Below are 57,671 nucleotides of genomic sequence, written 5' to 3'. Positions count from 1 at the left end.
ACGTCCTGGTGCGCACCCAAGTAGGCGTCGACGACGGCGGGGTCCTCCATGACCTCCTCGGGCGGGCCTTCCGCGACGACGCGTCCCTCCGCCATCACGACGACCCAGTCGGCGATGTGCCGCACCATGTGCATGTCGTGCTCGACGAAGAGCACGGTCATGCCCTGCTCCTTGAGGTCGAGGATGTGGTCGAGCAGCGACTGCGTCAGCGCCGGGTTCACACCCGCCATCGGCTCGTCGAGCATCACGAGCGTGGGGTCGCTCATGAGCGCTCTGGCCATCTCGAGCAGCTTGCGCTGACCGCCGGAGAGCGCGGCGGCGAAGTCCTTCTCCTTGGCGTCGAGCTTGAACCGCGTGAGCAGCTCGCGCGCCTTGACCTCGATCTCCTGGTCCTGCTTGCGCCACAGGAACGGGAACAGACTCGACCAGAAGCCCTCGCCGCGCTGACCGGGGGCTCCGAGCTTCATGTTCTCGAGCACGGTCAGCAGCGAGAGCGACTTGGTGAGCTGGAAGGTGCGCACCTGGCCCATGCGCGCCACCTTGAACGACGGCACGCCCGACAGGTTCTTGCCGTCGAACGACCACGATCCGCTGTTCGGCTTGTCGAAACCGCAGAGCAGGTTGAACAGGGTCGTCTTGCCGGCGCCGTTCGGGCCGATCAGCGCGGTGATGGCACCGCGCGGGATCTCGAGGTGATCGACGTCGACCGCGGTGAGGCCGCCGAAGCGGCGCTGCACGGCATCCACCACGAGGATGGGGTCGACCTTGGCGACGCCGGGGGCGGCCGGGCCCTTCGTGAGGCCGGTCGTCTTCGCACGTCGGACGCTTCCCGTCGCGGGGGCCGATTCGGCGCCGGCGTCGGGGGTCAGTTCATTTGACAAAGGTCATCTCCCTCTTGTCTCCGAGGATGCCCTGCGGGCGGAAGATCACGAGCAGCATGAGGGCGATGCCGACGAAGATGAACACCAGCGTCGACGCCTGGCTGTCGGACATGGGCAGGAGGTCTGCCTTGGCCATCGCCGGGAGCAGGTTCGCGAGGAACGCGAACACGACCCAGAAGAGGATCGCGCCGAGCGTCGGCCCGAAGACCGTCGCGGCACCGCCGAGCAGGAGCACCGTCCACAGGAAGAACGTCAGCGAGGTCGTGTAGCTGCCCGGCACGACGGCGGAGGGGAGGACGAACACGATGCCGCCCGCCGCGCCGATGATGCCGCCGACCACGAGGGCCTGCATCTTGTAGGCGAAGACGTTCTTGCCGAGCGAGCGCACGGCGTCCTCGTCCTCGCGGATGCCCTTGAGCACGCGGCCCCACGGGCTGCGCATGAGCGCCCAGACGACCAGCACGGCGAGAGCCAGCACGATCACACCGAACACGCGGTTCCACAGGTCGTTGGCCGTGTAGGTCCACGGTCCGAAGCCGTAGGTTCCGGTGGGGAAGGGGTTCGCGTCGCGGAATCCGCCGTTGTACTGCGCGAGGCCGTCGGCGGAGTTCGTGAACTCGTCGAACAGCTGCGTCGTGAAGAGCAGGCGCACGATCTCACCCGCCGCGATGGTGGCGATGGCGAGGTAGTCGGCTCTCAGCCGCAGCGTCGGGATGCCGAGGAGCACCGCGAACAGCGCTCCGCCGCCGAGGCCGATGAGCATGCCGACCCACCAGGGGAGACCGAACGACAGCACGGAGATGGCGTAGCCGTAGCCGCCGACCGCCATGAACGCCGCCATGCCGAAGTTCAGCAGACCGGCGTAGCCGAAGTGCACCGCGAGCCCGGTTGCCGCGAGCGCGTAGGCGATCGTGACCGGGCTGAACAGGTAGACCGCGGTGTTGGAGAAGATGCTTCCGAAGTCCATCGTCAGCCCAACCTTTCCTTGCGTCCGAGCAGACCCTGCGGCCTCACCAGGAGGATGACGATGAGGACGACGAGCGCGCTGGCGTACTTGAGGTCCGACGGGATCCACAGGGTCGAGACCTCGACCGCGATCCCGACGATGAGCGATCCGACCAGGGCGCCGAAGGCGGTGCCCAGGCCGCCGAGCGTGATGGCGGCGAAGATGAGCAGCAGCATCTGCATGCCCATGTCCCACTTCACGCCGGGGCGGAAGTACGCCCAGAGGATGCCGGAGATCGCCGCGAGCACACCGGCGAGGATCCACACGATGCGGATGACGCGATCGACGTCGATTCCGGATGCCGCGGCGAGCTGCGGGTTGTCGGAGATGGCGCGCGTAGCCTTGCCGATGCGGGTGCGGGTGAGGAACCACGCGACCCCGAGGATCACCACGATGCTCACCGACATCGCGATCATGTCGATGTACGACAGCGAGATCGGGCCGAACTGGATCGGCGTGGGGCTCGCGCCGGGCAGCTGCCTGGTGCCGCCGCCGATGAAGTACTGGAACAGGTATCGCAGGGCGAGCGAGAGTCCGATGCTGACGATCATCAGCTGCACGACGCCGAGTCCGCGTCGTCGCAGGGGACGCCACAGTCCGGCATCCATCGCCCAGCCGAAGAGGCCGCCTCCGATCACCGCCGCCGCGATGCCGAGCCACAGAGGCAGGTGCCAGAAGCTCGTCGTGACGAGCGCGACCAGGCCGCCCCACGTGACCATCTCGGCGTGGGCGAAGTTCGACAGTCGCGTCGTGCCGTAGATGAGCGCGGCGCCCATCGACGCGAGCGCGAGGAGCAGACCGAAGTTGAGTCCGCCGACGAGGCGGGAGAGCAGCTGGTCGATGAAGGTGACGGTGACCCGCTCTCCTTCACCGAGGAAGAGGTTCGTGATCTTGGTGCCGGTGAGTCCGAACTCGACCTCGAACGACGCGGTCGTGCCGGCGATGGGCTGTGTGCCCTCCGGCAGCTGCGCGGCGTCGACGATCACGCCCTCGGGCAGCGTGTCCTCATCGACCGTGAGGGTGTACTTCTCCTTCTCCGGCACGTACAGACGCCACTTGCCCTCGGCATCGGTCTCGGTCTCGCCTTCGAAACCGTTGCCCTCGATCGTCATGACGACGCCTTCGACGGGCTGGTCCTCGAAGGTGATCACGCCGGCGAAGTAGAAATCGGTGATCTCCTGGCCGTCGTCGGTCTCCTCGGCCGAGGCCGACGCGGGTGGCTGCAGCCACAGGAATGCAAGGGCGAGAAGCGACGCGAGAAGGGTGATGACCCATCGCGTTCCGCTTCGCTTCGCCGAGATCGTCGGACCCACAGAACCTCCCAGTCCAGTACACAGACCAAGACAGGGTGTTCATCGGCCTTGATGTACGACGGTATGAGCGTAATGTGTCGGCTCTGTTTCGACCAAGGCACGATCTGCTCACAGTGAGCACGATCTCATCACGAAGTTGCGCGCCTGCTGCTCGGCGGACAGAACGCGCAGGGGCGTGTCCTCGGCGACGCAGGGAATTTCCTCACCCTCCCGACGCTTAGAATTGGTACCACTCTCGCCAGTCAGCGCCCAGGAGGAGCATCCATGGATCAGCACGACCCCTTCGGATTCGTCGGACTCACGTACGACGATGTGCTGCTCCTCCCGGGGCACACCGACGTCATCCCCAGCGAGGCGGACACCTCGTCGCGGATCACGCGCCGGATCTCGGTCGCCACCCCGCTGCTCTCCAGCGCCATGGACACGGTCACCGAATCGCGCATGGCCATCGCCATGGCGCGCGAGGGCGGCATCGGCATCCTGCACCGCAACCTCTCGATCGCCGATCAGGCCGCGCACGTCGATCGCGTGAAGCGCAGCGAGTCGGGCATGATCACCGATCCGATCACGACGACCCCCGGCGCCACAGTCGAAGAGGTCGACGCCCTGTGCGCCAAGTACCGCATCTCGGGGCTCCCGGTCGTCGACCCGGACGGCCGACTCGTCGGCATCGTCACCAACCGCGACATGCGCTTCGTCTCCGGCTTCGAGCGTCAGACGACGTTCGTGAAGGACGTCATGACCTCTGAGGGTCTTGTGACGGCCCGGGTCGGCGTCGCAGCGGGCGAGGTCATCGCGCTGTTCGCCAAGCACCGTGTCGAGAAGCTGCCGCTCATCGACGACGACGGCAAGCTCGCCGGACTGATCACGATCAAGGACTTCGACAAGAGCGAGAAGTACCCGCTCGCCACCAAGGACGACCAGGGTCGTCTGCGCGTCGGCGCCGCGATCGGCTTCTTCGGCGACGCGTGGGAGCGCGCCGAGGCACTGCGTGACGCGGGTGTCGACGTGCTCGTCGTGGACACGGCCAACGGCCAGTCGCAGGGCGTGATCGATCTCGTGAAGCGCCTCAAGGCCGACGAGAGCTTCGCCCACATCGACGTCATCGGCGGCAACGTCGCGACCCGCGAGGGCGCTCAGGCGCTCGTCGACGCCGGTGTCGACGCCGTCAAGGTCGGCGTCGGACCCGGCTCGATCTGCACCACGCGCGTCGTCGCGGGCGTCGGCGTTCCGCAGGTCACCGCGGTGTACGAGGCGTCGCTCGCCGCCGGTCCCGCCGGCATCCCGGTGATCGCGGACGGCGGCCTGCAGTACTCCGGCGACATCGCCAAGGCGCTCGTCGCCGGCGCCGATGCCGTCATGCTCGGTTCGCTGCTCGCAGGCACCGACGAGTCGCCGGGCGAGATCGTGTTCCAGTCGGGCAAGCAGTTCAAGCAGTACCGCGGCATGGGCTCGTTGGGCGCCATGCAGACCCGCGGCAAGCAGACCTCGTACTCGAAGGACCGCTACTTCCAGGCCGACGTGCCCAGCGACGACAAGCTGATCCCCGAGGGCATCGAGGGTCAGGTGCCCTACCGTGGCCCGGTCTCGGCCGTGGCGTACCAGCTGGTCGGCGGTCTGCGGCAGTCGATGTTCTACGTCGGCGCCCGCACGATCGAGGAGCTCAAGCAGCGCGGACGCTTCGTGCGCATCACCGCCGCCGGACTCAAGGAGTCCCACCCGCACGACGTGCAGATCGTCGTCGAGGCGCCGAACTACAAGCGCTGAGCGCGCGGATCGACGATGCTCGTCGGAAGGGGCGGATGCTGCGGCATCCGCCCCTTCCGCATGTCGACACCGCGGCGTAGCGTGCCGGTATGTGCCGCAACATCGTTCCCCTGAACAACCTCGAGCCGGCCGCCACCGACGACGAATGCCATGACGCCGCGCTGCAGTTCGTGCGCAAGATCTCGGGGTCGAACGCCCCGTCCCGCGCGAACCGGGAGGTGTTCGATCGTGCCGTCGAAGAGATCGCCCGTGCGACGAGGGAGCTCATCGACGGTCTCGTGACCCCGGCTCCTCCCAAGAACCGCGAGCAAGAGGCTGACAAGCGGCGTGCGCGGTCCGCCGAGCGGTACGAGGCGATCCGCGTCTACCAGCAGGAGAAGCGCGCGGCGCGCGCGGCATCCTGAACCCGCCCGCGGATGAGGCGGGATGCCGCGGGGCGATGACGCCCCCGCATCCCTGATATGCCAATATTTAGGGATACTCGCTCGACTTCCCCTCGGGCTTCCGGTGGAGAAGGCCTCCGGTGGCGCATCGCCGGTCCCCGCCGGCAGGGGACATCCCCATGGAGAGCCGCATATGTCTGACGATGCACCCCGCGTCCTCGTCGTCGACGACGATCCCGACGTCGCTCTGCTGGTCAAGACGGTGCTCGAACGCCGAGCGGGCTGCGTCGTGCTCACCGCCGGCGACGGGTTGACCGCCGTCGAGCGCATCGCCGAGTTCGAACCCGACGTGGTGGTCACCGACATCGAGATGCCGGGCCTCGACGGCCTCGAACTCGTCGCCGAGCTGCGACGCCGCGACCCCGTCGTGCCCGTCATCGTGATGACCGCGCACGTCTCGGTCGAGTACGCCGTCTCAGCGCTCCGCGCTCAGGCCGACGAGTTCCTCACCAAGCCCCTCGACAACGTACGACTCGTCGAGGCCGTCACGCGGCTCGCTGCGGAGGGCCGCGCTCGCCGGACCGCCAGCCGCGCGAAGCAGGTCGTGCTCGCGATCGGCGCGCACCCCGACGACGTGGAGATCGGCGTCGGCGGCATCCTCGCGGCGCACGCCCGCGCCGGCGACTCCGTCACGATCCTCACGCTGTCGCGCGGCTCGCGCGGAGGCGACGCCGACAGCCGGCAGCACGAGTCGCTCGCCTCGGCCGATCGGCTGGGCGCCCGCCTCTTCCTCAAAGACCTCATCGACACCGAGATCTCCGGCGGCGGAACCACCGTCCGGCTCATCGAAGAGGTCGTGAACGAGGTGCAGCCGACCATCGTCTACACGCACTCCGAGCACGATCGTCACCAGGATCACCGAGCCGTCAGCGAGGCGACGCTCGTCGCCACGCGACGTGTCGGCACGGTCGCCTGCTATCAGAGCCCGTCTGCGACGATCGACTTCCGTCCCACGCGGTTCGTGCGCATCGACGACTACCTGGGAGAGAAGCTGCAGCTGCTCGAGTGCTTCGCCTCTCAGACCGCGACGCGCGACTACCTCGACCCCGGCTTCGTCACCGCGACCGCGCGCTACTGGTCCCGCTTCGGAGGGGGAGCGGCCGTCGAGCCGCTCGAAGTCGTGCGCGAGACGGCTGAATTCATAGGAGCCCACGAACTCACCAGGCAGGAGGGTTGATGACCGCCCGCATCCTCGTCACCGGTGCCGGTGGCCCCGCCGGCGTCGCGGTGATCCGCTCACTGCTCCGCCGCGACGACCTCACGGTGTTCGCCGCCGACATGGACGGGTGGGCCAGCGGCATCTACCTCGTCCCGCCCGAGCGGCGACGACTCGTCCCACCCGGGCGGGACGACGACTTCGTCCCCGCGATCGCCCGGATGGTGCGCGACGACCGACTCGATCTCGTGATCTCCACGGTCGACGTCGAGCTCACAGCTCTCGCGGGCCGGCGCGACGAGCTCGCTCCGGCCGTGCTCGCCGCCCCCTCCGAGGACACGCTGCACGCCGCACTCGACAAGTACGTGCTCGCGAAGCGGTGCGCATCGACCGGGCGCAGCCCTCGTTCGCTGCTCGCAGGGCCCGAGGCGCTGGCCGCCGAGTGGGAGTTCCCCGTTTTCGCCAAGCCTCGCCAGGGGGCGGGAAGTCGCGGCATCCGCCTCATCCCCGACCGTGCGGCGCTCGAAGCCCTGCCGGTCGACGAGGGATTGATCGTGCAGGAGTTCCTCCCCGGCGAGGAGTACTCGGTCGACGTGCTCGCCGATGCCTCGGGTCGTGTCGTCGCCGCGGTGCCGCGCACCCGCGCGCGCGTCGACTCGGGCGTCGCCATCGCCGGCCGCACGGTGCACGACGAGGAGCTCGAACAGACCGCGACCGCCGTCGCGGAGGCCATCGGACTCGTCGGCGTCGCGAACGTGCAGTTGCGACGCGACCGCTCTGGACGCGCGATGCTGCTCGAGGTGAACCCGCGGTTCCCCGGCGCGCTGCCGCTGACGATCGCGGCCGGCGTCGACATACCCTCGCTCGTGGCCGATCTGTTCCTCGGAGTCGAGATCCCCGCATCCGTGCCGTTCCGGGAACTCGCATCCGTGCGCTTCCTCGAAGACGTCATCGTCGAGGTCGACGAGGTGCTCGTCTCCGATCATGCCGGCCACCAGGACGAGCTGTGATCCACGACCTGCTTCGCGGCGACCACCACGTGCACTCCACGTTCTCGGACGACGCCGTGTCGACCCTCGAGGAGAACGTCGCGGCGGCCGCCGAACGGGGGCTGACGACTCTCCGACTCGTCGACCACGTGCGGCGCGACACCGCCTGGGTGCCCGAGTACCTCGCCGCTGTCCGGGCGCTGCGCGTGCCGGACGGCCTCGACGTGCTCACCGGCGTGGAGGCGAAGATCCTCGACGCCGCGGGCGAGCTCGACATCCCCCTCCTCCCGGACGGGATCGACCGCATCCTCATCGCGGACCACCAGTTCCCCGGCGAAGACGGTCCGCTCGGGCCGACCGCGGTGCGCGAGCGCATCTCAGCCGGCTGGGCGGCGGACGACGTCCTCGATCAGCTCGTGAGCGCCCTGAACGCCTCGATGACGCGGCACCCGGGCAACCAGCTGGCGCACTGCTTCTCGATCCTGCCGAAGATCGGTCTGACGGAGAACGATCTCGGGTCCGAGCGGATCGCGAGCTGGGCGCGCACGGCAGCCGAGACCGACACCCTCGTCGAGGTCAACGAGAAATGGGGCTGCCCGGGCGGCGCGCTGCTCGACGCGCTGCGGGATGCCGGAGCTGTCGTCGTCGCCTCGACCGACAGCCATGAGGCCTCCGACGTGGGTCGCTACGACGGCGTCGTCGCCCTCCTCGACGGGCGGAGCGTCTGATGCCCGTCCTCAACCCCGCCGAGACAGCTCTGGTCGTCGTGCTCATCCTCTGCGTGCTCGTCGGCACGCTGCCGGTGATCAACACCGGGCTGCAGTTCCTCCTGCTGCCCGTGCACGCGTTCCGCAACCACTACGGCAAGGCCGCTCCGCATCATCCCCGCATCGCCGTGCTCATCCCGGCGTGGAACGAGGCGCTCGTGCTCGGTCCGGCGATCGAGCGGCTGCTGCAGCTGGAATACCCGGCCGACCGGCTCCGGGTCTTCGTGATCGACGATGCCTCGACCGATGACACCCCGGCGGTCGTGGCGGCGAAGATCGAGGCCCACCCCGGCCGCGTGGTGCATCTGCGCCGCGAGCAGGGTGGGCAGGGCAAGGCGCACACGCTCAATCACGGTCTCGACGTCGTGCTCGCGGATGAGTGGACCGAGGCCGTGCTCATCATGGACGCCGACGTGATCTTCGCGCGCGACTCGCTGCGCAAGCTCAGCCGCCACCTCGCAGACGAGAAGGTCGGCGCGGTCACCGCCTACATCGCCGAGGGCAGCCGCGACCGCAACTATCTGACCCGGTTCATCGCGATCGAGTACGTCATCGGACAGCTGTCGGCTCGGCGCACGCAGAACGTCGGCGGCGCGGTCGCGTGCCTCGCCGGAGGGGCGCAGCTGCACTCGCGCGCGAACCTCGAGGCGATCGGCGGACGCATCCCCACCGGCACCCTCGCCGAGGACACGATGACGACGTTCGAGGGGCAGCTCAAGGGCCGCAGCATGATCTTCGAGCCCCATGCCGTCGTACTCGCGGAGGAGCCACGCACGATCGACTCGCTCTGGAAACAGCGCCTGCGCTGGGCGCGCGGGAACGTGCAGCTCACGTCGATCTACAAGCGGCTGTGGTTTCGCCCGAGCGACCAGCACAACCTCGGGAGCTTCGCCTTCGGCCTCGCGTGGTTCACGATCCTGCTGCTGCCCGCGTTCATGCTGCTCGCCGCGGCGGGGATGCTCGCGCTGCTGCTCCTGCACAGCGACATCGCGGAGTTCGTGTTCCGCTTCATGTGGATCTCCGCCGCGTGCATCTACCTGTTCTCGATGCTGTTCGCGGTGCAGCTCGATCCGCGGATCGGCCGCCAGTCCTGGCGGGAGGCGCTCATGTTCCCGGGAATCGGAGCGCTCCTCCTCATGGCTATCGCGCTGTTCCCGCGCCTCTTCGAAGACGGGCTCGCCGCGCTCGGGCTCCCGCTCGACGACGAGACGCGCATCCTCTGGGCGATCGGCTTCTACCTGTGGGGGCCGATCTCGATGCTCGGCATCTGGCTCGCCCGTGCAGTCGAGAAGCTCCCCGGTGGGCGGTTCTTCGCCGGACTCCTGCTCTACGTCTGCGGATACGGCTCGCTGCTGTGCGCCATCACCGTGGACTCCTACATCAAGGAGTGGCGTCGCGCCGACGCCGCATGGATCAAGACCGAGAAGGTCGGACGGGTCGAGTCATGAGCGATGCACTCACACGCGCGGAGGAGGAGCAGGAGATCACGACGGATGCCCGGCGCGAGCGACGCCTCGTGTGGCAGGCGCTCCTCTCACTGGCCGTCGTCGTGGTCGTGGTGATCGTGCGGGAGCTGCTGCTGTGACGAACGGGCGGCCGCTCGCGCTCGTGGTCGAAGACAGCGCCGACCAGACGGCACTCCTGCGCCGCCACCTCGACCGGGAGGGATTCGACGTCTTCGCCGCGGCGGATGCCGAGAGCGCCATCGCCGCGTTCGACACGATCTCTCCCGCCGTGGCCGTCGTCGACCTCCTGCTCCCCGGCATCACGGGAGCCGAGTGCGCCCGGCTCGTGCGGACGCGATTCCCCGAGTGCTTCCTCATCGTGAGTTCGGTGCTGGACGCGTCGGACTATCCGGAGGCGGATGCCGCGCTGCCGAAGCCGATCGTCGGAGCCGACCTCCGCGGCATCCTCCGAGGGGTCGCGCGGTGAACGCGACGCCTCTCCGCCGGGCGGAGAACAGCTGGTACGGGATCTTCGACAACCCGAGCCCGTTGATCAAACAGGCGCCGACCGCGATCGCGGCCGCGCTCGCCGCCGTGTTCAGCTGGCTGCACCCCGACCTGCCCTTCACTGACTTCCACGCCGCTCTGGCAGGTCTGCTGCTCGTGCTGTTCGCGACCGTGCACGCCGGCATCCTCAGCGCCCGCCGCGTGTACGACGGATGGATCGTGCTCATCATCCCGATGATCGACATCGTCGGACTCGGTCTCTTCCGCGCGGGCACCGGCGGACCGACATCGGTCTTCACCTCGCTCGTGCTTCTTCCGGTGGTGTGGATCGCCGCGGCCCCCGGCATCCGCTACGTGTTCGCGGTCGGCGCCCTGACCTCGTTCGCCCTGCTCATGCCGTACATCACCGAGCCGCCGAGCAGTTCGGTCGACTGGCTGCGCGGCGTGGTCGGTCCGCTCGTGTTCTCCGCGCTCGCGGCGGTCGTCAACGAGCTCTCCCGCCAGCAGCGCCTCCGCGTGCAGCAGGCGGAGATGCTCGTCGCCGAACGGACGTCGGCGCTCAGCGAGAACGTGCTGGTGCTCGAACGACTTCAGGAGAAGGAGCGCGAATATCGTCAGCTGCTCGACTCGTTCCAGAGCCTCTGGGCGTCGATCACGGTGCAGGCCGTCGTGGCGGTCGATCTGACCGGCCGCGTGACCGAGTGGAATCCCGGCGCCGTGCGACTTCTGGGGCTGTCGGTCCAGGAGGCCCACGACGATGTGCGCATCGACCGCTTCTTCACGGTGTCGGCGCTCACGCAGCTCGTCGGCGACGCCCCGTGCGCGGCGGCGGAGGCCGACCTCCCCTCAGGCATCAAGGCGCTCTTCGCGAGAGCCGAGGCCGAGCGCAGTATCGAGGGCGATATCGACGTCACGACGGCCGGCGGCACCGTGGTCCCCGCCCGCGTCACCGTCAGCCCGCGTCGCGACGCGACCGGCGAGACGCAGGGGTATCTGCTGGTGCTCACCGACGAGACGCGCGCCGTCGAGGTCGCGCGCATGAAGGACGAGTTCGTCGGGATGATCTCGCACGAGCTGCGGACGCCGTTGAGCGCGATCATCGGATTCCTCGACCTGCTGCGCAACGACCCCGGGCAGCCGCTGTCCGAGGAGCAGGAGGAGTTCGTCGGCATCATCGAGCGCAACGCCCAGCGGCTGCTGACCCTCGTCGGCGACCTGCTCTTCACCGCCCAGGTCGAGTCGGGGCGCTTCCCGCTGGATCGCTCGGAGATCGACCTCGCGGAGATCGTGCGGAACGCGGTGGCCTCGTCGGGGCCGCACGCGCAGCGGGAAGGGGTCGAGCTCGTGGCGGAGACTCCGTCGACACCGGTGCGCGCGATCGCCGACCCCGGCCGCATCGGACAGGCGCTCGACAATCTCCTTTCGAACGCAGTCAAGTTCACGCCGTCCGGAGGCTGGGTCACCGCCTCCGTCCGTGAACGCGACGGCGGCGTCGAGCTCGCCGTCCGCGACACGGGGCTCGGCATCCCCGAAGACGAGCAGGGGATGCTGTTCACCCGCTTCTTCCGCGCATCGACGGCGACGCGCAACGCTGTGCCCGGGGTGGGCCTGGGGCTCACGATCACGCGGGCGATCGTGCTCGCGCACGGCGGGTCGATGGACGTCACGAGCAAGGAGGGCGTCGGCACGGAGTTCCGGATGTACCTGCCGACGTCGCCGCGCACCGAGGCCGTGCAGGTGGTCGCGAGCACGGTGTGACCGTCGGGGCGTCGCCCGCCTGATATTCTGGTCGGCTCGCTAGGCGGGCGGAAGGACGGCCCGCACCGTGGGATACATCGACATCGCCGGGGTCTCGCTGACCCTGCCCGACGGGAGACCGCTGCTCGACGAGGTGACGTTCCGCGTCGGCTCCGGGTCGACGAGCGCACTGATCGGGCCCAACGGAGCGGGAAAGACCACGCTGCTGCGGATCATCCGGGGCGATCAGACGGCGGATGCCGGAGTCGTGACGATCGATGGCGGCCTCGGCGTCATGGATCAGTTCGTCGGACACGGCGAGGCCGGCGAGACGGTGCAGGACCTGCTCGTGCGCGTCGCGCCCGCCCGCATCCGGCACGCAGCGCAGGCCCTCGAGGCCGCCGAGAACGCGCTGATCGAGCGCGACGAGCACGATACGCAGATGGCTTACGCCGCGGCGATCGCCGAGTACGCCGACGCCGGCGGGTACGAGCACGAGACCGTCTGGGACCAGTGCACGGTCGCCGCGCTCGGCGTCCCGTACGTCAGGGCGCGCTACCGCGATCTGACGACGCTCTCGGGCGGTGAGCAGAAGCGGCTTGCGCTCGAGGCCCTGCTCCGTGGGCCCGACGAGGTGCTCCTGCTCGACGAGCCGGACAACTACCTCGACGTGCCGACCAAGCGCTGGCTCGAGGAGCAGCTGCGGCAGACGCCGAAGACGGTACTGCTCGTGTCCCACGACCGAGAGCTGCTCGCCCGCGCCGTCGACCGCCTCGTGACCCTCGAGCCCGGCGGGGCGGGTGCAACGGCATGGGTGCACGGCGGCGGTTTCGCCACGTACCACCAGGCCCGTGCCGACCGGATGGATCGCCTCGACGAGCTGCGCCGGCGGTGGGACGAACAGCATGAGAAGCTGCTCGTGCTCGTCGCGACCCTGAAGGTGAAGGCCTCGGCGAACGACGGCTTCGCATCGCGGTACCAGGCCGCGCAGACGCGTCTCCGCCGGTTCGAAGACGCGGGTCCGCCGCAGGAGCGCCCGCCCGCGCAGGACTTCGACATGCGGCTGCGCGGCTCGCGCACCGGCAAGCGCGCGGTCGTGGCTGATCGGTTGGAGCTGACCGGGCTCATGCAGCCCTTCGATGTCGAGGTCTGGTACGGCGACCGCGTAGCCGTTCTCGGGTCGAACGGGTCGGGCAAGTCCCACTTCCTGCGGCTGCTGGCCCGCGGCGGCAGCGACCCCGATCCGAGCCTCGGGCACGTCACGTCGACGAGGGATCAGCTGTCCGAGGTCGCACACACCGGAGCAGCGGTGCTGGGCGCGCGCGTCGTGCCCGGCCTCTTCGCGCAGACGCATGCGCATCCCGAGTTCGTCGGGCGCACCCTGCTCGAGATCCTGCACCGCGGCGACGAACGCCGGGCGGGGATGCCCCGGGATGCCGCGAGCTCAGCGCTCGACAGGTACGGCCTCGTGCGGCAGGCGCAGCAGACGTTCGAGTCGCTGTCCGGCGGGCAGCAGGCGCGGTTCCAGGTGCTGCTGCTCGAGCTCTCGGGTGCCACGCTGCTGCTGCTCGACGAGCCGACGGACAACCTCGACCTCGAGTCGGCCGAGGCGCTGGAGGACGCACTCACCCGGTTCGAGGGAACGGTGCTGGCCGTGACTCACGACCGGTGGTTCGCGAGGTCGTTCGACCGGTTCCTCGTCTTCGGGTCCGACGGTCGGGTGTACGAGGCCGACGAGCCGGTCTGGGACGAGCGGCGCGTCGTCCGCGCGCGGTGACGGCCCCGGCATCCCCCCGCAATCGGCCGTCGTGCGCGCCGGGTAGTCTGGTGGGGTGACCATGGAGATCGAGCTCGGCCGAGGCAAGCGCGCGCGCCGCGCATACACGTTCGACGACATCGCGGTGGTGCCGTCACGGCGCACACGCAACCCGGAGGACGTGTCGACCGCCTGGACGATCGACGCGTTCGGCTTCGACATCCCCGTGCTCGGTGCGCCGATGGACTCCGTCGTGAGCCCGCGCACCGCCATCATGCTGGGGCAGCTCGGTGGACTCGGCGTCCTGGATCTCGAGGGCCTGTGGACCCGCTATGAGGACCCGGAGCCGCTGCTCGCCGAGATCGCGGGACTCGCCGGCGACTCCGCGACGGTGCGCATGCAGCAGCTGTACTCCGAGCCGATCAAGCCCGAGCTGATCACACGTCGTCTGGCCGAGATCCGCGAGGCCGGCGTCACGGTCGCCGGTTCGCTCACCCCGCAGCGCACCCAGCAGTTCTACGACACGGTCGCGGCGGCCGGTGTCGACCTGTTCGTCATCCGCGGCACGACCGTGTCGGCCGAGCACGTCTCGAGCGTCGACGAGCCGCTCAACCTGAAGAAGTTCATCTACGACCTCGACGTGCCCGTGATCGTCGGCGGCGCGGCCACGTACACCGCCGCTCTGCATCTCATGCGCACGGGCGCCGCGGGCGTGCTGGTGGGCTTCGGCGGGGGAGCGGCGTCGACGACGCGCGCGACCCTCGGCATCCACGCTCCGATGGCGACGGCCGTCTCCGATGTCGCCGCAGCGCGGCGCGACTACCTCGACGAGTCGGGCGGCCGCTACGTGCACGTGATCGCCGACGGTGGCGTCGGCACCTCGGGTGACATCGTGAAGGCGCTCGCCATGGGCGCGGATGCCGTCATGCTCGGCGTCGCGCTCGCGCGAGCCACAGACGCGCCCGGCCAGGGATTCCACTGGGGGCCCGAGGCTCACCACCCCCAGCTTCCGCGCGGTCGCCGCGTCGAGGTCGGGGGCATCGGCACGCTCGAGGAGATCCTGTACGGTCCCGCGCCGGTCGCCGACGGCACCGCGAACCTCATCGGCGCGCTGCGCAAGTCGATGGCGACCACCGGGTACTCCGACCTCAAGGAGTTCCAGCGCGTCGAGGTCGTGCTCGCCCCGTACGAGGCCTGAGGTCCCGCGCATCACCGTGACATCCCCGGCTCTCTTCCCGCCCACCCTCCGCGAGGTCATGCTCCGCGGGCGCTGGATCGGGATGCTCGTGCTGTGCCTGATCGTCGCCGGGGTGTTCGCGTGGCTCGGTCAGTGGCAGCTGGAGCGGGCGATCGAGACGGATCCGCCGCCTGCGGGAGCGACGGAGAACGTCCGTCCGCTCACCGATGTGGTCGAGCCGGGGGAGTACCTCCCCGAGCCGCTCGTCGGACAGCGCGTGGAGACCTCCGGCACCTGGGTCGCCGACGACTTCGTGATCGTGTCGAGCCGGTTCAACGACGACGTCCCCGGCTACTGGGTCACCGGCCAGCTGCGCGTCGCCGAGAAGACGTCGATCGCCGTCGCGATCGGCTGGACCGCTGACCGGGATGCCGCGGAGGATGCGGTAGCGACCCTGAACCGCGGCGCCGACGGCTCGATCGTCGAGGTCACCGGACGGATCATCTCCGACGAGGGTCCGTCCGTGCCGCCCGAGGACGACCCCCACCGCATCGACCGGATGTCGCCGGCCGCGTTGCTGAGCACGTGGCACGACGTCGAGGGGCTCGAGATGTACCGGCCCTATCTCGCGTCGTCCACGGCGTCGGCCGGACTCACGGATATCGCCTCTCCCGCACCCGCCGAGCAGTCACCGGTCAACTGGCTGAACGTGTTCTACGCCGCCGAGTGGGCGATCTTCGCCGGCTTCGCCTTCTACCTCTGGTACCGCCTCGCGAAGGACGCGTGGGAGCGCGAGGTGGAGGAGTTCGAAGAGGCCGCGGCACCCGAGCCCGTCTGATCCTCCGCGCATCCGCGCAGGCGTCGCCGCGCATCCGAGCGACCGGCGCTTCGATATTCCACCTTTGTCAGGGGTGCCTTCGAGCCATTCGGTTAGCGCTCGGTGACCAATGGGAAAACTCCGTTGATGATGTCGGAGGGCCTTCATAAGCTCGCATCATGTGCGCCGGCTGTGAGGGTGCGCAGCCGTGGCTCCACGAGAGCCGTCGCCCGATGAAACCGAGGAGACAACACCGATGATGTCCGCTTCCGACGCCGCGAACCGCGAGGTTCCCCGGTCCGATCGCAGAAGCCGGGGGCGTCTCGGCGCCCTCGCCGCCACCTGCGTCGCAGCTCTGGGCGCCAGCGCCCTCATCGCGACGCCCGCCTCCGCCGATGTCGCAGGGACGGGGGTCGTCATCAACGAGGCGTACCTGTCCGGAGGCAGCGCCGGGGCCGCGTACACGAACAAGTTCGTCGAGCTCTACAACCCGACCGACGCTCCGGTCGCGCTCGACGGCCTCTCGCTGCAGTACCGGTCGGCGACCGGCACGGGCAACGCCAACGGCGTCGCACCGCTGAGCGGCAGCATCCCCGCCGGCGGGCACTACCTCGTGCAGGGCGGCAGCAACGGCGGCAACGGTGCGGCACTGCCCGCACCCGACGCGACGGGCAACCTCAACCCGAGCGGAAGCGCCGGCACCCTCGCGCTCGTGAAGGGCACCGCGGCAGTGGCCCTCACGCCGGGATCGGTGACCGGCGTCGACGGTGTGATCGACGTGCTCGGCTACGGCACCTCGAACACCTTCGAGACCAAGGCCGCTCCGGCTCCCGCCGGCAACACCGACGTGAAGTCGCTGAACCGTGCGAACGGTGCGGACACCGACGACAACAGCGTCGACTTCGCGCTCTCGGCCACGATCACCCCGCAGAACTCCGGCGGGGGCTCGGAGGAGCCCGAGGAGCCGGGTACCGACCCCGCGAAGGTGTCGATCGCCGAGGTGCAGGGCACGACCGACGTCTCGCCGCTCAACGGCCAGACGGTGACGGTCGAGGGCGTCGTGACGGCCGACTACCGCACCGGCGGCTACAAGGGCATCGTGATCCAGACGCAGGGTTCGGGTGGCGAAACCGACGCGACGCCCGGGGCGTCCGACGGCGTCTTCGTCTTCCTGAACGCTCTCGCTCCGACGCTCGCGATCGGCGACCTCGTGTCGGTCACCGGCTCCGTGAGCGAGTACTTCGGCCAGACGCAGATCAACCCGGCATCCCTCACCGGCATCTCGGTCGTCCAGGCGGGCGTGGGTGTCCCGGCGGTCACGCCTCTGCCCGACACCGCGGTCGGTGCCGACCGTGAGCAGTACGAGAGCATGCTCGTCGCTCCCACCGGCACCTACCGTGTCGCCTCGAGCCACCAGCTCTACAATTTCGGCACCCTCTGGCTGAACGCCGGGGCCGACCTGAACGTGAAGAGCACCGAGCTCGCGCGTCCGGGCGCAGAGGCGGCGGCGATCGCGGCGGCCAACCGCGCGAACAGGCTGCTGCTCGACGACGGCTGGTCCATCCAGGTGACCAACAACGGCCACCCGAACGACCAGCCGTACTTCACGAAGGACCTGGTGGTGCGCAACGGCGACACCGTCGACTTCCGCGACAACGGCTACGTGCTGTCGTACGGCTTCGACGACTGGCGTCTGCAGCCGGTCGTCCCGATCGACAGCACCTCACCCGAGGCCGCCAAGGTCGGCTTCGAGGCGACCAACCCGCGCGTCGAGTCGGCTCCGGAGGTCGGCGGTGACGTGCAGGTCGCGTCGTTCAACGTCTTCAATTACTTCACGACGCTGAAGAGCGAGAACTCCAACGCGCGCGGTGCGGCGAACGCCGCGCAGTTCGCGATCCAGAAGTCGAAGATCGTCGCGGCCATCAACGGGCTCGATGCCGAGATCGTCTCGCTCATGGAGATCGAGAACTCCATCAAGCTGGGCGGCTCGCTCGACGAGGCGCTCGCCGATCTCGTGGACGGTCTCAACGACGCTGCAGGCGCAGACGTGTGGGACTACGTCCGCACTCCGGCGGCCCTGAACAACGCGGCCACGACCGACTTCATCACGAGCGCCATCATCTACAAGAAGGATGACGTGTCCACCGTCGGCGACAGCCTCACCGTCACCGACGAGACCGTGTGGGGCAACGCTCGCGAGCCGATCGCCCAGGCGTTCGACATCGACGGCCGCACCGTGACCGTCGTCGCGAACCACTTCAAGTCGAAGTCGGCCCCCGAGGGCGGCGGAGCGGAGCCGGCCGACGGCCAGGGCTTCTTCAACGCCGACCGCGTGGCTCAGGCGAACTCGCTCAAGGGCTTCACCGCGACAATCGAGGAGAAGACCGGCAGCAGCGACATCCTGCTGATCGGCGACTTCAACGCCTATGCCAAGGAAGACCCGATCGACGTCTTCACGAGCGCGGGCTGGAGCGACGTCGCACCGGAGAAGGCACCGGGGCAGCACACCTACTCGTTCGACGGCGAGCTCGGCTCACTCGACCACGTGCTCGCGTCGCCGTCTCTCGCCGCCTCGATCACGGGCGCGGGTGTCTGGAGCATCAACTCGCCGGAGTGGAGCGACCGCGGCTACGCGTTCGGAGCCACCGAGGCCGGCACCCCGTTCCGGTCGAGCGACCATGACCCGATCATCGTCGGCGTCTCCTCGGACGTCCCGCCGGTGAGCATCGACGTCGTCACGATGAACGACTTCCACGGCCGCATCGAGGCCGACGGCGCAGCCGCCGGTGCCGCGGTGGTCGCGGGAGCCGTCAAGCAGTTCCGCGAGGCGAACCCGAACACGATCTTCGCCGGTGTCGGCGACCTGATCGGCGCGTCGACGTTCACCTCCTTCATCAACGACGACAACCCGACGATCGACGCGCTCAACGCGGCCGGTCTCGACGTCAGCGCGGCGGGCAACCACGAGTTCGACCAGGGCTGGGAGGATCTGCGCGATCGCGTGCAGGACCGCGCGGACTGGGAGTACATCTCGTCGAACGTGTTCCTCACTGAGACGGGCGAGCCTGCGCTCGCCCCGGCCTGGGTCAAGGAGCTCGACGGCGTGCGCGTCGGATTCGTCGGCGCCGTCACCGAGGACCTCGACTCGCTGGTCTCGCCGGAGGGGATCGCCGACCTCGAGGTGCGCAGCATCGTCGACTCGGTGAACGCCGTGGCCGACGACCTGCGCGACGGGGATGAGTCCAACGGCGAGGCGGACGTCGTCATCCTGCTCGTGCACGAGGGCGCGGCCAGCGTCGAATTGTCGAGCATCACCCCGGAGACGCCTCTCGGCGAGATCGTCTACGGAGTGGATGAGGATGTCGACGCGATCGTCTCGGCGCACACGCACCTCGCCTACAACCACGTGATCGACGGTCGCCCCGTGATCTCGGCCGGTCAGTACGGCGAGAACCTCGGGCTGATGAACATCCAGGTCGACCCGAAGACGAAGGAGCTGCTCTCGATCACCAACCAGATCAAGCCGCTCACCGCCAACGGGCAGCCGCTGTACCCGGCCGTTCCGGAGGTCGCCGACATCGTCGCCAAGGCGAAGGCCGACGCCGACGTGCTCGGCGCCGTCAAGGTCGGCGACATCACCGCGGACTTCAACCGCGCCCGTCAGGCGAACGGGTCGGAGAACCGCGGTGGCGAGTCGACGATCGGCAACTTCGTCGCCGACGTGCAGAAGTGGTCCACGGGTGCGGACATCGCGCTCATGAACCCGGGCGGGATCCGCGCCAACCTCACGTACGCGTCGTCGAATGCGAACGATCCGGCGGGCAACGTCACGTACCGTGAGGCGGCGACGGTGCAGCCGTTCGCCAACACGCTGGTCACGCTGACGCTGACCGGCACGCAGCTGAAGGGCGTGCTCGAGGAGCAGTGGCAGCCGGCGGGTGCGGCGCGACCGTTCCTCAAGCTGGGTGTCTCGGAGGGGCTCGTCTACACGTACGACCCGACCGCGGCGCAGGGTTCGCGCATCACCTCGATCGCGCTGGACGGCACACCGATCGACCCGTCGGCGAGCTACACGGTCGCCGCGAACTCGTTCCTCGCCGCGGGTGGAGACAACTTCTTCACCTTCCGCGAGGGCACGGGCAAGCGCGACACCGGCAAGATCGACCTGCAGTCGATGGTCGACTGGTTCGACGCGAACAAGACCGCGACGCCCGACCTCGCGCAGCGCGCGGTCGGTGTCACGGTGAGTGCTCCGGATGCCGACGGCTACACCGCCGGCGATCAGGTCACCGTCGCACTGTCCTCGCTGGCGTTCAGCGGCGGCGAGGCGGCGCCCGGGGAGGTGACGCTGTCGCTCGGCGGCACGCAGGTCGCCGTGGGCACCGTGGATCCGACGATCGTCGACACGACCGACGAGGTCGGGCGCGCGTCGCTGACCTTCACGGTTCCCTCTGGCGTGTTCGGGGAGCAGCCGCTCACGGTCACGGTTCCGTCGACCGGTACGACCGTGCAGGTGCCGTTCACGATCTCGGGTGAGGAGCCCGAGGAGTTCGCCGGCGCGATCACGACCGACTCGAAGGTCGCCGCGGGCAAGAAGCTGCGCATCACCGGCGCGGACTTCGAGCCGGGCGAGACCCTGACGGTCGTGCTCGAGCCGAAGAAGGGCAAGCCGATCCAGGTCGGCACCGTGCAGGTCACCGCCGACGGAACCTTCTCGACGAGCGTGACGGTTCCGAAGAACACGCAGCCGGGCAAGTACACGGTGGTCGTCTCGCAGGCCGACGGGGATGCGGCGACGGCCCAGGTCACCGTGAACCGCGCCGGCGGAATCGGCGGGATCATCGGTGGCATCATCGACTGGATCTGGGACCTCATCACCGGGTGGTTCTGATCCGCTGATCGGATGACGCGGGCGGAGGCCGGCGGGAGAGATCCCGGCGGCCTCCCTCGTGTCCGGGCTCAGGGGGTGAGGAGCTGGACCTCGGCCTGGGCAAGCGCGGTCGCGAACGCCGGGGCGGGCGGCGAGTCGGTCACTACGTAGTCGACGCGGTCGAGCGTTGTGACCTGGGCGAAGAGCCGCCGGCCGAACTTCGACGAGTCGGCGAGGATCGCGGTGCGCTCCGCCCGCTGGATCATCTCGGCCATCATCGTCGCGTCACCCAGGTTCGAGGTCGAGAAACCCTCCTCGTCGACCGCGCCGACCGCGATGAGAGCGAGATCGCAGCGGATGTCGACCTCCGGCCCGCCCGGGGTCATCGTGAACGCCACGGGCCCGGTGGTCGCCTGCGTGATGGCGCGCACGGCGCCGCCGAAGACGTAGAGGTCGCGGAACGCGGAGGGAGAGATCTCCGCCGGGATGCGGAGGTTGTTCGTCGCGATCGTCAGGTCGCGGTGGTTCCGCAGCGCCCGAGCGACCGCGAGGGTCGTCGTGCCGGCATTGAGCATGACCACGGCGCCGTCGTCGATGAGCCCGGCCGCGAGCCGCGCGATCTTCTCCTTCTCCTCGGTCTGCATCCGCAGTCGTACGTCGAGTGCGCGGTCCTTCAGCTGCCCCTCGGGGCTCACCGCCCCGCCGTGGGTGCGGATCACCACGCCCTCCCGGTCGAGCTGGTCGAGGTCTCGTCTGATCGTGTCGATCGAGACGCCGAAGTGCTCGGCGAGGCCGCCCACCGTGACCTCGCCTTCGTGCTCGACGTAGGCGGCGAGGTCGGCCTTGCGACCGGCGGGGAGACGTCGTTTCGAGGATGCGCGTGCTTCCATGCCCCCATCTCTAGCACACCCGTCACAGATAGCGGCAGATTTCGGCAGAAAGCCGCACTCGCGACTTCTGCGTGATTCCGGGGTTCATCGCGGCGTTGCAGAAGAACAACCACGTACAACCTTCGTGAAAAACCCTTGCGCAACAGCACACTCCGGCATAACATTGCTTAAAACCGCATGAACAAGCACTGAGGCGCGTGATGCGGCACGATCTCGAAGAGGAGAAGTGATGATCACAGCAGGACGTGGGCGACGCACCCTGAAGCTCGCCGGCGCAGCGACCGCAGCTCTGACGGTGCTGGCCGTGGCCGGATGCTCATCCGGCGGTTCCGGTGACAACGGCGCGGACGGCGGCGATGTCACGATCGAGTTCGCCCAGTGGTGGGAGCCCGAGCTGCCCGACGGCGAGTTCCGAGCACTCATTGACAAGTTCGAAGACGAGAACCCCGGCATCACGGTCGATCTGGTCAGTGGACCGTACGCCTCGACCAAGGAGCAGCTCTTCGCCGGCGCGGCGTCAGGCACCATGCCCGACGTCGTCGGCCTCGACGGCGCCTGGGTCAACGACTTCGCCTCGCAGGGCGTGATCGCCGACCTGACCGAGCTCATGAAGGAGTACGACTACGACGACGGCGAGCTGGCCAGCCAGATCCAGGTCGACGGCAGCACCTACATGATCCCCGTCGTGAACTTCGTCTACCCGATGTTCACGAACGACACCCTTCTCGCCGACGCGGGCGTGACGGCTCCGCCTGCCACGCGCAGCGAGTTCGCGGATGCCGCAGCCAAGGTGACCGCTCTCGGCGGTGACGTCTCCGGCTGGGTGCTCCCGCTTTCGCTCGAGGCGCCCAACGGCGTGCAGAACGACGTCATGTCGTGGGTGTGGGCCTCCGGCGGCTCGATGCTGAAGGACGGTCAGCCCGACCTCACCAACGACGACGTGACCTCGGCGATCGACTACATCGGCGGTCTGTGGGACGACGGCGTGATCGCCTCCGGCTCCTTCACGATGAAGGAGCAGGACAAGGTCGAGGAGTTCACCAACGGCCGCGTCGGCATGATGATCGACTCCCTCGCGCACATCAACCTGATCCGCGAGTCGAACCCCGACCTGCAGTTCTCGATCTCGGCGATCCCCGCCGAGGACGGGTACGACGGCGAGCGTGGCATCCCCTACGCGTCCTGGGGCATCGGGGTCGCCGAGAACAGCGAGCACAAAGAGGCCGCGTTCAAGCTCGTGGAGTTCCTCATGAGCCAGGAGACGAACTCGGAGCTGTCGACCATGGCGAAGGCGTTCCCCGGCAACTCCGAGTCGGTTCCGGACTTCGTGAACGACGACGAGCTCTTCGCGAAGGCGTTCGAGATCTACCAGGCCGGCTACCCCGCCAACGAGTTCACGGGTCTGCCCGTCGCGGAGGACCTGATGCGCCAGCTCGGCGAGCAGCTGCAGTCCGCGTTCGACGGCCAGCAGTCGATCGACGACGCGCTGAAGAAGGCGCAGGAGTCGTGGATGGCGGAGTTCTGACGCTCCTCCAGACTCCCGCATGAACGGGGTGCCGCACCGCAGCGGCGGTGCGGCACCCGACCAACCAAGGAGCACCGGTTCCCATGAGCCTGAAACTGTCCGACGACACCGAGGTGATCGTCACCGGGGTCGCCCCGTCGCGGCGCCGGCGGCAGCTGCGCAAGACGACCGAGTCGTACGGCTTCCTGTCGCCGACGATCATCCTGCTGTTCGTCCTCATGATCGTCCCGATCGTGATGGTCATCGGCTACTCGTTCCAGGACAACGTGATCCTGAACAAGTCGCCCGAGTTCGTCGGCATCGCGAACTACGTGGAGATCCTGTCCGACTCCGGGTTCTGGAAGGCCACGGGCAATACGATCCTCTTCACGGTGACGAGCGTCGCGGCGCACCTCGTGCTGGGCCTCGCCTTCGCGATGATGCTCAACAGCCCGCTGCTCGGCCGGTTCTCGCGGTCGATCTTCCGGGCGCTGTACGTGCTCCCGTGGCTGTTCACGGTCGCGGTCATCGCCGTCCTGTGGCGCATGCTCCTCGCGCCGAACGGCGTCATCAACTTCCTGCTCAACACCGACATCGAGTGGCTGGCCTCGCCGCAGCTCGCGCTCGGCACCATCATCTTCATCAACATCTGGGCGGGATACCCGTTCTTCATGGTCAGCTTGCTGGCGGGTCTCCAGGGCGTGCCGGCCGACCTCCACGAAGCCGCGCGGGTCGATGGCGCGAATGCCGTGCAGCGGTTCTGGAACGTCACGATCCCCCAGCTGCGCCCGATCATCATCAGCCTCGTGCTGCTCGACCTCATCTGGACCTCACAGCAGTTCGCCCTGATCTGGATGACGACGGGCGGCGGTCCGATCGACGTCACCGAGGTGCTCAGCACCTTCACCTACAAGCTCGCGTTCGCCAAGTACGACTTCTCGCTCGCCGCGACCTCCGCCGTGCTCGTGCTGCTGATGTCGATGGTCCTCGCCGTCTTCTACGTCCGCCACCAGAAAGCGAGGGACTGATCATGGCTCTCACCGTCGACACCGGGCGCCGGCCTGCACGGACCCACCGTCTCGCGAAGTCCGGCCTGATCGTCGCGCTGATCCTCGGCGCGGTGTTCGCCGCCGGGCCCGTGCTCTGGATGCTGTCGAGCTCGTTCAAGTCGAACACGCAGATCTTCGAGCTTCCGCCGCGACTCATCACCGACACGTTCTCGTTCGACGCGTACGTCGCGATCTTCACGAACCCGGAGACGATGCGGTTCTTCCTGAACAGCTACGTCGTCGCCGGCTCCGTGACGATTCTCACGCTGCTCGTCGCGATCCAGGCGGCCTACGCGTTCAGCCGCTTCGAGTTCCGGGGCAAGCGCATCCTCAACGTGGTCATCGTGAGTGTGCAGGCAGTTCCGCCGATCACGCTGCTGATCCCGTACTTCGGGCTCATGGTCGCACTCGGACTCTACAACTCGTACGCGGGCCTGATCCTCACGTATATGGTGTTCACGCTGCCCTACGCGATCATCATGATGACCGGGTACTTCAACACGCTCCCGAAGGAGCTCGACGAGGCCGTCCGCGTCGACGGGGCCGGCTCCATGACGGCGCTCTGGCGCATCCTCGTCCCGATCTCGGTACCGGGCATCGTCTCGGTCGGCATCTACACGTTCATGATCGCCTGGAACGAGTACCTCTTCGCCCTCACTCTGACGCGGTCGATCGACATGCGCACGGTGCCGATCGGCATCCAGCTCCTCATGGGCCAGCACTCGTACGACTGGAACCAGATCATGGCGATGAGCGTGCTCGGGTCGATCCCGGTGCTGATCCTCTTCCTCTTCTTCCAGCGGTACTTCATCAGCGGACTCACGGCCGGGTCCGTCAAGAGCTGAGTCCCGCGCGACCTTTCACGACCATCACGAAACAGGAGAAACACAAGTGCTCTACACCGGCAAATCCATCCTCGACGTCGCCAACGCGCATGACTTCGCCATCCCGGCCTTCAACATCAGCGACTGGGCGATGTTCAACGGCGTCATGGACATCAGCGAGGAGAAGGCCGCTCCGGTCATCATCGCGATCCACCCCGACGAGGTGTCGCACATCACGACCGACCTGATCCCCGCCATGCACTCCCGCGCGCACCGGTCGAGCGTGCCGGTGGCGATCCACTGGGACCACGGCGGCAGCTACGAGCAGATCATCCGGGCGATCCACGCCGGCTTCACGTCGGTGATGATCGACGCCTCGCTCGAGCCCTTCGACCAGAACGTGGCGATCACGCGCAAGGTCGTCGAGGCCGCGCATGCCGCGGGCATCCAGGTCGAGGGCGAACTGGGCACCATCGGCGCGAACGACAGCTACGGCGAGTCGGGCGCGGCGGAGATCATCTACACGAACCCGGATGACGCGGTGCGCTTCGTCGAGGAGACCGGCGTCGACAGCCTGGCGATCGCGATCGGCACCTCGCACGGCCTGTACCCGAGCGACAAGAACCCCGAGCTGCGCCACGACCTGCTCGAGCAGATCAAGGCGGCCGTGAAGATCCCGCTCGTGCTGCACGGCGGATCGTCGAATCCGGATGCCGAGCTGCGCCGCGCGGTCGAGCTCGGCGTCAACAAGATCAACATCTCCAGCGACATCAAGGTCTCGTACCACGACCGCATGCGCGAGGTGCTCGGCACCGACCGCCGTCTGCGCGAGCCGAACGCGATCCAGCCGGAGGCGCTCAAGGCCATGAAGGCGACGGCTGCCGAGAAGATCGAGCTGTTCGGCGCCGACGGCAAGGCGTCGCTGTACTGAGCGGCGGACGGGGGATGATCGGCGTCGTGGACGAAACGGCTTCTCGCGCTCGCGACGGATCCGCCGGGGTCGCGGGAGGCACGCTCGTGCTGGGACTCGGCGGCACCGTCGACTACGAGCTGACATGGGATGCCGCGGTGATCGAGCGCCTCGCACGGGAGCACGGCGTGCGGCGCAACGAGCTCACCACCATGGCGCCGATCGTCGACGAGCGGTCGCTGCTCGTCACGGTCCTGGCGTTCGTCGACTCGGGCGCAGGGGCGGAGCGGTTCGTCGCGTCGTCCGACATCATCGAGCGCTTCGCCGCCCACTTCTCCTTCGCTGTGACGCTCGGCGGCACAGGGGTGCGCGCCGGCCTCGTGCTGGATGCGCTCGGCATCCCCAGCGTCCAGCATCTGGTGAGCATCGACGACACGGTGCGCCGCCTTCTCCCACCCGCGATCACGTACGTCTCGTCGGCGGCGGAGGACACCCTGGACCCTCATCTGATCGTGCAGTACCCGGCGGGGACGCGCGTGCAGCTCGGCGATGGCGTCATCGTCGCTCCCGCGTCGAACCGCCTCATCTTCGCGAACGACGCGCCGAATCGGGTCATGGTGATCGCGCCCGCTCTGGCCGACGAGCTCGCGCGGGCGCGCGTGTTCCTCGTCTCGGGCTTCAACACGATGCAGGACCACGACCTGCTCGAGCAGCGGCTCGACGACGTGCGCGCCGCGATGGCGTCGCTGCCCCCGGAGGCGCTCGTGTACTACGAGGATGCGGGGTTCTACACCCGCGAGTTCGCCGCCACGGTGCGGTCACGGCTGCTGCCCCTCATCGACGTGTACGGCATGAACGAGGACGAGCTGCAGGAGTATCTGGGACGCGGTGTCGACCTGCTCGACGCCGACGACGTCGCAAGAGCGCTGGCCGACGTGCGCGAGATCGTCCCCGCGGCGACCCTGGTCGTGCACACCCGGTACTGGGCGATCGCGGTGGGGGAGTCGGCGTATCGCCACCGGGCCGCTCTCGCGAGCGCGGTCGTCGTGGCGGCCACGCGGTACCGCGTCGGCGACGCCCTGACCGCCTCAGACGTGGACCAGACCCAGGGGATGCCGCAGCACAGCGGCGGAGCGGCGGTCGTCGCGTCCGTCGAACAGCGTCTCGCAGGGGCGGCCGGCGTTCCGGCCTTCGACCTCGACGTCGCGACCCCCACCACGATCGGACTCGGCGACACCTTCGTCGGCGGTTTCCTGGCCGGGGTCGTCGGCGAGCAGGATCACGACCCGGAGCAGCAGGAGCCGCAGCACGAGCGCGAGCAGCAAGAACCCGAGCAGGAGAGAGCATGATGTCCCGACCGGTGATCCTCCCGTCGAATCGCCCCGCAGAGCGCTTCTACCGCGGGGGTGCGCGCATCAGCGCGTTCCGCGGCGAGTCCGGCAGCGCTCCGCGCGAGCCGGAGGACTGGATCGGATCGACCACCACGGTCAACGGCGAGCCCGAGCTCGGACTCACGCGTCTGCCCGACGGTCGACTGCTTCGCGATGCCGTCCAGGCCGACCCGGTGGAGTGGCTGGGCGAGGAGCACGTGCGTCGCTGGGGAGCCGACACCCGCCTGCTCGTGAAGCTGCTGGACGCCGGTCAGCGGCTGCCGGTGCACGCGCATCCGCACGACGACTTCGCCGCATCGCACCTGGGCCGTGCGCACGGCAAGGCCGAGGCCTGGTACATCCTGCGGGGCGGCACGGTGCACGTCGGGCTGCGGCGCGACGTCGGGGCCGCCGAGCTGGCCGACCTCGTCGAGAGGCAGGACGTGGAGGCCCTGCTCGGACTCCTGCACGCGGTCGATGTGGGGCCGGGCGACGTCGTCTGGGTGCCGCCGGGCGAGCTGCACGCGATCGGGGAGGGCGTGCTGCTGCTCGAGCTCCAGCAGCCGGAGGATCTGTCCATTCTGCTCGAGTGGGAGGGGTTCGCGATCGACGGCCCCGCGCTCGGGCACCTCGGCCTGGGCTTCGACGTGGCGCTCGACGCCGTGAACCGCCGGTCGCGTTCCGCGGACGAGGTGCGCACGCTCGTAGGCGCCGCCCCGGCATCCGGGTCCGTGTTCCCTTCGGATGCCGGTCGCTACTTCCGACTCGAGCGGATGCCGGTCGACGGCGAGGCGGTGATCGAAGAGGGGTTCTCGATCGCGGTGGTGGCGAGCGGTGCGCTCACCGTCGGCTCGGACGCGGTCGGCGCGGGGAGCACCCTGGTGGTGCCGCACGGCGCCGGCGCGATCAACGTCATCGGTGCGGGTGAGCTGCTGATAGCCCGGCCACCCGCGCCATAGCGGCGGCGATCACGTCCACTCGGCGCACGATACCTCGGGGTACTCGAGAATCCGTTCGTCGGCGGTGACCAGGATCAGCCCGTCGAGCTGCGCCTGCGCCACCAGCATCCGGTCGAACGGGTCGCGATGCTCCCACGCGAGCTCGCCGGCGGCGCGCATGTGCGCGGTGCTCAGCGGGAGCTCGGTCGCGAACAGCAGCTGCATCAAGGGCTGCCATCGCGTCAGCACGCGGCCCCCGTGCGGCAGGCGCCCCAGCCGGGTCTTCTGCGCGATCTCGTAAGGGCTGGCCGCTGACACATACACCGACTCGGCCTCGGTGAGCCGGGCGCGGAGGGTCCTCGGGACGCGCTCCGGATCGGTCGCCAGCCACAGCACCACGTGCGTGTCGAGCAGATAGGCGCTCACGATCGCGCCGAGGTGAGCGGGTCGTCGGCGTCGTCGCCCTCCCAGTCGGCGAGTTCTGCTGCGGTCGCATCGGCAAGCAGGGCGTCCGCCGGAATCGGCGGGATCTCGGGAAGCAGCGCGGCCTCGAGGGATCGCCGGGGCGGCGTCGCCGCGGTCATCCGCGCGATCGGCGTGCCTGCGCGCGCGATCACGACGTCCTCGCCCGACTGGACCCGTCGGAGCAGTTCGGACAGCCGGGTCTTGGCGTCCTGCACGTTCACGGTCGTCGTCATGGTGCCAGGATACCCCTGGTCTGGTCAGCTTGACCAGACCAGCATCTTCCTCTCCGTGAGGCGCCGATCGGCGCCGACTAGACTGGAGGCATGCCCGAACCGAAAGTCGCCAGCTTTCCGGCGATCCGTGGTGCGTTGAAGTTCTACCAGATCGCATCGATCATCACGGGAGTCATGCTGCTCCTGCTGGTCGCCGAGATGGTGCTGAAGTACACGCCGATCCACCTCGAGCTCTTCGCTGGTGGCTCCGGCGGGCCGCTCTGGTTCGCGCAGGTCGTCGAGGGTCCGGAGGGGCTCGAGTCGACCGGTGACGGGTTCAATCTGTCGCTCGGCATCCTCGTCGCCCACGGCTGGTTCTACGTCGTCTACCTCTTCGCGTGCTTCCGCATGTGGAGCCTGATGCGGTGGCCGTTCCTGCGGTTCATCCTCCTCGCCCTCGGCGGCGTCATCCCGCTGCTGTCGTTCTTCATGGAGGCCGTCGTCGCCCGCGACGTCAAGGCCTACCTCGCTACTCGGGAGGCCGCTGAGGCCTCCGCCCCCGCCACGGAAGGTGCCCGGTGACCGAACAGACCGAGACCCAGCAGCGCCCTGCGCTCGTCGTCGACTTCGGCGCGCAGTACGCGCAGCTGATCGCCCGCCGCGTCCGCGAGGCCGGCGTCTACAGCGAGATCGTGCCGCACACCGCGACCGCCGCCGAGATCGCCGAGAAGAACCCCGTTGCGATCATCCTGTCGGGCGGTCCGTCCTCGGTGTACGAGGAGGGCGCTCCGCGGCTCGACCCGGCGGTGTTCGACCTCGGCGTCCCGACGCTCGGCATCTGCTACGGCTTCCAGTACATGGCGCAGACGCTCGGGGGAGAGGTCGCGCACACCGGCCTCCGCGAGTACGGTGCGACGGATGCCGTCATCTCCGGCGACGGCGGCACGCTGCTCGGCGGTCAGCCGAACGAGCAGAACGTCTGGATGAGCCACGGCGACCAGGTCGCGACGGCCCCCGAGGGCTTCGAGGTGCTCGCGACCACAGAGGCCACGAAGGTCGCCGCCTTCGCCGATGAGGAGCGTCGGTTCTACGGCGTGCAGTGGCACCCCGAGGTCAAGCACTCCGACCACGGCCAGCGCGTGCTCGAGAACTTCCTGCACAAGGGCGCCGGTCTGGCTTCGGACTGGAACCCCGACAACGTGATCGCCGAGCAGGTCGAGCGCATCCGCGAGCAGGTGGGCGACGCCCGCGTCATCTCCGCGCTGTCGGGCGGCGTCGACTCGGCCGTGTCGACGGCGCTCGTGCACAAGGCGATCGGCGACCAGCTCACCGCGGTGTTCGTCGACCACGGTCTTCTCCGCAAGGGCGAGCGGGAGCAGGTCGAGAAGGACTATGTCGAGTCCACCGGGGTGCGACTCATCACGGTCGACGCGGCCGACACGTTCCTCGGCCACCTCGCGGGTGTGACCGACCCCGAGGAGAAGCGCAAGATCATCGGCCGCGAGTTCATCCGCGCGTTCGAGAAGGTGCAGCTCGACCTGGTCGCCGAGGCGAAGGCCTCGGGCGGCGCCCCGGTCAAGTTCCTCGTGCAGGGCACGCTGTACCCCGACGTCGTCGAGTCCGGCGGCGGCGCGGGCACCGCGAACATCAAGTCGCACCACAATGTCGGCGGTCTTCCCGACGACCTCGACTTCGAGCTCATCGAACCGCTGCGTGCCCTTTTCAAAGACGAGGTGCGGGCGATCGGCCGCGAGCTCGGCATCCCCGAAGCGATCGTCGGCCGTCAGCCGTTCCCGGGGCCCGGTCTCGGCATCCGCATCATCGGCGAGGTCACGAAGGACCGCCTCGAGATCCTGCGCGAGGCGGACGCCATCGCCCGCGAGGAGCTCACCAAGGCGGGACTCGACCAGGAGATCTGGCAGTGCCCCGTCGTGCTGCTCGCCGACGTCCGCTCGGTGGGCGTGCAGGGTGACGGCCGCACCTACGGGCACCCGATCGTGCTGCGTCCCGTCTCCAGTGAGGACGCCATGACCGCCGACTGGACGCGCCTGCCGTACGACGTGCTGTCGAAGATCTCGAACCGCATCACGAACAGCGTCCGCGACGTCAACCGCGTCGTGCTCGACGTGACGTCGAAGCCGCCGGGGACCATCGAGTGGGAGTGAGCGGGATGCTCCTCCGCCGTTGACGCTGAACGGGCACGGGCCGAAGAACGGTCCGTGCCCGTTCTCGTGTCTTCGGGCAGGATGGCCGTATGACGACAGCGCGAACGAAGCTCACGGTGATCGGTGCGGGAAGCGTGGGGGTGAGCGTCGCGTACGCGGCGCTGATCCGGGGGAGTGCGGCGGAGGTCGCGCTCTACGACATCGCGACGGCGAAGGTGGATGCCGAGGTGCTCGACCTCGCGCACGGCACGCAGTTCACCTCGGCGGCCGTGAGCGGAGGGTCTGATCTCTCGGTCGTCGACGGCAGCGACGTGGTGGTGGTGACGGCCGGCGCCAAGCAGCAGCCGGGGCAGACCCGCATGGAACTCGCGAGCACGAACGCCCGCCTCCTGGAGAGCCTTCTGCCGCAGCTGGTCGAACGCGCTCCGGATGCCGTCTTCCTCATGGTCACGAATCCCGCCGACGTCATGACGGTCGTCGCGCAGCGCGTGACGGGGCTCCCGCCGCACCGCGTGTTCGGGTCCGGCACCGTTCTCGACACGTCTCGCCTGCGGTGGCGCCTCGCGCACCGCGCCCGGGTGAGCACCGCGAGCGTGCACGCCGACATCGTGGGCGAGCACGGTGACACAGAGTTCCCGCTGTGGTCGAACGCGACGATCGGCTCGGTGCCGATCCTCGACTGGCCCGCGGACGAGCCGTTCACCGCCGAGGAGCTCGACCGCATCGCCATCGAGGTGCGCGACGCCGCGTACACGGTCATCCAGGGCAAGGGCGCGACGAACCTCGCGATCGGGGTGAGCTGCGCCCGCATCGCCGAGGCCGTGCTGCGCGACGAGCGAGCCGTTCTCCCGGTCTCGACAGTGCTGGGCGGCGAGTACGGCATCGAGGGCATCGCGCTGTCGGTGCCGTCGGTGGTGGGAGCGGCAGGGGCGGTACCGCTCGGCGAGACCCCCATGGACGAACGCGAACTCGGACTGCTGAGAGCCTCGGCCGACGCCATCCGCACGGCCGTCGACGCCCTGAGCTGAGCGCGCCCGGAGCGCGCACGAAACGACTTCGAGAAAATCTCGGGGCGATGTCGATCCGTGTCGTTCCCGTTCGACGTCTTCAATGAGAGGGTCGAATCCCGGCCCCACCGAACAGGAGAACATCATGAAGTACATGCTGATCATGCGCGCGACCGATGAGGCCGTCGAGGCGTACAAGGAGATGCCGTTCGAGCAGGTCATCGAGGCCATGGGGAAGTACAACGAGTCGATGATGAAGGCCGGCGTACTGGCCGCCGGCGAAGGCCTGACAGATGCCGCCGAGGGGTTCGTCGTCGACTTCAGTACCGAGACCCCGCTCATCACCGACGGTCCCTACGGCGAGACGAAGGAGTTGTTCAACGGCTTCTGGATCCTCGAGGTGTCCAGCCGTGAGGAGGCAGCCGAGTGGGCCCGCCGCGCGCCGCTCGGCAAGGGATCGTTCCTCGAGGTGCGGCGGGTGACCGACGCCTCCGACTTCCCGGCCGAGAACGAGTGGATCGAGAAGGAAGCGGGCTGGCGCGAGGAGCAGGCGCAGCGCGCCCAGCAGTGACATGACCGACCCTCACGACAGCGAGACGGCGCGCATCGCCCCCGGTGGGGACGCAGCGGAGCGCGCCGTCGCCGCTGTGTGGCGCATCGAGTCCGCGAAGATCGTCGCCACGCTCACGCGCCTGGTCGGCGACTTCGGTCTGGCGGAGGATCTCGCGCAGGAGGCGGTCCTCGACGCACTCCGGCAGTGGCCGGTCGACGGCGTGCCGCGCAACGGCGCGGCCTGGCTCACGGCGGTGGCGAAGCGCAAGGCCGTCGACGGGTGGCGGCGCAGGGAGCGCCTCGACGACCGGATCGCCGCCCTCGCGCACGACCTCGAGCGCGAGCAGGACGAGGCGGTCGACGCACTGCCCTGGGACCCGGATGCCGTCGACGACGACGTGCTGCGGCTGATCTTCATCTCGTGCCACCCGGTGCTGTCCCGTGAGGCGCAGGTCGCGCTCACGCTGCGTGTCGTCGGCGGCCTGTCGAGCGAGGAGATCGCACGAGCGTTCCTCGTGCCGACGGCGACCGTGCAGCAGCGCATCGTTCGCGCGAAGAAGACCCTTGCGGCAGCGAGAGCGCCGTTCGAACTGCCTCCGCGCGAGGAGCGCGCCGACCGTCTCGGGGCGATCCTCGGCGTTCTCTATCTCATCTTCAACGAGGGGCACTCGGCATCCAGCGGCGCCGACTGGATGCGCCCGGAGCTCAGTATCGAGGCGATCCGTCTCACCCGCGTCCTGACCGCTCTCATGCCGGCGGAAAGGGATGCGCTCGGCCTGCTTGCTCTCATGGAGCTCACGGCCGCGCGCTTCCCCGCCCGGGCCGACAGGAACGGCGATCCGGTGCTGCTCACCGATCAGGACCGCGGTCGCTGGGACCGCGGCCGCATCGCGCGGGGTCGAGCAGCTCTCGCGGAGGCTGACGCGCGCGGCAGGGGGCGCGGCGCCTACGGGCTGCAGGCGGCGATCGCCGAATGCCATGCCGTGGCGACGTCGGTCGAGGAGACCGACTGGGATCGCATCGTCCTGCTGTACGAGGCGCTCGGGCGCATCGCGCCGTCGCCCGTCGTCGAGCTCAACCGGGCGGCGGCGGTCGCGATGGCCACCGGTCCGGCATCCGCGCTACGCATCATCGACGAGCTCTCGGCATCCGGCGCCCTCCGTGGGTACCACCTGCTGCCCGCGACGAGAGGCGAGTTGCTGCTGCGCCTCGGCCGAGACTCGGAGGCGCGAAGCGAGTTCGCGACGGCCGCAGCACTCGCGGGTAACGACCGGGAGCGTGCGCTGCTGGAGGCGAAGGCATCGGGAGCCTGAACACGAGAAAACCCCCTCGGATGATCCGAGGGGGTTCTCTGCGTCGCCGCTCGCGCGGCTGGTGTCAGGCGCGCGACTTGTTGCCGCGTCCGACGATCAGGCCGTAGATCAGCAGCACGATGATCGAACCGCCGATGGCGAGGAGCCAGGTGCCGAGGTCCCAGAACTCGGTGAGCGGGCGGTTCAGGATCAGACCGCCGAGCCAGCCGCCGAGCAGGGCGCCCACGACGCCGAGCAGAAGGGTCACGAACCAGCCGCCGCCCTGCTTGCCCGGAAGGATCAGCTTGGCGATGGCTCCGGCGATGAGGCCGAGAAGAAGAAAGCCGAGAAAACTCATGGTCAGCTCCTATAAATCGGGAGCCCCGGGGTGCCGGGGCTTCGTGTTAACCAGCGTGCCTTTGCTGAGAAAACCCTGCAACCCCTTGCGTTTCTCGTCCCGAGTATGGCAAAAGGCCCGCCTCCCTGAGGAGACGGGCCTTTCGTGAGCGCTGCGGTCAGTTGTTGCCCCGGACGATCGCGATGATGCGCAGGATCTCGACGTACAGCCAGACGACCGTGACCATGATGCCGAAGGCGCCGAGCCAGCCGTAGGTGCGGGGAGCGCCGTTGCGCACGCCCTGCTGGATCTGGTCGAAGTCGAGCACCAGCGAGTACGCGGCCATGATGACGACGAGGACGCCGATGATGACACCGAGCGGGATGCCGAGGATCTCGACCTTGCTCAGCAGACCGAACGCCGCGCCTTCACCCAGCACGCCGGTCCAGGTCAGGATGACGTTGATGAGCGAGAAGACGAGGTAGCCGACCAGCGCGATCATGAAGATCTTCGTGGCCTTCTTCGTCGCGCGGATCTTGCCGCTCGCGAAGAGAGCCAGGGTGACACCGACGACCGAGACCGTGGCGAGCGTCGCCTGGAAGACGATGCCGGGGTACAGGACCTCGAAGAACGCCGAGATGCCTCCGATGAAGAGACCCTCGAATGCCGCGTAGGCGAAGATCAGCGCGGGACGGACCTTCTTGCGCGAGGTGAACGAGATCACCATCGCGAGCACGAAACCGCCGAGGGCGCCGACGACCCACGGAAGGAGGTTCGGCTCGAACCGGTCGTAGGGGTTCTGCACGGGGGCTGCGACGCCGCCGAGGGTCAGGAACCAGCCGACAGCGGCGGTGACGAGGAGGATGGCGAAGAGACCGGCGGTCTTCCAGACCGTGTCCTCGACCGACATGCGGTCGGTCTCGATGGCGCCGGCCGGCGGAGCGGCGTACATGCCCTCCAGCTGCGCGTTCGCGGCGGCATCCATCGTCCCGTGCTGGAACGAGGCGGCCTGCGCACCCTGAGCGCCCTGCGGAGCCCCGGGGTAGGTCGCGACGTTCCGCGGATCCTGCTGCTGGAACGCCGGGTTGTTGAAAGCGAAATTGCTCATGGTGGGCCTCACTCCAAAGGGGTTGTAGGTCGCTTTCCTCCACGATACCCGCCCTGGCGTGTCGCGCGCGTGTTCTACGCTGAGAGCGTGCCCAGGAATTCTCCCCTCGTCATCGGGCATCGCGGTGCCCCCGGCTACCGACCGGAGCACACGCGGTCGTCGTACGAGCTCGCGCTCGCGATGGGGGTGGATGCGGTCGAACCCGACGTCGTGGCCACGAAGGACGGCGTGCTCATCGTCCGCCACGAGAACGAGATCTCCGGGACGACGGATGTGGCGCAGCATCCGGAGTTCGCGGATCGCAAGACGACCAAGCGGATCGACGGCGAGGCGCTGACCGGCTGGTTCACCGAGGATTTCACCTGGGATGAGCTGTCGACGCTGCGCAGTCGCGAGCGGCTCTCCGATGTGCGCCCGTCGAGCGCGAGCTTCGACGGTGCCCAGCCGATCCTGCGGCTCGTCGACGTTCTCGACATCGTGCGCGAGGGGTCGAGCGAGCACGGGCGCGAGATCGGGGTGGTGCTCGAGGTGAAGCACGCCACCTACTTCACGAGCATCGGGATGCCGCTGGCGCCCCTCATCGCCGCGGAACTACGGGCCGCCGGCTGGAGCGAGGGCCAGCTGCCGCTCATCGTCGAGTCGTTCGAGTCGACGGTGCTGGGGGAGTTGCGAGACCGTGGCGTCCCCGCGTCCTACGTCTACCTGATCGAGGCGGGCGGGAGCCCGTACGATCTGGTCGTGACGCACGGGATGCACGCGCCGACCTACGCGGCGACTGTCACTCCGCGTGGGCTCGACGCGCTGATCGGATCGGTCGACGGCATCAGCGTCGACAAGAAGATGCTGCTCGAGAAGGGCAACACGATCGTGGCCGATGCTCATGCGCGGGGGCTGACGGTGTTCACCTGGACGTGCCGACCGGAGAATCGGTTCCTCGCAAAGGAGTTCCGCGGTGCGGGCGGCAAGGAGGCCTTCGGCGACTACGAAGCCGAGTGGGACGTGATCGCGCGCACCGGTGTCGACGGCGTCTTCGTCGATCACCCCGACCTCGGGGTGGCGTTCTTCCGCGGCTGAGGGTCCGCAGACCTTCGCCGGCGCCGTTCGGCTGTCGCGAGCAATGGCAACCCCGCGTTCACCTTCCGTGCACCGGAAGGATGCCGTGCGGCAAACCGCACTCGGTGGTCTGGGGTGACACCCGTCTGCATCCCTTCAGGAGACCCATGTCCCGCCTGCGTTCCGCGGCGGCGATCACCACGGTCGGCGCGCTCGGCGCCGCCGCACTGCTCGCCGTCCCCCTGTCCGCCACCGGCGCCGAATCCGGCATCCGCATCAACGAGGTCGAGTCCGACGGGGGCGTCCCCGGCGACTGGATCGAGTTCCTGAACACCTCGGGGACCGAGGTCGATCTCGGCGGCTTCGTCGTGAAGGACAACAGCGACGGGAATTCGTACACCTTCCCCGAGGGCACGGTCGTCGCAGCCGGCGCGTATCTCGCGATCGACCAGTTGGACTCCGGCTCGGGCGTCGGGCAGTTCGACTTCGGGCTCGGCAAGGACGACCAGGTGCGCCTGTTCGACCCGCTCGGCGCCATCGTCGACGAGACCTCGTGGACGGGGCACGCCACCGCGACGTGGGGCGCGCGCGATGTCGACGGCGCCGTCGAGTGGGCGACCACGGCCGAGCCCACCAAGGGAGTGGCGAACGTGTTCCCGTCGAACGCGCCGGTCGCCGGATCGATCGTCATCAACGAGGTCGACTCGCAGCCGGCTGACTGGGTGGAGTTCTACAACCCGGGCGACGAGGTCCTCGACATCTCGGGCTACGAGATCCGCGACAACTCCGACGACCACCGGTGGCAGTTCCTCCCCGGCACGACGATCGGAGCCGGCGAGTTCCTCGTCGTGGACGAGGCGTCCGTCGGCATGGTCGGCGGCGTCGAGGCGCCGTTCCGCGAGCCGATCGGCATCGGCAGCGCCGACCGCATCCGCCTGTTCGATGCCACGGGCACGATCATCGACGACACCCTGCCCTGGACCGGTCACGCCGCGATCGACGGCGACTTCGTCGCGGCCACCTTCGCCCGCTGCCCCGACGGCGCGGGCGTGTTCGCCCTCGCCCACGCGACCCAGGGCGCTGCGAACTCCTGCGTGGTCCCGGACGTCGTGATCAACGAGATCGAGTCGAACGGCGACACGACCGACTGGATCGAGGTCGTGAACGTCGGCATCACGCCCGTGGACATCTCCGGCTGGACGGTCATGGACGACGACCCCGTCGGTCACGCCGACGAGGCCACTCCGCTGCCTGCGGGCACGGTCCTCGCGCCCGGCGCCTACTTCGTGTTCGACCAGCCGACGCACTTCGTCTTCGGTCTGGGCAACGGCGATACCGCGACCCTGCGCGACGCGAACGGCAACACGGTCGACGAGCACGCATACGCGGCGCATGCCGCCGGGGTGCTGGCGCGTTGTGCCGACGGCACCGGCGACATCGTCGACATCGCCGTCTCCACGAAGGGTCTGCGCAATGCGTGCGGCAACCCCGTGCGCATCAACGAGGTCGAGTCGGACGGCGGATCGCCCGACGACTGGGTCGAGCTCGTGAACCCGACGGATGCCGTGCTCGACGTGTCAGGCGTCGTCGTGAAGGACGACGACGACGCGCACTCCTACGCCATTCCGGCGGGAACGACGATCGCGGCGGGCGGCTACCTCGTGATCGAGCGCGCCCAGCTCGGGTTCGGACTCGGCGACGGAGACGCCGTGCGGGTCTTCGACGGCGACCTGCTGGTCGACTCCACCACCTGGGGCGCCGGTCACGCGGCCACGACCTGGGGTCGCTGCCCCGACACGACCGGACCGTTCGCGAGCACCGCGAAGGACACCAAGGGCGAGGCGAACGTGTGCGCCGGTGAGATCGCGGTCTCGCCGTGGCCGGGTTCGGCCGAGGTGCGGGTGCTCGACACCGCACCGACGTTCCTCGAGGACAGCTCCGGCCTCGACGTGCAGGAGACCGCCGACGGCGCGATCCTGTGGGCCGTCGACAACGGGGAGGGTCGAATCTGGAAGCTCGACGCGCACGCGGACGGGTCGTTCTCGACGATCTCCGGCTGGGAGGCGGGCAAGCGCGTGCGCTTCCAGAAGGATGCGGCGAATCCCTCCGCCGCCGGGCCCGACACCGAGGGCATCACGGTCGACGGCGACGGCTTCGTGTACGTCGCCTCGGAGCGCGACAACAGCGCGAAGGGCGTGAACCAGAACACCGTGCTGAAGGTCGACCCTGAGGCCGCGGCCGGCGACCTGGTCGCCGAGCAGGAGTGGGACCTCACGTCGCAGCTGCCGGCGGTGGGAGCGAACCTCGGCATGGAAGCGGTCCAGTGGGTGCCGGACTCGGCGCTCGCCGGGAAGCTGTTCGATCAGAACACGGGCGCGGCCTACGACCCGGCCGACTACTCGGGGCACGGTGACGGGCTGTTCCTCGTCGCGGTCGAGGACAACGGCCACGTGTACGCGTTCGCGCTGAACGGCGACGGGTCGGCCGTGCTCGTCTCGGAGATCGCGCCGAGACTGGCGGGAGTCATGGCGCTGGACTACGACAGCGTGCTCGGCGTGCTGTGGGCGGTGTGCGACGACGGATGTGGCGGGCGCTCGGCCCAGATCACGCTGAACGGCACGAACGCGCCGGGGATCGCGCACTACGCGCGTCCCGCGGGCATGCCGGACATCAACAACGAGGGCTTCGCCACCGCGCCCGCGTCGCTCGCGGTGAACGGCCAGCGACCGGTGTGGTGGTTCGCGGACGGCTTCGCCTCCGAGGCCCTGCGCGTGGGCACGCTGCCGGCCGCGGTGAACCCCGGCGGCGAGAACCCGGGCGGGGAGACCCCCGGTGGTCAGACTCCGCCTCTGCCGGGCTCTGCGCTGACGGATGACAACCGCAACGGCGTGACGGTGAACCCGAGCACGGCCGCGCGCGGCGAGACCGTCACGGTGTCGGTCCGCGGCGACCACGCGGGGGAGCGGATCGCGGTGTGGATGTACTCCGACCCGGTGCTGCTCGCGAGCGGCACGGCATCGGCCGCCGGCACCTTCTCGGTCGTGATTCCATCGGATGCCGCGCTGGGCGCCCACCGGATCGCGGTGTACTCCGACTCCGGCGCACTGATCGGCTGGGCCGACATCCGCATCACGGCCACGGGCGCACTCGCGGTGACGGGCGCGGAGGTGCCGACGCTCGGCATCCTGTTCGCGATCGCGCTCCTCGGAGCGGGCGCCGTGGCCGTGCGGCGCCGTCGTCGAACGATCTGACATGCGCGAGGCGGGCGAGGTGCGAACGCACCCGCCCGTCTCGTGGGCAGGCCCCCGGACCCCGGCTCCCGGTGTCGGTGGCGACGCCTAGACTCTTAAGGCCATGACCGAAGCCCCCCTCATCGTTCCCGGATCCGTCGGCCCGCGCTCCACCGGGGAGCAGGGTCAGGACGACCTCCTCGCCGGCCTCAACCCCCAGCAGCTCGAGGCCGTCACCTATCGCGGCCCCGCGCTGCTGATCGTCGCGGGCGCCGGCTCGGGCAAGACCAGCGTGCTCACGCGTCGCATCGCCTCGCTACTCCGTTCTCGCGAAGCATGGCCGAGCCAGATCCTCGCGATCACGTTCACGAACAAGGCCGCGGGCGAGATGCGCGAGCGCGTCGAGGGCATCGTCGGCGAGGCGGCCCGCGGAATGTGGATCTCGACGTTCCACTCGGCGTGCGTGCGCATCCTGCGTCGCGAAGCGCAGCAGTTCGGATTCACGAAGTCGTTCACGATCTACGACTCGGGCGACTCGCGCGCCCTCATCAAGCGTCTGGTCAAGGAGCACGAGGCCGACGCGTACGGTCTCACTCCGGCGTCGGTGCAGGGGCGCATCTCGAAGCTCAAGAACGAACTGTCGGATGCCGAGGCGTACGCACGCCAGGCGAACATGAGCGATCCCGCGGAACGCATCTTCGTCGAGCTCTTCACCGACTATCAGCGACAGCTGCAGAAGGCGAACGCGTTCGACTTCGACGACCTCATCGGTCAGACGGTGTACCTGTTCCGCGCCTTCCCGCAGGTGGCCGACACCTATCGTCGGCGGTTCCGGCACGTGCTCGTCGACGAGTACCAGGACACGAACCACGCGCAGTACGCGCTCATCCACGAGCTGACGCGCCCCGTCTCCGGAGACGCCCCCGACCCGTATGCCTCGAACGGCATGATGATCTTCGAGCCCGAGACGACGCCGGAGCTCGAGGGTGCATCGCTGACAGTGGTCGGCGACTCCGACCAGTCGATCTACGCGTTCCGCGGCGCCGACATCCGCAACATCAGCGAGTTCGAGCGCGACTTCCCCGGAGCCAAGGTGGTGCTGCTCGAGCAGAACTATCGTTCGACGCAGAACATCCTCTCCGCGGCGAACTCGGTCATCGGCAACAACTTCGACCGCAAGGACAAGAAGCTCTGGAGCGACAAGGGAGACGGCGACAAGGTCATCGGCTTCACCGGGTACTCGCAGCACGACGAGGCCCAGTTCGTCGCCGATGAGATCGAGGCGCTGCGACGCGCCGGAATGCCGTACTCCGAGATCGCTGTCTTCTACCGCACGAATTCGCAGTCGCGTGCGCTGGAGGAGATCTTCATCCGCTCCGCTGTGCCGTACAAGATCATGGGCGGCACGAAGTTCTACGAGCGCGCCGAGATCAAGGACGCGCTCGCATACCTCGTGGCGGTCGCGAACCCGGCTGACGAGATGGCGGTGCGCCGCATCCTCAACAAGCCTCGCCGCGGCATCGGCGACGTGACCGAGACCGCGATCGCGCGGTTCGCGGAGGACCACGACATCACCTTCCGTCAGGCGCTGTCGGTGCCAGGTCAGCTCGGGGTGGGGCCGAAGATCCAGGCGGCCATCGCGCAGCTCGACGCGACGCTCGCCGAGGCGACCGAGATCATGCTTCCCGCATCGGGGGAGGTGCCGCCGCCGACTTCCGTCGCCGACGGCCTCAGCGTGCTGCTGTCGAAGAGCGGGTACCTCGACGCTCTGCGCGCGAGCCGCGACCCTCAGGACGAGGCGCGGGTCGAGAACCTCGACGAGTTCGTCGCGGTCGCGAGGGACTTCGCGCGGAACAACCCGGAGGGCACGATCGTCGACTTCCTCACCGAGGTGGCGCTGGTGTCGGATGCCGACGACCTCGACGACGAGTCGGGCACCGTGTCGCTCATGACGATGCACACCGCGAAGGGGCTCGAGTACGACGCGGTCTTCGTGACGGGAGTCGAGGAGGACCTCATCCCGCACCGCATCTCGGCGGGCGAGCCGGGCGGGCCGCAGGAGGAGCGCCGTCTCTTCTACGTCGGCATCACGCGCGCACGGAAGCGCCTGCACCTGTCGCTCGCTATGACGCGCGCCCAGTTCGGCGAGGTCTCGGTCGCGATGCCGAGCCGGTTCCTGCAGGAGATCCCGGCCGGACTGATCGACTGGCGGCAGTCGCCTGGCGACGTGAACTCGCGCGGCGGTACGCAGTCTCGCGCTCTGAACGCTCGACGAGGCGGCGGCGGGTTCGGCGGATCGGGTGACCGCTTCGGTGTGAAGCCGCTGCCCGGCAGCGACTCACTGAAGCCCCTCTCGACTGCGATGGACAAGTTCCCGAACCGCGTCACGGCGAAGATGCGCGACAACGGCGACCTCGAGCTGACGGCGGGCGACCGCATCCGCCACTCCGACTTCGGAGAGGGTCGAGTGGATGCCGTCACGGGCGAGGGCGCGAAGCGGATCGCGCACGTGCGCTTCGATTCCGCCGGGCAGAAGAAGCTGCTGATCAAGGTCGCGCCGATCGAGAAGATCTAGCGGGGTCGCGGGTTAGGCTGGCTGATATGGCCCTGTTCTCCCGCCGCAAGAAGTCCGCTGACGACGTCGTCGCCGACCAGACCGAGGCAGACGCGACCCTTTCCGCCGACGAGGCCGACGGCACCGCGCCGCAGGCGCGCGACGGCGCGACGGTCGATCCGCAGAACGCCACCGGCATCGCATCCGACTCGACCGCCGCGACCGGCGCCGAAGGGGTAGCCGCTGCCCCGGAGGACGCTCCCGTCGAGGAGGCAGCGCCCGCCGTCGGCATCTCCGTGCAGGCCTTCCGCGGCGTCGGCGCGCAGGCCGGACCCGAGGTCTCGCTGCCCGACCCGAACGCCGCACCCTCTGCCTCGACTCCGGCATCCACGGCTCCCGTCGCGCCCGCCTTCGGGGGAGCCCCGGCTCAGCAGCCCGGCGATGCCCAGACCGAGCGCCGACTGCCGCTCGCGCCCGCGCTGCCGCCGGAGCAGACCGAGACGGTTCCCGGCATGAAGGACAACGTCCTGCTCCGTCAGGCCCTCGCGCAGATCGAGCAGGGTGCCACGAACGAGCAGCTCCTGGGCGTGCTGCGCCAGGCGCTGCAGGCGCACCTGTACATCCGGGTGAACGGCGATGCGCGCGCCCAGATCAGCGAGGGCAAGCCGCTCTCGGTCGCGGTCGTGCGCGATGGCGACCGGCAGTTCATGCTCGCCTTCAGCTCCGCGGGCGCCGTGCGCGACTCCGTGCAGCTGGAGACGGACCCCACCGCGACCTCGGCCGTCGCCCAGCCGGTGACATCGGTGCTGCAGCAGGTCGTCGCGGGCGATTTCGCCGGGCTCATCGTCGACAACGCCTCCGCGCCGCACCGCGTCGTCTTCCCGACCGAGCTCCTCGAGAAGGCACTCGAGCAGGCCGACGTCGAGATGACGGTGAAGTCACTGCTCGCCCAGCCGCGGGAGCAGGACACTGCGGCGAAGCTCGGTCAGGCGCTCGCCACCAAACGCATGTGGGTGGCGGTGAACGACGGCACCGGAACCGGCCAGCCCGGCATCGCGGAGGCGCAGACGGCCGACGGCAAGCGGTTCCTGCAGCTGTTCTCGCACCCGCTCGAGGTGCTGGCGCTCGGTCGAGGCGACCGTCCGCTGCCGTTCGAGCCCGAGCAGCTCGCCAAGCTGTTCGCCGGACATCCCGAGATGGCCGGTGTGATCCTGGACCCCGCGGGACCGACGCTGCTCATCGAGCGCGACGCGCTCGCGCCGGTGCTGGTGCTCGCGGTCGACGTGGGCGACTGACGCACGACCCGACCGGGCCGGCCGCATGGCGCCCGGCCTGCCTCGCCGGGGGTTCCGCGCGTCTCGCTCGCGCTCTAGGGTCGGAGCATGGCCTCCGAACGCGTGACCCTGACCGTCGTCGATCCGGATGGAGAGCGCGAGGTCGCACTGTCGAGCCCGAACCGGGTCGTGTGGCCCGAAGTCGGCATCACCAAGGCGGAGCTGGCCGAGTACTTCCAGCTCGCCAGCGTGCCGTTCCTCGCGGCCAACGGCAACCGTCCTGTCTCCTTGGAGCGGTTCCGCGACGGCGTCGGCAGCGAGGGCTTCTTCTCGAAGAACCCGCCGAAGGGCACGCCTGACTTCGTCGACGCGGTGACGCTGACCTACAACAGCGGGCGACGGCATCCGCAGATCGTGCTGAACCGCCCGAGCGCGATCGTGTGGGCCGCGCAGATGAACACGATCGTGTTCCACCCGTGGGCGTCGCTCGCGACCGACCCTGACAATCCGATCGAGCTGCGCATCGACCTCGACCCGCAGCCGGGTACGGACTTCGCGGATGCCGTGACCGCCGCCCACGAGCTGCGGACCGTGTTGCGCGAGGCCGGTCTCGAGGCGTTCGCGAAGACGAGCGGCAACCGCGGCCTCCACGTCTTCGCGCCCATCGAGCCGACGCACGAGTTCCTCGACGTGCGACATGCGGTGATCGCTGCCGGTCGCGAGCTGGAGCGCCGGATGCCGGAGCAGGTGACCACCAACTGGTGGAAGGAGGAGCGCGGAGAGCGGATCTTCGTCGACTTCAACCAGGCGAATCGCGACCGCACGATGGCGGGTGCCTACAGCCCGCGCGCTCTGCCGAAGGCGACGGTGTCGACGCCGGTCCACTGGGATGAGCTCGACGATCTGGATCCATCGCAGTTCACCGTGCGCAGCATCCCGAAGCGGCTCGACGAGATCGGCGACCCGTGGGCCGAGAAGCAGGCGTCGCCTGGACGCATCGACACCCTGCTCGAGTGGTGGGAGCGGGACAAGGCCGACGGGCTCGGCGAGCTGCCGTTCCCTCCCGAGTTCCCGAAGATGCCCGGTGAGCCGCCGCGCGTGCAGCCGAGCAAGAAGGTCGCTGCGAACTGGGACGAGAACGGCGCGCCGACCGGCGACTGAAGGCGGGTGCCGGATGCCGCGCCTCAGCCGATCACGTCGGCGAGGTCGTATCCGGCGACGGTGTCGAGCTGGTCGTAGGTGCACGAGCGCGCGTCGCGGTCGGGCCGCCAGCGCTCGAACTGCACGGTGTGGCGGAACCGGTCGCCCTCGAGCTGGTCATACCGCACCTCGAGCACCCGCTCCGGGCGCAGCCGCACGAACGACACGTCCTTGGAGCCGCTGAACCGTGAGCGCTCGCTCTCACCCGTCACCGCGGCGCCGTCCTCGTCGCGCTCGACCAGCGGAGCGAGCTCGTCGACGAGCTCCTGCCGACGCTTGTCGCTCCACGCGGCGACGCCACCGACCTGGTGCAGTCGCCCGTCGGCGTCGTAGAGGCCGACCAGCAACGACCCGACGCCGCTGCCCGACTTGTGGATGCGGTAGCCGAGCGCCACGACATCGGCGGAGCGCGCGTGCTTGACCTTGATGAGGGTGCGCTTGCCCGGCGCATAGGGCTGATCCAGCGGCTTCGCGACGACGCCGTCGAGTCCCGCACCTTCGAACTCGGCGAGCCAGCGGACGGCCGCGTCGCGATCGGTGGTGGTGCGGGTGATGTGCAGCGGGTGCTCGACCTTCGCCATCAGCGCTTCCAGGCGGTCACGGCGCTCTCGGAAGGGCGACTGCAGCAGATCGTCGTCGCCCTCGGCCAGCAGGTCGAAGGCGATGAACATAGCGGGCGTCTCGGCCGCCAGCTTCGCGACGCGGGACGCGGCCGGATGGATGCGCTGGCTCAGCGCCTCCCAGTCGAGTCGTTGCGCACCTTCACGGCCGGTCGCGACGACGATCTCGCCGTCGAGCAGGCAGGGACCCGGGAGGAGCTCGGGGATCGCTTCGACGAGTTCGGGGAAGTAGCGGGTGAGCGGTTTCGCGCCCCGGGAGCCGATCTCGACCGTCTCGCCGTCCCACGCGATCAGGCCGCGGAATCCGTCCCACTTCGGCTCGAACAGCAAGCCGCCGGTCGTCTTCGCGGGGTCGGGGACGGATGCCGCCGCCTTGGCGAGCATGGGAGCGGGGATCTCGTAGCGCATGGACCCATCCTGGCCCGGGAACGGGTCGCGGCAGAAGGGGCTGGCGCGCAGTGGCCCTGCTAGAACAGGTCGGCGAGGGTGGCTCGCTCACCGGCGTCCGCGAGGGCGGTGCGCGCGGCGTGCCATCCCGCCAGCCCGTTCACGCCGGGGCCCGGCGGGGTCGATGACGAGGCGAGGTATACGCCGCGCATCGGGGTGCGCCAGGGCGCGGTGCTGAGCACCGGACGCCGGACGGCCTGCGGGATCGTGAAGGCGCCGCCGAGGATGTCGCCGCCGATCTCTGCGGGGTTCACCGCCTCCCGCGCGGAGGCCGGAACCGAGTGATGCGCGAGGATCCTGTCGCGGAACCCCGGCGCGAAGCGCTCGACCTGCCGCGTGATGAGCTCGGTCGCGTCGAGGTCGGAGTTCGCCGGCACATGGATGTACGCCCACAGCACCGCCTTGCCCTCGGGGGCGCGGGTCGGGTCGAAGACCGACGGTTGCACGGTGAGCACGTACGGACGGTCGCTGACCCGGCCGCGGGCGACGGCGTTCTCGCTCGCCGCGACCTCGGCTCTGGTGCCGCCGAGGTGCACGGTCGGCGCCTGCGCCACGTCGGGATTCGTCCAGGGGATCGGTCCGTCGAGCGCGAAGTCGACCTTGGCGGCGGCGGCCCCGTACCGGTACCCCTGGATCGCTCGGGCGTAGCGGCTCGGAATGTCGGGGTGGGTGAGCAGCAGGCGCGGCGACGTGTTGAGCAGAAGCAGGTCGCCGGCATCCGGGTCGCCCCAGTCGAGATCGCCGAGATCGGTGACATGCACGCCCGACTCGACCGAGCCGCCGTGCGCCTCGATGTCGGCGACCATGGCGTCGGCGATGCGCTGCGCTCCGCCGCGGGGGTACATCCAGCCGCCCGCGTGTCCCGCTGCGGCGAGCAGCAACCCGGCGGCGGAGGCGGCGAGCGACGGCATCCGCGCCGGGGCATGGGCGAGCACGCCGGAGATGAGCCCGGCTGCCTCGTCGGTGCGGAACGAGAGGTCGGCGAAGGGCGTGCCCTGGTCGATCATGCGCAGGCCGAAGCGCAGCGCCGTGAGCGGTTCGCGGGGGATCCGCAGCATCTGATTCCCGGTGAAGTCGACGACGCCGTCGATGTGCCGACTCAACGGGCGCAGCAGCGCGAGCCAGGCCTTCCCGTCGACGCCCAGTCCGGCAGCGGTCTTCTCGATGTCGCGCCAGGCGACGCCGGCACGGCCGCCGTCGAGCGGGTGGGCGTAGGAGATCTCCGGCACGATCCAGTCGATGCGGTCGGCCAGGCCGAACGCCTGGAAGAAGGGCGACGACAGCGCGGCGGGGTGCACGGCCGAGCAGATGTCGTGCACGAACCCGGGAAGCGTGGTCTCGGCACTGCGGACGCCGCCGCCGATCGTGTCCGCGGCTTCGAGCACGCGCACCTCGTAGCCGGCTCGGGCGAGGGAGACCCCCGCCGCGAGGCCGTTCGGACCGGATCCGATGATCGTCGCGCGAACCATGCCGCCAGTCTTCCACGTCGGAACGTGAGATCCTGGAGGAGATGAACGAAGTCCAGGGCCCGACCCCCACCGGCACCTCCCGTCCGTACCGATCGCTCCGCGAGGCGCTCCGCGCTCACCGCATCGCCGAGGAGAACCACGAGTTCATCACGGCGATCATGGATGCCGTCGGCATCTCCTCCTACATCGACCGCGGCCGCTACATCGAGGCGATCCGTCGCGGCGACGGCGTCAGCCTGCACATCGGCAAGACCTACACGAACGGCTTCACCGAGGACGAGGTCGTCGTCGTCGGGTCGACGCCGCTGCGCCTGCGGGCGAGCGAGGGTCGTGCGCCGTTCTTCTACGTCACGCACCCGAGCGAGTTCCGCCCGATCACTCCGGTGAAGGCCAAGCGGTCGTCGACGCCGCGCGCGGCCGCCGCACCGCGCGTCGCCGCGACGCCGAAGCCCGTCGAGCGGGACTACGGCGTGTGCGATGTGTGCTTCATGGTGAAGACGCCCGCCGGCGGCTGCGGCTGCGACTGACGCATCCGTCGCATGTCGCTCGCCCTCGGGCGAGGGGTCAGGCGAACGCGCTCTTCCCGGTGATGTCACGGCCGAGAAGCAGGGCCTGCACGCTCTCGGTGCCCTCGTAGGTGTGGATGGCCTCGATGTCTGCCATGTGCTGCATCACGCCGTACTCCAGCAGGATGCCGTTGCCGCCGAGCAGATCGCGCGCGGTCGCCGCCACCCGCCGCGCCGCGCGGGTGTTGTGGAACTTCGCGAGCGACGCCTGTGTGGGCCGGAGCTCGCCCGCCGTTTCGAGGTCGGCCAGGCGGCGGCAGTACAGCTGCATCGCGGTGAGGTCCTCGAGCATGTGCGTCAGCCGCTCCTGCACCATCTGGAACCCGGCGAGAGGCTTGCCGAACTGCACCCGCGTCTTGGCGTAGGCGAGGGCGGCCTCGTAGCAGGCGGTCGCGTGGCCGAGGGCCGACCAGGCGACGCCGGAGCGCGTCGCGTAGAGGACGGTGGACGCGTCCTTGAAGCTCTTCGTTCCCGGGAGCACGGCGTCGAGCGGCACGCGAACGTCGTCGAGGCGGATGTGCGCCTGGTGGATCGCTCGCAGCGATGCCTTGCCCCGGATCGCCGTGCCCGCGTATCCGGGCGTCTCCTGCTCCACGAGGAAGCACCGCACCGAGCCGTGCCCCTCGTCCGACTCGTCGTCGACGCGCGCCCAGACGAACGTGATGCCGCCGGAGGCGCCGTTGCCGATCCACTTCTTCGCGCCACGGAGGACCCACTCGTCGCCGTCGCGACGGGCGACCGTCTCGAGCGACACGGAGTCGGAGCCGTGGTCGGGCTCGGTCAGGGCGAACGAGCCCAGCACGGAGCCGTCGGCGAGTGCCGTCAGCCAGCGCTCCTGCTGTGCGGGCGAGCCGAACAGTGCGAGAGTGCGCAGTGCGAGACCGCCCTGCACGGCGAGCACGGTGCCGAGCGATCCGTCGCCCCGGGAGATCTCCATGTTCACCAGCCCCGCCGCGAGCGGAGAGAGGTGCGTGAGAGACGGATGGTCGATCCCGTCCACGACGAGGTCCATCTCGCCCATGCGGCGGGCGGCGTCGAGCGGGTACTCGGCGCGGTCCCAGGCGTCGGCCATCTGCGGCCCGACCTCGTCGATGTACGCCTTCGCGCGGTCCCAGGCCGCGCGGTCGGCATCCGGGATGTCGGCGAAGACCGCGTAGTAGTCGCTGTCCTGTCGGGCGGTGATGTCGTACGAGGCGACGCGCTCGCCGGGGAGGGGGGAGGCTGCAGTGCTCATGGGGACTCCTTCGTGGACCTGAGTATCGTACTCCTCGGTACTCGGTTTCACGAAGGCGAGCGAGCGAAGCGCCGGGCGGTGCGCGAAGCCCGCGAGTCAGTCCAGCTGCGAGCGAAGGCGGCGGGTGATCTCCGCAACCGGCATCGACCGGGGGAAGACGGCGACCACGACGTCGTCGGGTGCGCCCGTCTCCGCCTCCGCCGGCACGCCGTAGCGACGCCGTGCGTCGGCGAGGGCGGTCTGCAGCGTCGACAGCGGCACCTTCTTCTTGCCGCGGAGCAGCTGCCGCAGCACGTGGTTGTGCACTGCGGTGACCAGGGCGGCGAAGCCGACGGCATCCAGCGGGTCCACTCCGGGCAACGCGGTGCGCAGGTAGTCGTCGAAGAGGCGCTCGTATCGGAAGACCGTGATGATCTCGCGCTCGCGCAGCACCGGCACCTGGCGCACCACCTGATAGCGGCGGCGGGCCAGCTCCGGGTCGCGGGCGAAATGCGCGAAGACCGACTCGGATGCCGCGCAGACGGCGCCCCACGGGTCGTCGTGCCCCTCGGCGAGATACTCGCGGAGCTGGCCGAGCATGACCTCGTGGTCGGCGAACACGACGTCCTCCTTGCCGCCGAACTGGCGGAAGAACGTCGAGCGGGAGACCCCGGCGGCCTTCGCGATCTGCTCCACGGAGGTCTGGTCGAAGCCCTGCGCCTGGAAGAGCTCGAGTGCTGCGGCGACGACGGCGTCGCGCGAATCGGAGAAGTCTCGCATAGCGAAAGCCTAGAACCTCCGAGCGCGCGCCAGCGGTTTCCGCGCTCCGGGGCGCTCAGGCCGAGGTAGTAGGCTGGGGGACTGGTCGATGTCTCGACATCGAGAGAATTACCAGACAGCAGCCCAGTGAAGGAACCACAGTGGATCTGTACGAGTACCAGGCACGAGACGTTTTCGAGAAGTACGGAGTGCCGGTCCTCGCCGGCATCGTCGCGGACACCCCTGAGGAGGTGAGGGCGGCGGCCGAGAAGATCGGCGGAGTGGTCGTCGTCAAGGCTCAGGTGAAGACCGGCGGCCGTGGCAAGGCGGGCGGCGTCAAGGTCGCCAAGACCCCCGACGAGGCGTACGAGGCGGCCAAGGCCATCCTCGGTCTCGACATCAAGGGCCACGTGGTCAAGCGCGTCATGGTCGCGCAGGGTGCGCGCATCGCCGAGGAGTTCTACTTCTCCGTGCTGCTCGACCGCGCCAACCGCTCGTACCTGAGCCTCTGCTCGGTCGAGGGCGGTATGGAGATCGAGGAGCTCGCGGTCGAGCGTCCCGAGGCCCTGGCACGCGTCGAGGTCAACCCGCTCACGGGTATCGACAAGGAGAAGGCCGTCGAGATCGCCCGCGCGGCGAACTTCCCCGAGGACCTCGTCGAGAAGGTCTCCGACGTCTTCGTGAAGCTGTTCGACGTCTACAAGGGCGAGGACGCGACTCTCGTCGAGGTCAACCCGCTCGTCCGCACCGAGGAGGGCGACATCATCGCCCTCGACGGCAAGGTCACGCTCGACGACAACGCCTCTGAGATCCGTCACCCGGAGCACGAGGAGCTCGAGGACAAGGACGCCGCCGACCCGCTCGAGGCCAAGGCCAAGAAGTCGGGCCTCAACTACGTGAAGCTCGACGGCGAGGTCGGCATCATCGGCAACGGCGCCGGGCTCGTCATGTCGACGCTCGATGTCGTCGCCTACGCCGGCGAGAATCACAACGGCGTCAAGCCGGCGAACTTCCTCGACATCGGTGGGGGAGCCTCGGCAGAGGTCATGGCCAACGGCCTCGATGTCATTCTCGGCGACCCGCAGGTCAAGAGCGTCTTCGTGAACGTCTTCGGCGGCATCACCGCCTGCGACGCCGTCGCGAACGGCATCAAGGGCGCCCTCGAGACCCTCGGCTCCGCGGCCTCCAAGCCGCTCGTCGTGCGCCTCGACGGCAACCGCGTCGAGGAGGGTCGCGCGATCCTCGCGGAGTACGCGCACCCGCTCGTCACCCTGGCCGCCACGATGGACGAGGGCGCCGACAAGGCCGCCGAGCTCGCCAACGCCTGAGACTGAAGGACTAGAAGAATGTCGATCTACCTCAACAAGGACTCCAAGGTCATCGTCCAGGGCATCACCGGCGGCGAGGGCACGAAGCACACCGCGCTCATGCTGAAGGCCGGCACCCAGGTCGTCGGCGGCGTGAACGCTCGCAAGGCCGGCACCACGGTCTCGCACACCGACAAGGACGGCGCGGCCGTCGAGCTGCCGGTCTTCGGCTCGGTCGCCGAGGCCATGAAGGAGACCGGCGCCGACGTGTCGATCGCCTTCGTCCCCGGTGCTTTCACCAAGGACGCGATGATCGAGGCCATCGACGCCGAGATCCCGCTGCTCGTCGTCATCACCGAGGGCGTCCCCGTGGGCGACTCGGCCGAGGCGTGGGCGTACGCGCAGAGCAAGGGCAACAAGACTCGCATCATCGGCCCGAACTGCCCCGGCATCATCACGCCGGGCGAGGCGCTCGTCGGCATCACGCCGGCGAACATCACGGGCAAGGGCCCGATCGGCCTCGTGTCGAAGTCGGGCACCCTGACGTACCAGATGATGTTCGAGCTGCGCGACCTGGGCTTCTCGACCGCCATCGGCATCGGCGGCGACCCGGTCATCGGCACCACGCACATCGACGCGCTCGCCGCGTTCGAGGCCGACCCCGAGACCAAGGCGATCGTCATGATCGGCGAGATCGGCGGCGACGCCGAGGAGCGCGCGGCCGACTACATCAAGGCGCACGTCACGAAGCCGGTCGTCGGCTACGTCGCGGGCTTCACGGCTCCCGAGGGCAAGACCATGGGCCACGCCGGCGCCATCGTCTCGGGCTCGGCGGGCACCGCTCAGGCGAAGAAGGAGGCCCTCGAGGCCGCCGGCGTCAAGGTCGGCAAGACGCCGTCCGAGACCGCCGCCCTGATGCGCGAGATCGTCGAGTCGCTCTGACGCGCTAAGCTGTTCGAGAAGGCCCCGGGCTCCACCCCGGGGCCTTTCTCATGCCCCGGTGCCGCGATCTGCGGCGTGCAGACACGAAGAGGGGCGGATGCCGCAGCATCCGCCCCTCTTCGTCGTCGCGGATCAGGCGACGCCGAACAGCGCCTCGATCGGGCCGCGGGCGAAGAAGAGCACGAACCCTGCCGCGACGATCCACAGCAGCGGGCTGATGCGCTTCGCCTTGCCGGAGAGGGCCTGCACGAGCACCCAGCTCACGAAGCCCGCGCCGATGCCGTTCGCGATCGAGTAGGTGAGCGGCATCACCGTGACCGTGAGGAAGACCGGCAGCAGCACGCTGAAGTCCGTGAGATCGATGTACTTGATCTGAGCCATCATCATCGCACCAACGATCACGAGCGCCGCGGCCGCGATCTCGGTCGGCACGATCGAGGTGAGCGGCGTGAGGAACATCGCCAGCAGGAACATCGCGCCGGTGATGACGTTCGCGAATCCGGTGCGAGCGCCCTCGCCGATGCCTGCGCCCGACTCGATGAACACGGTGCTCGACGACGACGAGGTTCCGCCGCCGACGATCGCGCCGACGCCCTCGACGACCAGCGCCGACTTGATGCGGGGGAAGTCGCCCTTCTCGTCGGCCAGGTCGGCCTCCTTGGCGAGGCCGGTCATGGTGCCCATGGCGTCGAAGAAGTTCGAGAACACGAGCGTGAAGACGATCATGACGATCGCGACGAGGCTGACCTTGCTCAGGTCGAAGCCGAAGTCGACGGCACCGACCAGGCTCAGGTCCGGCAGGCTGAACGGCGCACCCGAGAGTTCGGGCACCGTGAGGCCCCACCCGCCCGCGTTGCCGTCGGCGGCGGCGCCCAGGTGCCAGATCGCCTCGACGATCACGGCGAGCACGGTGCCCGAGACGAGGCCGATGAGCAGCCCGCCCTTGACCTTGCGTGCCACGAGGATGCCGGTGACGATCAGGGTCACGATGAACAGCACCGTCGGGACGGTGGCGACGGATCCGCCGACGCCCAGGCCGACGGGCGGGGATGCCGAACCGGTCGCGGTGACGAAGCCGGAGTTCACGAAGCCGATGAAGGCGATGAACAGACCGATGCCGACCGTGATCGCGATCTTGAGCTGGAACGGCACGGCGTCGAAGATCATCTTGCGCAGGCCGGTGACGGCGAGCAGCACGATCACGACACCGTTGATCATCACGAGCGCCATGGCCTCGGGCCACGTGACCTGGCCGACGACCGAGAACGCGACGAACGCGTTGATGCCGAGACCAGCAGCGAAGCCGAACGGCAGACGCGTGATGACACCGAAGAGGATCGTCATGATGCCGGCGGTGAGGGCCGTGGCGGCGCCGACGGCGCTGAAGTCGAGCGAGTTCCCGGCGACGTCGGCGGAACCGGACAGGATGATCGGGTTGAGGATCACGATGTAGGCCATGGTGACGAACGTCACCAGACCACCTCGGATCTCGGTGCCGAGGGTGGAACCGCGCTTGCTGATCTCGAAGAAGCGGTCGAGCGCGCTCGCCGGTTCGGTCTTCGAGGCGGTGAGGGACGGGGCAGTTGACATCGGGAAACCTCCGGAGGAGACGATATCGCGTCCGCCGCCTCGCGCGCGCCCGCGGGCGACGGCGGGCTTCTCGTCGTAGTCTCGAAACGTCATGCAACGCCTCCTCGTCGCGCTCCTCGCCGCTTTCGACGCCGCCATCGCGGCGGCCGTCGGGCTCGCGGCGCTTCTGGCGCCGCTCACCCTGCTCTGGACGCTGGCGTTCGGTGCGACGGCCGACTGGGGAGCGCTGTGGCCGCTCGCCGGCACCCTGTGGCAGTACGGCCACGGCGCTCCCGTCGACATCGAGATCGGCACCGAGGTCCTGCGGGCTGCGGGCGTCGCCCCGGATGCCGCGGTCTTCACGCTGTCGGTGACACCGCTCGCCTTCCTCCTGTTCACCCTGCTGTTCGCCGCGCGCTCCGGCGCGCGTGCCGCCCGAGCTGGAGCGTGGGTGCTCGGCGTCGCCTCCGGCACCGTGGCCATGGCGGTGATCGCGGCGGCTGTCGCTTTCACGGGCCGCATCGCCGCCGCCGAGACGCCGCTGCTCCTCGCCATCGCCCTGCCTCCGGCGGTGTACCTGGTGGGCGCGTCCGTCGGCGCGGTGCGCATCGCCTGGCAGGACGGCGACGGGGGCATCGTCGACCGGGTGCACGACGTCGTCGACTCGTGGGGCGGCTGGGGTCCGGTGCCGGCTTCCATCGCTCGTGGAGGGGCGTTCGCCGTCGTGACGATCACCGCGATCGCCGGACTCGCGCTCGCGATCCTCACGCTCGTCAGAGGAGGCGAGGTCGTCGCCCTGTTCCAGGCGGCACGGGTGGACGGCCTCGGCGCCACCGTGATCACCCTCGGCCAGCTCGCCTACCTGCCCACGATGCTCGTGTGGGCCACGTCGTGGATCGCCGGCCCCGGATTCTCGGTGGGTGTGGGCTCGGCCGTCTCACCCGCCGGCACGCAGCTTGGAATCGTGCCGGGTATCCCCGTGTTCGGACTGCTCCCCGAGAACACCACGATCTGGATGCTGATCGTCGTGCTGCTCCCGATCGGCGCCGGCGCGTTCGCCGGATGGGCCGTGCGCTCGCGACTCGTGTGGGAGGGGACCCCGCTACACACTGCCCCTCGTGCGGTCATCGCGGTCGGTGTGGGCGTCGTGACGGCCATCGTGGCGGCCCTCGCCGCCGTCCTCGCCTCGGGGTCGATCGGGCCGGGCCGCCTCACGGAAGCCGGACCCGCACCGCTTCCGTTCGCGCTCGCGCTGGGCGGAGAGGTGATGCTGGGTGCGGCGATCCTGCTGCTGTCTCCCCGCCACCGCGACGAGGTCGCCGAGGAGCGCACCGACCGGTGGATGGCTGCGATGACGGCATCCGACCCCTCTTCCGACGACGGAGTCGCGATCTCGTGGGACGACTCCGACCGTCGCGCGTGGGAGGACCAGAACCGCTCGTCGTCGACCGATCCCGACCCCTCCGGGGACCCGGCAGGATTCCGTCTGCCGCGCCGGGATCCCGCCGATCCGCTCGCCTGACTCGCGGTCGGGGGTGGTGCGAGGCCCCGGGTAGACTGGGCGCGTGCTCACGGTCGCCGTTCTCATCTCGGGCACCGGCTCGAATCTTCGTGCCCTTCTCGAGGCCGCTCGTGACCCCGATTTCCCCGCACGGGTCGTCGTCGTCGGAGCCGACCGGCAGGCCGACGGTCTCGCGCACGCCGAGGAGTTCGGAATCCCCAGCTTCACCGTCCCGTGGCACGAGCACGAGAGCCGGGAGGCCTGGGGAGAGGAGCTGGGGAACCAGCTCGCCGTCTGGAGCCCCGACCTCGTGGTGCTGAGCGGTCTGATGCGACTGCTGCCGCACGACCTGGTCGCCGCGTACTCACCGCGCCTCATCAACACGCACCCCGCGTACCTGCCCGAGTTCCCCGGAGCCCATGGCGTGCGCGATGCGCTGGCCGCAGGTGTCTCCGAGACCGGCGCGAGCGTCATCGTCGTCGACGACGGCGTCGACACCGGCCCCATCCTCGCTCAAGAGCGCGTGCCGGTGCTCGACGGCGACACCGAGCACACCCTCCACGAGCGCATCAAGCCCGTCGAGCGGCGCCTGCTCATCGACGTGGTGCGCCGCATCGCGACCGGTGAGCTGTCGCTCACCTCCTGAACCCATCACGCACGACCTCTCGCAGCATCACGATCTCTCGCAGAAGGAGCACCTCATGGCCGGCCCCCGCCACGACCACTCGTTGTACCGCGACCGCGACACCGTCCGCATCCGCCGTGCACTCGTCTCGGTGAGCGACAAGACCGACCTGCTGGTGCTCGCGAAGGCGCTGGCCGACGCCGGCGTCGAGATCGTGTCGACCGGCTCGACCGCCGCCGCGATCCGGGACGCGGGCTACGACGTGACCGACGTCGCGGCGGTGACGGGTGTCGCCGAGATGCTCGACGGTCGCGTGAAGACGCTGCACCCGAAGGTGCACGGCGCCGTGCTCGCAGACCTGCGCCTCGAGGACCATGAGCGTCAGCTCGCCGAGCTCGGCATCGAGCCGTTCGAGCTCGTCGTCGTCAACCTCTACCCGTTCGTCGAGACCGTCGCCTCGGGCGCCGAGGGCGACGACGTCGTCGAGCAGATCGACATCGGCGGCCCGGCGATGGTCCGCGCCGCGGCGAAGAACCACGCCAACGTCGCGATCGTCGTCTCGCCGCAGTCGTACCCCGGCATCATCCGCGCGATCGAAGAGGGTGGTACCGGGCTCATCCAGCGGCGCGAGCTCGCGGCGCGCGCCTTCGCCCACACGGCGGCCTACGACACCGCCGTCGCGTCGTGGTTCGCGGAGGGCACGCTGAGCGACGGCGACGACCTGCCCGCGCACCTCACGATCCAGGCCGAGCGGCTCGCGACGCTCCGCTACGGCGAGAACTCGCACCAGCGCGGCGCGATCTACACGCGATCCGGCGGCCACGGCATCGCTCAGGCCACGCAGCTGCAGGGCAAGGAGATGTCGTACAACAACTACGTCGACGCAGATGCTGCGCTGCGCGCCGCGTACGACATGGTCAAGCCGGCCGTGGCGATCATCAAGCACGCGAACCCCTGCGGTATCGCGACGACCGCCCCGAACGCCCTCGATCCGATCGCCAGCGCCCACCTGCGCGCCCACGAGTGCGACCCGGTCTCGGCATACGGCGGTGTGATCGCCGCGAACGGCACCGTCACCCTGAAGATGGCCGAGAACCTCAAGGACATCTTCACCGAGGTGATCGTGGCGCCGTCGTTCGAGCCGGCCGCGCTCGAGGTGTTCAAGGCCAAGAAGAACCTGCGTCTGCTGCAGCTGCCCGCCGACTGGCAGCAGGAGCGGATGGACGTGCGCCTCGTCTCGGGCGGATTGCTGCTGCAGGACGCCGACCGGTTCCCCGACGACATCGGCTCGGTCGCGAAGAACTGGGAGCTCGTGTCGGGCGAGCGTCCGAGCGACGAGGAGATGGAGAACCTCATCTTCGCGTGGAAGGCCTGCCGCGCCGTGAAGTCGAACGCGATCGTGCTCGCGAAGGACAACGCGACGGTCGGCGTCGGCATGGGCCAGGTCAACCGGGTGGACTCCTGCCGTCTCGCCGTCGAGCGCGCCGGTGATCGCGCGGCCGGGTCGGTCGCGGCATCCGACGCCTTCTTCCCCTTCGCGGACGGTCCGCAGGTGCTCATCGACGCTGGCATCACGGCGATCGTGCAGCCGGGCGGATCGGTGCGCGACGAGGAAGTCGTCGACGCCGCGCGCAAGGCCGGCGTGACGATGTTCTTCACCGGGGAGCGTCACTTCTTCCACTGATTCCGGGATTTCTTCGCCGAGACCCCTCATTCGCGCCGAGACCCCCTTCTGCCGACGTCGGCAGGAGGGGGTCTCGGCGATTTCCGGGGGTTTCGGCGACGCGAGCGTGCTGTCCGGCGGATCAGGCGGGAATTAGGCATTCCGGAGTATCGGCATGCTCGGCGCTGGATCCATTGAGCGGTCTGCGGCGCCGACCTACCGTGGACCGAGTGCCGGCTGCAGAGCGTGGCCGCTCAGCGTCACCCTGACCGGTGGCTATCCGATACAAGGAGTCCTCATGTTCGAGTTCCCGCCCTTCGACGACCCGTGGTGGCAGACCTGCGACGCGCAGATCCTCTGGGACCTCTACGGTCCCGGCAACTGACGGATCGTCTGTACCGACTGAGAACGAGAGGACCCTGCGG

The 57,671-nt window shown here is 69.2% G+C and carries 48 protein-coding genes (1 of these 48 running past the window's edge); 35 read left to right on the top strand and 13 right to left on the bottom strand.

Annotation, left to right across the window (positions count from 1 at the left end; all coding sequences use genetic code 11):
• The 3 genes in view from AUC47_RS05955 to AUC47_RS05945 are tightly spaced (at most 2 nt apart) and all read right to left on the bottom strand, a layout consistent with a single transcriptional unit that may run on beyond the window.
• Positions 1–869, bottom strand: partial view of an ABC transporter ATP-binding protein gene (locus AUC47_RS05955; protein ID WP_096714366.1) — the 5' portion only. It extends 130 nt beyond the left edge of the window; 869 of the gene's 999 nt are visible here — the first part of the coding sequence; the start codon lies at positions 867–869; its stop codon lies off the left edge, out of view.
• A 1-nt stretch (position 870) separates the two neighbouring features.
• Positions 871–1,848 (bottom strand): branched-chain amino acid ABC transporter permease, encoded by a 978-nt coding sequence (locus AUC47_RS05950; RefSeq protein ID WP_096714299.1) that lies wholly within the window; start codon positions 1,846–1,848, stop codon positions 871–873.
• Between the two features lie 2 nt (positions 1,849–1,850).
• Positions 1,851–3,200: a branched-chain amino acid ABC transporter permease gene (locus AUC47_RS05945; protein WP_096714298.1), complete on the bottom strand. Its 1,350-nt coding sequence runs from the start codon at positions 3,198–3,200 to the stop codon at positions 1,851–1,853.
• Between the two features lie 264 nt (positions 3,201–3,464).
• Here AUC47_RS05945 and guaB point away from each other — a divergent pair, with 264 nt between their 5' ends.
• The 13 genes from guaB to AUC47_RS05885 all read left to right on the top strand — a co-directional run bounded on the left by guaB (position 3,465) and on the right by AUC47_RS05885 (position 20,652).
• Entirely contained in the window at positions 3,465–4,967 is a 1,503-nt protein-coding gene (gene guaB, locus AUC47_RS05940) for an IMP dehydrogenase (protein WP_096714297.1), read from the top strand.
• Between the two features lie 89 nt (positions 4,968–5,056).
• Complete coding sequence (locus tag AUC47_RS05935; protein ID WP_096714296.1) at positions 5,057–5,371, top strand: DUF2277 domain-containing protein; 315 nt, start codon at positions 5,057–5,059, stop codon at positions 5,369–5,371.
• A 172-nt stretch (positions 5,372–5,543) separates the two neighbouring features.
• Complete coding sequence (locus AUC47_RS05930) at positions 5,544–6,587, top strand: response regulator (protein WP_096714295.1); 1,044 nt, start codon at positions 5,544–5,546, stop codon at positions 6,585–6,587.
• Complete coding sequence (locus AUC47_RS05925; protein WP_096714294.1) at positions 6,587–7,576, top strand: ATP-grasp domain-containing protein; 990 nt, start codon at positions 6,587–6,589, stop codon at positions 7,574–7,576. The genes AUC47_RS05930 and AUC47_RS05925 overlap by 1 nt, the downstream gene beginning before the upstream one ends.
• Positions 7,573–8,283, top strand: coding sequence for a PHP domain-containing protein (locus AUC47_RS05920; RefSeq protein WP_096714293.1), 711 nt, complete (start codon positions 7,573–7,575; stop codon positions 8,281–8,283). The genes AUC47_RS05925 and AUC47_RS05920 overlap by 4 nt, the downstream gene beginning before the upstream one ends.
• Positions 8,283–9,770 (top strand): glycosyltransferase family 2 protein, encoded by a 1,488-nt coding sequence (locus AUC47_RS05915; RefSeq protein WP_096714292.1) that lies wholly within the window; start codon positions 8,283–8,285, stop codon positions 9,768–9,770. Before AUC47_RS05920 ends, AUC47_RS05915 begins: the two co-directional genes overlap by 1 nt.
• A complete protein-coding gene (locus AUC47_RS16695; RefSeq protein ID WP_179297538.1) occupies positions 9,767–9,907 on the top strand; it encodes a hypothetical protein in 141 nt (46 codons plus the stop codon). Before AUC47_RS05915 ends, AUC47_RS16695 begins: the two co-directional genes overlap by 4 nt.
• Positions 9,904–10,254, top strand: a complete 351-nt coding sequence (locus AUC47_RS05910) for a response regulator (RefSeq protein WP_096714291.1) — start codon at positions 9,904–9,906, stop codon at positions 10,252–10,254. The genes AUC47_RS16695 and AUC47_RS05910 overlap by 4 nt, the downstream gene beginning before the upstream one ends.
• The gene (locus AUC47_RS05905) at positions 10,251–12,032 is read left to right on the top strand and encodes a sensor histidine kinase (protein WP_096714290.1); all 1,782 of its coding nucleotides are present in this window, start codon (positions 10,251–10,253) and stop codon (positions 12,030–12,032) included. The genes AUC47_RS05910 and AUC47_RS05905 overlap by 4 nt, the downstream gene beginning before the upstream one ends.
• Positions 12,033–12,099: 67 nt before the next feature.
• Positions 12,100–13,788 (top strand): ABC-F family ATP-binding cassette domain-containing protein, encoded by a 1,689-nt coding sequence (locus tag AUC47_RS05900; protein ID WP_096714289.1) that lies wholly within the window; start codon positions 12,100–12,102, stop codon positions 13,786–13,788.
• 61 nt (positions 13,789–13,849) lie between these two features.
• The gene (locus AUC47_RS05895) at positions 13,850–14,965 is read left to right on the top strand and encodes a GuaB3 family IMP dehydrogenase-related protein (RefSeq protein WP_096714288.1); all 1,116 of its coding nucleotides are present in this window, start codon (positions 13,850–13,852) and stop codon (positions 14,963–14,965) included.
• Positions 14,966–15,023: 58 nt separating this feature from the next.
• Positions 15,024–15,782 (top strand): SURF1 family protein, encoded by a 759-nt coding sequence (locus tag AUC47_RS05890; protein ID WP_096714365.1) that lies wholly within the window; start codon positions 15,024–15,026, stop codon positions 15,780–15,782.
• A 235-nt stretch (positions 15,783–16,017) separates the two neighbouring features.
• Positions 16,018–20,652 (top strand): ExeM/NucH family extracellular endonuclease, encoded by a 4,635-nt coding sequence (locus AUC47_RS05885; protein WP_096714287.1) that lies wholly within the window; start codon positions 16,018–16,020, stop codon positions 20,650–20,652.
• 68 nt (positions 20,653–20,720) lie between these two features.
• Here AUC47_RS05885 and AUC47_RS05880 read toward each other — a convergent pair whose 3' ends face one another.
• Positions 20,721–21,521: a DeoR/GlpR family DNA-binding transcription regulator gene (locus AUC47_RS05880; protein ID WP_096714286.1), complete on the bottom strand. Its 801-nt coding sequence runs from the start codon at positions 21,519–21,521 to the stop codon at positions 20,721–20,723.
• Between the two features lie 229 nt (positions 21,522–21,750).
• Here AUC47_RS05880 and AUC47_RS05875 point away from each other — a divergent pair, with 229 nt between their 5' ends.
• The 6 genes from AUC47_RS05875 (at position 21,751) to AUC47_RS05850 (ending at position 28,137) form a co-directional block, all read left to right on the top strand.
• Entirely contained in the window at positions 21,751–23,046 is a 1,296-nt protein-coding gene (locus AUC47_RS05875; protein WP_096714285.1) for an ABC transporter substrate-binding protein, read from the top strand.
• Positions 23,047–23,129: 83 nt separating this feature from the next.
• The gene (locus AUC47_RS05870) at positions 23,130–24,053 is read left to right on the top strand and encodes a carbohydrate ABC transporter permease (RefSeq protein ID WP_096714284.1); all 924 of its coding nucleotides are present in this window, start codon (positions 23,130–23,132) and stop codon (positions 24,051–24,053) included.
• A 2-nt stretch (positions 24,054–24,055) separates the two neighbouring features.
• On the top strand, positions 24,056–24,919 hold the full coding sequence (locus AUC47_RS05865; protein WP_096714283.1) for a carbohydrate ABC transporter permease: 864 nt from the start codon (positions 24,056–24,058) through the stop codon (positions 24,917–24,919).
• 46 nt (positions 24,920–24,965) lie between these two features.
• Entirely contained in the window at positions 24,966–25,829 is an 864-nt protein-coding gene (locus tag AUC47_RS05860; RefSeq protein ID WP_096714282.1) for a ketose-bisphosphate aldolase, read from the top strand.
• Between the two features lie 26 nt (positions 25,830–25,855).
• Positions 25,856–27,157: an ADP-dependent glucokinase/phosphofructokinase gene (locus AUC47_RS05855; RefSeq protein ID WP_256999462.1), complete on the top strand. Its 1,302-nt coding sequence runs from the start codon at positions 25,856–25,858 to the stop codon at positions 27,155–27,157.
• Positions 27,154–28,137 carry a class I mannose-6-phosphate isomerase gene (locus AUC47_RS05850; protein ID WP_179297537.1) on the top strand — a complete coding sequence of 328 codons (984 nt, stop codon included), beginning with the start codon at positions 27,154–27,156 and terminating at the stop codon, positions 28,135–28,137. Before AUC47_RS05855 ends, AUC47_RS05850 begins: the two co-directional genes overlap by 4 nt.
• A 9-nt stretch (positions 28,138–28,146) precedes the next feature.
• On the opposite strand, the gene AUC47_RS05845 is transcribed toward AUC47_RS05850, so the two are convergent.
• Positions 28,147–28,542, bottom strand: coding sequence for a type II toxin-antitoxin system VapC family toxin (locus AUC47_RS05845; protein WP_096714280.1), 396 nt, complete (start codon positions 28,540–28,542; stop codon positions 28,147–28,149).
• On the bottom strand, positions 28,539–28,814 hold the full coding sequence (locus AUC47_RS05840) for a type II toxin-antitoxin system Phd/YefM family antitoxin (protein ID WP_096714279.1): 276 nt from the start codon (positions 28,812–28,814) through the stop codon (positions 28,539–28,541). Before AUC47_RS05840 ends, AUC47_RS05845 begins: the two co-directional genes overlap by 4 nt.
• 90 nt (positions 28,815–28,904) lie before the next feature.
• On the opposite strand from AUC47_RS05840, the gene AUC47_RS05835 reads away from it, so the two are divergent.
• From AUC47_RS05835 to AUC47_RS05815, 5 genes are all read left to right on the top strand, one after another.
• A complete protein-coding gene (locus tag AUC47_RS05835) occupies positions 28,905–29,375 on the top strand; it encodes a DUF3817 domain-containing protein (RefSeq protein ID WP_096714278.1) in 471 nt (156 codons plus the stop codon).
• Entirely contained in the window at positions 29,372–30,958 is a 1,587-nt protein-coding gene (guaA, locus tag AUC47_RS05830; protein WP_096714277.1) for a glutamine-hydrolyzing GMP synthase, read from the top strand. Before AUC47_RS05835 ends, guaA begins: the two co-directional genes overlap by 4 nt.
• An 89-nt stretch (positions 30,959–31,047) precedes the next feature.
• The gene (locus tag AUC47_RS05825) at positions 31,048–31,986 is read left to right on the top strand and encodes an L-lactate dehydrogenase (RefSeq protein ID WP_096714276.1); all 939 of its coding nucleotides are present in this window, start codon (positions 31,048–31,050) and stop codon (positions 31,984–31,986) included.
• 124 nt (positions 31,987–32,110) lie between these two features.
• Entirely contained in the window at positions 32,111–32,536 is a 426-nt protein-coding gene (locus AUC47_RS05820; protein ID WP_096714275.1) for a YciI family protein, read from the top strand.
• A gap of 1 nt (position 32,537) precedes the next feature.
• Positions 32,538–33,830 (top strand): RNA polymerase sigma factor, encoded by a 1,293-nt coding sequence (locus AUC47_RS05815; protein WP_096714274.1) that lies wholly within the window; start codon positions 32,538–32,540, stop codon positions 33,828–33,830.
• 64 nt (positions 33,831–33,894) lie between these two features.
• Here AUC47_RS05815 and AUC47_RS05810 read toward each other — a convergent pair whose 3' ends face one another.
• Entirely contained in the window at positions 33,895–34,167 is a 273-nt protein-coding gene (locus tag AUC47_RS05810; RefSeq protein ID WP_096714273.1) for a GlsB/YeaQ/YmgE family stress response membrane protein, read from the bottom strand.
• Between the two features lie 157 nt (positions 34,168–34,324).
• On the bottom strand, positions 34,325–35,254 hold the full coding sequence (locus AUC47_RS05805; protein ID WP_096714272.1) for a Bax inhibitor-1/YccA family protein: 930 nt from the start codon (positions 35,252–35,254) through the stop codon (positions 34,325–34,327).
• Between the two features lie 87 nt (positions 35,255–35,341).
• On the opposite strand from AUC47_RS05805, the gene AUC47_RS05800 reads away from it, so the two are divergent.
• The 5 genes from AUC47_RS05800 (at position 35,342) to ligD (ending at position 44,526) form a co-directional block, all read left to right on the top strand.
• Positions 35,342–36,328, top strand: coding sequence for a glycerophosphodiester phosphodiesterase family protein (locus tag AUC47_RS05800; protein WP_096714363.1), 987 nt, complete (start codon positions 35,342–35,344; stop codon positions 36,326–36,328).
• A gap of 146 nt (positions 36,329–36,474) precedes the next feature.
• On the top strand, positions 36,475–39,558 hold the full coding sequence (locus tag AUC47_RS05795; RefSeq protein WP_096714271.1) for a lamin tail domain-containing protein: 3,084 nt from the start codon (positions 36,475–36,477) through the stop codon (positions 39,556–39,558).
• 103 nt (positions 39,559–39,661) lie between these two features.
• Positions 39,662–42,112 (top strand): ATP-dependent helicase, encoded by a 2,451-nt coding sequence (locus tag AUC47_RS05790; RefSeq protein WP_096714270.1) that lies wholly within the window; start codon positions 39,662–39,664, stop codon positions 42,110–42,112.
• Between the two features lie 26 nt (positions 42,113–42,138).
• The gene (locus AUC47_RS05785; RefSeq protein ID WP_096714269.1) at positions 42,139–43,386 is read left to right on the top strand and encodes an SseB family protein; all 1,248 of its coding nucleotides are present in this window, start codon (positions 42,139–42,141) and stop codon (positions 43,384–43,386) included.
• Between the two features lie 87 nt (positions 43,387–43,473).
• The gene (ligD, locus tag AUC47_RS05780; protein ID WP_096714268.1) at positions 43,474–44,526 is read left to right on the top strand and encodes a non-homologous end-joining DNA ligase; all 1,053 of its coding nucleotides are present in this window, start codon (positions 43,474–43,476) and stop codon (positions 44,524–44,526) included.
• A 23-nt stretch (positions 44,527–44,549) separates the two neighbouring features.
• On the opposite strand, the gene AUC47_RS05775 is transcribed toward ligD, so the two are convergent.
• Complete coding sequence (locus tag AUC47_RS05775) at positions 44,550–45,593, bottom strand: ATP-dependent DNA ligase (protein ID WP_096714267.1); 1,044 nt, start codon at positions 45,591–45,593, stop codon at positions 44,550–44,552.
• Positions 45,594–45,652: 59 nt separating this feature from the next.
• Complete coding sequence (locus tag AUC47_RS05770) at positions 45,653–47,101, bottom strand: phytoene desaturase family protein (protein WP_096714266.1); 1,449 nt, start codon at positions 47,099–47,101, stop codon at positions 45,653–45,655.
• A 41-nt stretch (positions 47,102–47,142) separates the two neighbouring features.
• Between AUC47_RS05770 and AUC47_RS05765 the strand changes: the two genes are divergently transcribed.
• A complete protein-coding gene (locus AUC47_RS05765; protein ID WP_096714265.1) occupies positions 47,143–47,628 on the top strand; it encodes a hypothetical protein in 486 nt (161 codons plus the stop codon).
• A gap of 37 nt (positions 47,629–47,665) precedes the next feature.
• Here AUC47_RS05765 and AUC47_RS05760 read toward each other — a convergent pair whose 3' ends face one another.
• Both AUC47_RS05760 and AUC47_RS05755 read right to left on the bottom strand, forming a co-directional pair.
• Positions 47,666–48,901 carry an acyl-CoA dehydrogenase family protein gene (locus tag AUC47_RS05760; protein ID WP_096714264.1) on the bottom strand — a complete coding sequence of 412 codons (1,236 nt, stop codon included), beginning with the start codon at positions 48,899–48,901 and terminating at the stop codon, positions 47,666–47,668.
• A gap of 96 nt (positions 48,902–48,997) precedes the next feature.
• On the bottom strand, positions 48,998–49,660 hold the full coding sequence (locus tag AUC47_RS05755) for a TetR/AcrR family transcriptional regulator (RefSeq protein ID WP_096714263.1): 663 nt from the start codon (positions 49,658–49,660) through the stop codon (positions 48,998–49,000).
• 140 nt (positions 49,661–49,800) lie between these two features.
• Between AUC47_RS05755 and sucC the strand changes: the two genes are divergently transcribed.
• Complete coding sequence (sucC, locus tag AUC47_RS05750; RefSeq protein ID WP_096714262.1) at positions 49,801–50,967, top strand: ADP-forming succinate--CoA ligase subunit beta; 1,167 nt, start codon at positions 49,801–49,803, stop codon at positions 50,965–50,967.
• 18 nt (positions 50,968–50,985) lie between these two features.
• On the top strand, positions 50,986–51,888 hold the full coding sequence (gene sucD / locus AUC47_RS05745) for a succinate--CoA ligase subunit alpha (RefSeq protein ID WP_096714261.1): 903 nt from the start codon (positions 50,986–50,988) through the stop codon (positions 51,886–51,888).
• A gap of 132 nt (positions 51,889–52,020) precedes the next feature.
• Here the strand turns inward: sucD and AUC47_RS05740 are convergent, their stop codons facing one another.
• The gene (locus AUC47_RS05740) at positions 52,021–53,478 is read right to left on the bottom strand and encodes an NCS2 family permease (protein ID WP_096714362.1); all 1,458 of its coding nucleotides are present in this window, start codon (positions 53,476–53,478) and stop codon (positions 52,021–52,023) included.
• 91 nt (positions 53,479–53,569) lie between these two features.
• Between AUC47_RS05740 and AUC47_RS05735 the strand changes: the two genes are divergently transcribed.
• From AUC47_RS05735 to purH, 3 genes are read left to right on the top strand one after another with little or no spacing between them, the layout of a single operon-like run.
• Positions 53,570–54,979, top strand: coding sequence for a cell division protein PerM (locus AUC47_RS05735; RefSeq protein WP_256999461.1), 1,410 nt, complete (start codon positions 53,570–53,572; stop codon positions 54,977–54,979).
• 43 nt (positions 54,980–55,022) lie between these two features.
• Positions 55,023–55,604: a phosphoribosylglycinamide formyltransferase gene (gene purN / locus AUC47_RS05730; RefSeq protein WP_096714260.1), complete on the top strand. Its 582-nt coding sequence runs from the start codon at positions 55,023–55,025 to the stop codon at positions 55,602–55,604.
• Between the two features lie 55 nt (positions 55,605–55,659).
• Entirely contained in the window at positions 55,660–57,267 is a 1,608-nt protein-coding gene (gene purH / locus AUC47_RS05725; protein WP_096714259.1) for a bifunctional phosphoribosylaminoimidazolecarboxamide formyltransferase/IMP cyclohydrolase, read from the top strand.
• Positions 57,268–57,671: the final 404 nt, after the last annotated feature.

This window comes from Microbacterium sp. SZ1, assembly GCF_002362255.1.
In the GTDB taxonomy this organism is placed as follows: Bacteria; Actinomycetota; Actinomycetes; order Actinomycetales; family Microbacteriaceae; genus Microbacterium.
This window is presented reverse-complemented; position numbering and strand designations above follow the sequence as displayed.

Excerpts from the sequence above, each read along its gene's own strand:
- AUC47_RS05870 (WP_096714284.1), top strand. The coding sequence starts at position 23,130 with ATGAGCCTGAAACTGTCCGACGACACCGAGGTGATCGTCACCGGGGTC.
- AUC47_RS05835 (WP_096714278.1), top strand. The coding sequence starts at position 28,905 with ATGCCCGAACCGAAAGTCGCCAGCTTTCCGGCGATCCGTGGTGCGTTG.
- guaB (WP_096714297.1), top strand. The coding sequence starts at position 3,465 with ATGGATCAGCACGACCCCTTCGGATTCGTCGGACTCACGTACGACGAT.
- AUC47_RS05765 (WP_096714265.1), top strand. The coding sequence starts at position 47,143 with ATGAACGAAGTCCAGGGCCCGACCCCCACCGGCACCTCCCGTCCGTAC.
- AUC47_RS05930 (WP_096714295.1), top strand. The coding sequence starts at position 5,544 with ATGTCTGACGATGCACCCCGCGTCCTCGTCGTCGACGACGATCCCGAC.
- AUC47_RS05770 (WP_096714266.1), bottom strand. The coding sequence starts at position 47,101 with ATGGTTCGCGCGACGATCATCGGATCCGGTCCGAACGGCCTCGCGGCG.
- AUC47_RS05885 (WP_096714287.1), top strand. The coding sequence starts at position 16,018 with ATGATGTCCGCTTCCGACGCCGCGAACCGCGAGGTTCCCCGGTCCGAT.
- AUC47_RS05825 (WP_096714276.1), top strand. The coding sequence starts at position 31,048 with ATGACGACAGCGCGAACGAAGCTCACGGTGATCGGTGCGGGAAGCGTG.
- AUC47_RS05785 (WP_096714269.1), top strand. The coding sequence starts at position 42,139 with ATGGCCCTGTTCTCCCGCCGCAAGAAGTCCGCTGACGACGTCGTCGCC.
- AUC47_RS16695 (WP_179297538.1), top strand. The coding sequence starts at position 9,767 with ATGAGCGATGCACTCACACGCGCGGAGGAGGAGCAGGAGATCACGACG.
- AUC47_RS05735 (WP_256999461.1), top strand. The coding sequence starts at position 53,570 with ATGCAACGCCTCCTCGTCGCGCTCCTCGCCGCTTTCGACGCCGCCATC.
- AUC47_RS05875 (WP_096714285.1), top strand. The coding sequence starts at position 21,751 with ATGATCACAGCAGGACGTGGGCGACGCACCCTGAAGCTCGCCGGCGCA.
- AUC47_RS05740 (WP_096714362.1), bottom strand. The coding sequence starts at position 53,478 with ATGTCAACTGCCCCGTCCCTCACCGCCTCGAAGACCGAACCGGCGAGC.
- AUC47_RS05795 (WP_096714271.1), top strand. The coding sequence starts at position 36,475 with ATGTCCCGCCTGCGTTCCGCGGCGGCGATCACCACGGTCGGCGCGCTC.
- purH (WP_096714259.1), top strand. The coding sequence starts at position 55,660 with ATGGCCGGCCCCCGCCACGACCACTCGTTGTACCGCGACCGCGACACC.
- AUC47_RS05895 (WP_096714288.1), top strand. The coding sequence starts at position 13,850 with ATGGAGATCGAGCTCGGCCGAGGCAAGCGCGCGCGCCGCGCATACACG.
- AUC47_RS05755 (WP_096714263.1), bottom strand. The coding sequence starts at position 49,660 with ATGCGAGACTTCTCCGATTCGCGCGACGCCGTCGTCGCCGCAGCACTC.
- AUC47_RS05840 (WP_096714279.1), bottom strand. The coding sequence starts at position 28,814 with ATGACGACGACCGTGAACGTGCAGGACGCCAAGACCCGGCTGTCCGAA.
- AUC47_RS05790 (WP_096714270.1), top strand. The coding sequence starts at position 39,662 with ATGACCGAAGCCCCCCTCATCGTTCCCGGATCCGTCGGCCCGCGCTCC.
- AUC47_RS05815 (WP_096714274.1), top strand. The coding sequence starts at position 32,538 with ATGACCGACCCTCACGACAGCGAGACGGCGCGCATCGCCCCCGGTGGG.
- AUC47_RS05865 (WP_096714283.1), top strand. The coding sequence starts at position 24,056 with ATGGCTCTCACCGTCGACACCGGGCGCCGGCCTGCACGGACCCACCGT.
- AUC47_RS05880 (WP_096714286.1), bottom strand. The coding sequence starts at position 21,521 with ATGGAAGCACGCGCATCCTCGAAACGACGTCTCCCCGCCGGTCGCAAG.
- AUC47_RS05820 (WP_096714275.1), top strand. The coding sequence starts at position 32,111 with ATGAAGTACATGCTGATCATGCGCGCGACCGATGAGGCCGTCGAGGCG.
- AUC47_RS05760 (WP_096714264.1), bottom strand. The coding sequence starts at position 48,901 with ATGAGCACTGCAGCCTCCCCCCTCCCCGGCGAGCGCGTCGCCTCGTAC.
- AUC47_RS05915 (WP_096714292.1), top strand. The coding sequence starts at position 8,283 with ATGCCCGTCCTCAACCCCGCCGAGACAGCTCTGGTCGTCGTGCTCATC.
- AUC47_RS05925 (WP_096714294.1), top strand. The coding sequence starts at position 6,587 with ATGACCGCCCGCATCCTCGTCACCGGTGCCGGTGGCCCCGCCGGCGTC.
- AUC47_RS05810 (WP_096714273.1), bottom strand. The coding sequence starts at position 34,167 with ATGAGTTTTCTCGGCTTTCTTCTTCTCGGCCTCATCGCCGGAGCCATC.
- AUC47_RS05950 (WP_096714299.1), bottom strand. The coding sequence starts at position 1,848 with ATGGACTTCGGAAGCATCTTCTCCAACACCGCGGTCTACCTGTTCAGC.
- AUC47_RS05890 (WP_096714365.1), top strand. The coding sequence starts at position 15,024 with ATGCTCCGCGGGCGCTGGATCGGGATGCTCGTGCTGTGCCTGATCGTC.
- ligD (WP_096714268.1), top strand. The coding sequence starts at position 43,474 with ATGGCCTCCGAACGCGTGACCCTGACCGTCGTCGATCCGGATGGAGAG.
- AUC47_RS05935 (WP_096714296.1), top strand. The coding sequence starts at position 5,057 with ATGTGCCGCAACATCGTTCCCCTGAACAACCTCGAGCCGGCCGCCACC.
- AUC47_RS05775 (WP_096714267.1), bottom strand. The coding sequence starts at position 45,593 with ATGCGCTACGAGATCCCCGCTCCCATGCTCGCCAAGGCGGCGGCATCC.
- sucD (WP_096714261.1), top strand. The coding sequence starts at position 50,986 with ATGTCGATCTACCTCAACAAGGACTCCAAGGTCATCGTCCAGGGCATC.
- AUC47_RS05805 (WP_096714272.1), bottom strand. The coding sequence starts at position 35,254 with ATGAGCAATTTCGCTTTCAACAACCCGGCGTTCCAGCAGCAGGATCCG.
- AUC47_RS05850 (WP_179297537.1), top strand. The coding sequence starts at position 27,154 with ATGATGTCCCGACCGGTGATCCTCCCGTCGAATCGCCCCGCAGAGCGC.